Source organism: Leptolyngbya sp. FACHB-8 (genome assembly GCF_014695575.1).
In the GTDB taxonomy this organism is placed as follows: domain Bacteria; phylum Cyanobacteriota; class Cyanobacteriia; order Elainellales; family Elainellaceae; genus Vacuolonema.
Genome location: NZ_JACJOO010000006.1, coordinates 1 through 57,671, shown reverse-complemented (window position 1 = coordinate 57,671; position 57,671 = coordinate 1). Strand labels below are relative to the sequence as shown.

The 57,671-nt window shown below is 49.0% G+C and carries 46 protein-coding genes and 1 pseudogene (1 of these 47 running past the window's edge); 26 read left to right on the top strand and 21 right to left on the bottom strand.

Going from position 1 to position 57,671, the window contains the following annotated elements:
• On the bottom strand, positions 1–1,203 hold the 5' portion of the coding sequence (locus H6F91_RS00380) for a R3H domain-containing nucleic acid-binding protein (RefSeq protein ID WP_190769917.1). It extends 519 nt beyond the left edge of the window; the window shows 1,203 of its 1,722 coding nt (coding positions 1–1,203); the start codon lies at positions 1,201–1,203; its stop codon lies beyond the left edge, outside the window.
• Positions 1,204–1,843: 640 nt separating this feature from the next.
• Between H6F91_RS00380 and H6F91_RS00375 the strand changes: the two genes are divergently transcribed.
• The 3 genes from H6F91_RS00375 (at position 1,844) to phaC (ending at position 4,545) form a co-directional block, all read left to right on the top strand.
• A complete protein-coding gene (locus H6F91_RS00375; RefSeq protein WP_190769916.1) occupies positions 1,844–2,854 on the top strand; it encodes an SDR family oxidoreductase in 1,011 nt (336 codons plus the stop codon).
• A complete protein-coding gene (locus H6F91_RS00370; protein WP_190769915.1) occupies positions 2,851–3,339 on the top strand; it encodes a poly(R)-hydroxyalkanoic acid synthase subunit PhaE in 489 nt (162 codons plus the stop codon). Before H6F91_RS00375 ends, H6F91_RS00370 begins: the two co-directional genes overlap by 4 nt.
• A gap of 132 nt (positions 3,340–3,471) precedes the next feature.
• On the top strand, positions 3,472–4,545 hold the full coding sequence (gene phaC, locus H6F91_RS00365) for a class III poly(R)-hydroxyalkanoic acid synthase subunit PhaC (protein ID WP_347279991.1): 1,074 nt from the start codon (positions 3,472–3,474) through the stop codon (positions 4,543–4,545).
• Between the two features lie 173 nt (positions 4,546–4,718).
• Here phaC and H6F91_RS00360 read toward each other — a convergent pair whose 3' ends face one another.
• Positions 4,719–4,982 carry a hypothetical protein gene (locus H6F91_RS00360; protein WP_190769913.1) on the bottom strand — a complete coding sequence of 88 codons (264 nt, stop codon included), beginning with the start codon at positions 4,980–4,982 and terminating at the stop codon, positions 4,719–4,721.
• Between the two features lie 350 nt (positions 4,983–5,332).
• On the opposite strand from H6F91_RS00360, the gene phaA reads away from it, so the two are divergent.
• The 3 genes from phaA to H6F91_RS00345 all read left to right on the top strand — a co-directional run bounded on the left by phaA (position 5,333) and on the right by H6F91_RS00345 (position 8,237).
• Positions 5,333–6,523 (top strand): acetyl-CoA acetyltransferase PhaA, encoded by a 1,191-nt coding sequence (gene phaA / locus H6F91_RS00355; protein WP_190769912.1) that lies wholly within the window; start codon positions 5,333–5,335, stop codon positions 6,521–6,523.
• Positions 6,524–6,561: 38 nt separating this feature from the next.
• Positions 6,562–7,284, top strand: a complete 723-nt coding sequence (locus H6F91_RS00350; protein ID WP_190769911.1) for an SDR family oxidoreductase — start codon at positions 6,562–6,564, stop codon at positions 7,282–7,284.
• 107 nt (positions 7,285–7,391) lie between these two features.
• Positions 7,392–8,237, top strand: a complete 846-nt coding sequence (locus H6F91_RS00345; protein ID WP_190769910.1) for an alpha/beta hydrolase — start codon at positions 7,392–7,394, stop codon at positions 8,235–8,237.
• Between the two features lie 242 nt (positions 8,238–8,479).
• Here the strand turns inward: H6F91_RS00345 and H6F91_RS28455 are convergent.
• The 4 genes and pseudogenes from H6F91_RS28455 to H6F91_RS00325 form a co-directional block, all read right to left on the bottom strand.
• Positions 8,480–8,951: pseudogene (locus H6F91_RS28455) on the bottom strand (transposase); the annotation flags it as partial.
• A complete protein-coding gene (locus H6F91_RS00335; protein WP_277874348.1) occupies positions 8,932–12,756 on the bottom strand; it encodes a PAS domain-containing protein in 3,825 nt (1,274 codons plus the stop codon). The pseudogene H6F91_RS28455 and the gene H6F91_RS00335, both read right to left, overlap by 20 nt.
• 828 nt (positions 12,757–13,584) lie before the next feature.
• Entirely contained in the window at positions 13,585–13,998 is a 414-nt protein-coding gene (locus H6F91_RS00330; RefSeq protein ID WP_190769908.1) for a pentapeptide repeat-containing protein, read from the bottom strand.
• 20 nt (positions 13,999–14,018) lie between these two features.
• A complete protein-coding gene (locus tag H6F91_RS00325) occupies positions 14,019–16,559 on the bottom strand; it encodes an ATP-binding protein (RefSeq protein WP_190769907.1) in 2,541 nt (846 codons plus the stop codon).
• Positions 16,560–16,896: 337 nt separating this feature from the next.
• On the opposite strand from H6F91_RS00325, the gene H6F91_RS00320 reads away from it, so the two are divergent.
• Positions 16,897–17,277, top strand: a complete 381-nt coding sequence (locus H6F91_RS00320; protein WP_190774920.1) for a hypothetical protein — start codon at positions 16,897–16,899, stop codon at positions 17,275–17,277.
• A 298-nt stretch (positions 17,278–17,575) separates the two neighbouring features.
• Here the strand turns inward: H6F91_RS00320 and H6F91_RS00315 are convergent, their stop codons facing one another.
• Positions 17,576–18,283 carry a DJ-1/PfpI family protein gene (locus H6F91_RS00315; protein WP_190774921.1) on the bottom strand — a complete coding sequence of 236 codons (708 nt, stop codon included), beginning with the start codon at positions 18,281–18,283 and terminating at the stop codon, positions 17,576–17,578.
• A gap of 97 nt (positions 18,284–18,380) precedes the next feature.
• Between H6F91_RS00315 and H6F91_RS00310 the strand changes: the two genes are divergently transcribed.
• Complete coding sequence (locus H6F91_RS00310) at positions 18,381–19,094, top strand: LuxR C-terminal-related transcriptional regulator (RefSeq protein ID WP_190774922.1); 714 nt, start codon at positions 18,381–18,383, stop codon at positions 19,092–19,094.
• 2 nt (positions 19,095–19,096) lie between these two features.
• Here the strand turns inward: H6F91_RS00310 and H6F91_RS00305 are convergent, their stop codons facing one another.
• Both H6F91_RS00305 and H6F91_RS00300 read right to left on the bottom strand, forming a co-directional pair.
• Positions 19,097–19,552 carry an MFS transporter gene (locus tag H6F91_RS00305; RefSeq protein WP_206754881.1) on the bottom strand — a complete coding sequence of 152 codons (456 nt, stop codon included), beginning with the start codon at positions 19,550–19,552 and terminating at the stop codon, positions 19,097–19,099.
• Positions 19,553–19,604: 52 nt separating this feature from the next.
• Entirely contained in the window at positions 19,605–20,342 is a 738-nt protein-coding gene (locus H6F91_RS00300) for an SDR family oxidoreductase (RefSeq protein WP_190774924.1), read from the bottom strand.
• Between the two features lie 162 nt (positions 20,343–20,504).
• Between H6F91_RS00300 and H6F91_RS00295 the strand changes: the two genes are divergently transcribed.
• On the top strand, positions 20,505–20,831 hold the full coding sequence (locus tag H6F91_RS00295) for a winged helix-turn-helix transcriptional regulator (protein WP_190774925.1): 327 nt from the start codon (positions 20,505–20,507) through the stop codon (positions 20,829–20,831).
• A 150-nt stretch (positions 20,832–20,981) separates the two neighbouring features.
• On the opposite strand, the gene H6F91_RS00290 is transcribed toward H6F91_RS00295, so the two are convergent.
• Complete coding sequence (locus H6F91_RS00290) at positions 20,982–21,170, bottom strand: hypothetical protein (protein ID WP_206754880.1); 189 nt, start codon at positions 21,168–21,170, stop codon at positions 20,982–20,984.
• Between the two features lie 291 nt (positions 21,171–21,461).
• Here H6F91_RS00290 and H6F91_RS00285 point away from each other — a divergent pair, with 291 nt between their 5' ends.
• Entirely contained in the window at positions 21,462–21,782 is a 321-nt protein-coding gene (locus H6F91_RS00285) for a hypothetical protein (RefSeq protein ID WP_190774927.1), read from the top strand.
• A 212-nt stretch (positions 21,783–21,994) separates the two neighbouring features.
• Here H6F91_RS00285 and H6F91_RS00280 read toward each other — a convergent pair whose 3' ends face one another.
• The 3 genes from H6F91_RS00280 to H6F91_RS00270 all read right to left on the bottom strand — a co-directional run bounded on the left by H6F91_RS00280 (position 21,995) and on the right by H6F91_RS00270 (position 24,346).
• Positions 21,995–22,417: a nuclear transport factor 2 family protein gene (locus tag H6F91_RS00280; RefSeq protein WP_190774928.1), complete on the bottom strand. Its 423-nt coding sequence runs from the start codon at positions 22,415–22,417 to the stop codon at positions 21,995–21,997.
• 270 nt (positions 22,418–22,687) lie between these two features.
• Positions 22,688–23,137, bottom strand: coding sequence for a cyanase (gene cynS, locus H6F91_RS00275; RefSeq protein ID WP_190774929.1), 450 nt, complete (start codon positions 23,135–23,137; stop codon positions 22,688–22,690).
• A 417-nt stretch (positions 23,138–23,554) separates the two neighbouring features.
• A complete protein-coding gene (locus H6F91_RS00270; RefSeq protein WP_190774930.1) occupies positions 23,555–24,346 on the bottom strand; it encodes a response regulator in 792 nt (263 codons plus the stop codon).
• 429 nt (positions 24,347–24,775) lie between these two features.
• On the opposite strand from H6F91_RS00270, the gene H6F91_RS00265 reads away from it, so the two are divergent.
• Complete coding sequence (locus tag H6F91_RS00265) at positions 24,776–26,521, top strand: ATP-binding protein (RefSeq protein ID WP_242035563.1); 1,746 nt, start codon at positions 24,776–24,778, stop codon at positions 26,519–26,521.
• Between the two features lie 296 nt (positions 26,522–26,817).
• Here the strand turns inward: H6F91_RS00265 and H6F91_RS00260 are convergent, their stop codons facing one another.
• Together H6F91_RS00260 and H6F91_RS00255 are read right to left on the bottom strand one after the other, a co-directional pair.
• Positions 26,818–27,216: a hypothetical protein gene (locus H6F91_RS00260; RefSeq protein ID WP_190774931.1), complete on the bottom strand. Its 399-nt coding sequence runs from the start codon at positions 27,214–27,216 to the stop codon at positions 26,818–26,820.
• Positions 27,209–28,090 (bottom strand): pirin family protein, encoded by an 882-nt coding sequence (locus H6F91_RS00255; RefSeq protein ID WP_190774932.1) that lies wholly within the window; start codon positions 28,088–28,090, stop codon positions 27,209–27,211. Before H6F91_RS00255 ends, H6F91_RS00260 begins: the two co-directional genes overlap by 8 nt.
• 152 nt (positions 28,091–28,242) lie before the next feature.
• Here H6F91_RS00255 and H6F91_RS00250 point away from each other — a divergent pair, with 152 nt between their 5' ends.
• A complete protein-coding gene (locus H6F91_RS00250) occupies positions 28,243–28,785 on the top strand; it encodes a PadR family transcriptional regulator (RefSeq protein ID WP_190774933.1) in 543 nt (180 codons plus the stop codon).
• 51 nt (positions 28,786–28,836) lie between these two features.
• Here the strand turns inward: H6F91_RS00250 and H6F91_RS00245 are convergent, their stop codons facing one another.
• From H6F91_RS00245 to H6F91_RS00235, 3 genes are all read right to left on the bottom strand, one after another.
• Positions 28,837–29,853, bottom strand: a complete 1,017-nt coding sequence (locus H6F91_RS00245) for a formamidase (protein ID WP_190774934.1) — start codon at positions 29,851–29,853, stop codon at positions 28,837–28,839.
• A 258-nt stretch (positions 29,854–30,111) separates the two neighbouring features.
• Complete coding sequence (locus H6F91_RS00240) at positions 30,112–31,116, bottom strand: ABC transporter ATP-binding protein (RefSeq protein WP_199307570.1); 1,005 nt, start codon at positions 31,114–31,116, stop codon at positions 30,112–30,114.
• 76 nt (positions 31,117–31,192) lie between these two features.
• On the bottom strand, positions 31,193–31,801 hold the full coding sequence (locus H6F91_RS00235) for a TetR/AcrR family transcriptional regulator (protein ID WP_190774936.1): 609 nt from the start codon (positions 31,799–31,801) through the stop codon (positions 31,193–31,195).
• A 267-nt stretch (positions 31,802–32,068) separates the two neighbouring features.
• Between H6F91_RS00235 and H6F91_RS00230 the strand changes: the two genes are divergently transcribed.
• From H6F91_RS00230 to H6F91_RS00220, 3 genes are all read left to right on the top strand, one after another.
• Complete coding sequence (locus H6F91_RS00230) at positions 32,069–33,268, top strand: ABC exporter membrane fusion protein (protein ID WP_190774937.1); 1,200 nt, start codon at positions 32,069–32,071, stop codon at positions 33,266–33,268.
• Positions 33,265–34,440 carry an ABC transporter permease DevC gene (devC, locus tag H6F91_RS00225; RefSeq protein WP_190774938.1) on the top strand — a complete coding sequence of 392 codons (1,176 nt, stop codon included), beginning with the start codon at positions 33,265–33,267 and terminating at the stop codon, positions 34,438–34,440. Before H6F91_RS00230 ends, devC begins: the two co-directional genes overlap by 4 nt.
• 77 nt (positions 34,441–34,517) lie before the next feature.
• Entirely contained in the window at positions 34,518–35,216 is a 699-nt protein-coding gene (locus H6F91_RS00220; protein WP_190774939.1) for a DevA family ABC transporter ATP-binding protein, read from the top strand.
• 50 nt (positions 35,217–35,266) lie between these two features.
• Here the strand turns inward: H6F91_RS00220 and H6F91_RS00215 are convergent, their stop codons facing one another.
• Complete coding sequence (locus tag H6F91_RS00215) at positions 35,267–35,887, bottom strand: hypothetical protein (RefSeq protein WP_190774940.1); 621 nt, start codon at positions 35,885–35,887, stop codon at positions 35,267–35,269.
• 630 nt (positions 35,888–36,517) lie between these two features.
• Between H6F91_RS00215 and H6F91_RS00210 the strand changes: the two genes are divergently transcribed.
• From H6F91_RS00210 to H6F91_RS00180, 7 genes are all read left to right on the top strand, one after another.
• Positions 36,518–39,178 (top strand): PAS domain S-box protein, encoded by a 2,661-nt coding sequence (locus H6F91_RS00210; protein WP_199307558.1) that lies wholly within the window; start codon positions 36,518–36,520, stop codon positions 39,176–39,178.
• Between the two features lie 414 nt (positions 39,179–39,592).
• Complete coding sequence (locus H6F91_RS00205; protein WP_190774941.1) at positions 39,593–40,228, top strand: TetR/AcrR family transcriptional regulator C-terminal domain-containing protein; 636 nt, start codon at positions 39,593–39,595, stop codon at positions 40,226–40,228.
• A gap of 268 nt (positions 40,229–40,496) precedes the next feature.
• Entirely contained in the window at positions 40,497–41,852 is a 1,356-nt protein-coding gene (locus H6F91_RS00200) for an HlyD family efflux transporter periplasmic adaptor subunit (protein WP_242035562.1), read from the top strand.
• A gap of 9 nt (positions 41,853–41,861) precedes the next feature.
• Positions 41,862–43,841, top strand: a complete 1,980-nt coding sequence (locus tag H6F91_RS00195) for an ATP-binding cassette domain-containing protein (protein WP_190774942.1) — start codon at positions 41,862–41,864, stop codon at positions 43,839–43,841.
• A gap of 120 nt (positions 43,842–43,961) precedes the next feature.
• Positions 43,962–45,095 (top strand): ABC transporter permease, encoded by a 1,134-nt coding sequence (locus H6F91_RS00190; protein WP_190774943.1) that lies wholly within the window; start codon positions 43,962–43,964, stop codon positions 45,093–45,095.
• Positions 45,096–46,370 carry an ABC transporter permease gene (locus H6F91_RS00185; RefSeq protein WP_199307557.1) on the top strand — a complete coding sequence of 425 codons (1,275 nt, stop codon included), beginning with the start codon at positions 45,096–45,098 and terminating at the stop codon, positions 46,368–46,370. It begins immediately after the preceding gene.
• Between the two features lie 494 nt (positions 46,371–46,864).
• Complete coding sequence (locus H6F91_RS00180) at positions 46,865–48,793, top strand: response regulator (protein WP_190774944.1); 1,929 nt, start codon at positions 46,865–46,867, stop codon at positions 48,791–48,793.
• A 153-nt stretch (positions 48,794–48,946) separates the two neighbouring features.
• Here H6F91_RS00180 and H6F91_RS00175 read toward each other — a convergent pair whose 3' ends face one another.
• Positions 48,947–50,242: a response regulator gene (locus tag H6F91_RS00175; protein ID WP_190774945.1), complete on the bottom strand. Its 1,296-nt coding sequence runs from the start codon at positions 50,240–50,242 to the stop codon at positions 48,947–48,949.
• An 11-nt stretch (positions 50,243–50,253) separates the two neighbouring features.
• The gene (locus H6F91_RS00170; RefSeq protein ID WP_206754879.1) at positions 50,254–52,752 is read right to left on the bottom strand and encodes an MASE1 domain-containing protein; all 2,499 of its coding nucleotides are present in this window, start codon (positions 52,750–52,752) and stop codon (positions 50,254–50,256) included.
• Positions 52,753–53,386: 634 nt separating this feature from the next.
• Between H6F91_RS00170 and H6F91_RS00165 the strand changes: the two genes are divergently transcribed.
• The 4 genes from H6F91_RS00165 (at position 53,387) to H6F91_RS00150 (ending at position 57,349) form a co-directional block, all read left to right on the top strand.
• Entirely contained in the window at positions 53,387–54,208 is an 822-nt protein-coding gene (locus H6F91_RS00165; protein WP_190774946.1) for a hypothetical protein, read from the top strand.
• Between the two features lie 534 nt (positions 54,209–54,742).
• Positions 54,743–55,198 (top strand): DUF4383 domain-containing protein, encoded by a 456-nt coding sequence (locus H6F91_RS00160; RefSeq protein WP_190774947.1) that lies wholly within the window; start codon positions 54,743–54,745, stop codon positions 55,196–55,198.
• 524 nt (positions 55,199–55,722) lie between these two features.
• Positions 55,723–56,742 (top strand): spore photoproduct lyase family protein, encoded by a 1,020-nt coding sequence (locus H6F91_RS00155; RefSeq protein ID WP_190774954.1) that lies wholly within the window; start codon positions 55,723–55,725, stop codon positions 56,740–56,742.
• Between the two features lie 229 nt (positions 56,743–56,971).
• A complete protein-coding gene (locus H6F91_RS00150; RefSeq protein WP_190774948.1) occupies positions 56,972–57,349 on the top strand; it encodes a response regulator in 378 nt (125 codons plus the stop codon).
• Positions 57,350–57,671: the final 322 nt, after the last annotated feature.

Sequence of the window (57,671 nt, the reverse complement as noted above, 5' to 3'; positions counted from 1 at the left end):
ATCTTGAGCAGGCGGAATTGCTTCCCTCTCCCAATCATCCCAACGCTCAGGGGAAGCAGATGGTAACGTTGGGCTCTGCCGTTCCGTCAGGAACTCGACTTCTCCATGCTGAGGAAATTGCAGAACTCGTTTGGGTGGTTGAGGCCGGTTGGCTGAGAATGGTGTTGTTTGAGCCGTTTGAGGACGCCGCTCCAGGGGTACCTTTGGTACTTCCCGCATAATGGTGACGTGCCCCTGCTCATTAATGCTTCTCGTTTGTAGATTCGGTTGTTGTCCTCGCAGGAGGCGATCAACGGTGTCGGCCACACTTTCATGTACCGTCCACGTCTGTCGCTCTTGCATTTCGACAGCAATCTCAAAGGTTGGGGGTGCTTTGCGCTCCAGCACGCTCTTTTGAGAACCACGTCGCCGGGCTTCATCATCACCCAGAGTGACAGACTGAATACCACCTACCAAGTCCGAAAGTGTTGGGTTTTTGATCAGGTTCTCCAACTGGTTTCCGTGAGCCGTACCAACCAGTTGTACACCTCGTTCGGCGATCGTCCGTGCGGCTAAGGCTTCCAGTTCCGTCCCAATTTCATCGATCACGATGACTTCAGGCATGTGGTTTTCCACAGCCTCAATCATCACCTGGTGTTGCAGTTCGGGGTGCGCTACCTGCATCCGTCGAGCTCGCCCGATCGCCGGGTGCGGAATATCGCCATCTCCTGCAATCTCGTTGGAGGAATCAATAATGACCACACGTTTGTTAAGGTCATCGGCTAGCACTCGTGCAATCTCACGCAAGGCAGTTGTTTTACCGACTCCGGGGCGACCCAACATGAGAATGGATTGGCCAGTTTCAACCAGATCACGGATCATGGCGATCGTGCCCAAAATAGCGCGGCCAACCCGGCAGGTTAAGCCAATGACCTGCCCCTGGCGATTCCGAATGGCGCTGATGCGATGCAGAGTTTGTTCAATGCCAGCCCGATTGTCAGCTCCAAAGTGTCCCACACGCTCAATGCAATACTGCAATTGTTCATGGGTCACCGCGTCTTGAGACAGGTACTCGGCCTGCCCTGGGAAACGGGCCTCTGGCAACCGGCCCAAATCCAGCACGACCTCCACCAGGACATCACGCTGCGGATGTTGTTCTAAGCGTTGCTGGATATCGTGAGGCAAGATCTCCAAAAGCCTTTGGAGGTCGTTAGTGTTGTGCATGGTTGAAGAATAACGCAACGAATGACAGTAAAGAAAAACTGAAAACTTACTTTTGTGTAGCTTTTTTAGCTCTCTTCACGGTGTAGCGGGATTATTAAAGCATGACTTCGTTGAGTAAGATCGCAATGCTTTATTCGCACACAATGCAACGCTAAGGTGTTCTACACCAATACTTATACTCTAGCGGTTTAAGCCTTAAATGAAATCCAGAAAACCGATGTTTTTGATCGGTTCTAACCACCTATCTCAGACTTGTTTTACCCAGAGTCACTGTTCTGTGCGCTTCATGCACTAAAAAATGATCCTGGGTAGGTAGCTTTATCAAACAGCAATTCCCATTTTGAAATCAGGCCCGAAAACCGCGCGCCAAAGGCGCGCGGTTTTCGGGCATCAAAGCCAAGAGTTCACGCCCTACGGGCGTGAACTCTTGGCTTTGATGCCCATACTGAGAATTGCTGTTTATCAAACGCTCAGCTTGCTAAACATAACTTTAGACGAGTAGCACTCCATCCCGTATTTGACCAGCACCCATAGCATAAGGCTCTAAAAGAAAGCTCTATTTCTGTAGATCCTTCATCAGATAGAAGTCTTACATCAGATCTATTGTTAGTCTTCGGGCAAGAAGATAGGAGCCGCATTCATGCAATTGAAGCCAATTCGGGATCAAGTCGTCGTAGTTGTTGGTGCAACAAGTGGAATTGGACGTGCAGTGGCTCTTCAGTTTGCCACCGAGGGAGCCAAAGTGATGGCCTCGGGTCGTAATGAAGCAAAGTTGGCTTCGCTGGTAGATGAAGCTCGCAGCCTGCAAGGAGAAATAACTCCTACCATCGCAGAGGTGACGGATTTTAATCAGGTAAACGCGATCGCCGATAAAGCCGTTGCCACTTACGGGCGGATTGATACCTGGGTGCATATTCCTGGAACAGGTTTGTTTGCCCCCTTCGATCAAATTACACCGGAAGAATTCAAGCGCATTATTGAAGTAGACTTGCTGGGGCAAGCGTATGGAGCCATGGCTGCCCTGCCCCATCTGAAGCGGGAAGGCCGCGGGGCACTCATCCACATGTCTTCCATTGAGGGAAGGCGATCGCTTCCCCTACAAAGCGCCTATGGAGCAGCCAAACATGGTATTGAAGGCTTTTTGGAAGCGCTGCGGGTGGAGTTGCAACATGAGAAGATACCTATCAGTGTTACCAGCATTCGCCCTGCGGTAATCAACACCCCCTTCTGGAATAACAGCATGACTCGCCTGGGCGTTAAGCCTGCCGGGATTCCACCCTATTACGATCCCCGCCTGGTCGCGGATGCGGTGCTGTATACCGCCACCCATCCCACCCGCGATTTTCTTGTGGGGGATGCAGCCAGAGTGATTGATGCGTTGCAGCGGCTCTCGCCTGCACTGGTGGATGCTATTCTGCTTCAGATTGGTTTTCCGCTCCAACGCTCTGACGATCCCAAATCAGAGCATGATCCCAATAACTTGTACGAACCGGTGCCGGATCAAACTCGCATTGATGGGGATTACAGCAACATGGTGGTGCCAAGCATCCTGGATTGGGTGGATAAGAACCCAGTGCTGAAATGGGGGGCAGTTGCCGGGGTTGCTGCCATCTTTACCCTCACGCAAGGGCTACGGGAAGGTTCTCGATGATTCCCTTTTTCCAGCACCCGGAATTGGGTGATAGCCGTGAACTGAGCTACCAACTATGGCAGAGCGTGGAAGCCTGGTTTCATTGGCAGCAGGCGAGTTTTAATTATCAACGGGTTCTCCTGGAGGTTTGGATCAAAACCGCTGAGGAGTTTTTGCAGATGCTCGCCCTAGGTAAAGAAGGGGCAGCATCCATCAACCCACAAATGATGCAGCACTGGCAACAATGGCTATCTGTGTGGAGCCAATCGTTCGATCGCAAGTTTGCTCAAACGTTTCAATCCGACGATGCCCTCCAGATACGGGGACAGTATTTAACGGCTGCTGCCACCTTGAAAAAGCAGCAGCAGCAAGTGCTCGATGTCATTCTCAAATGGAATGACCTCCCTACACGCAGTGAGATAGATGAAATTCATCGCAATATTTATGAGCTACGCAAGGAGATGAAACAACTCAAGCAAGCCTTCATAGAACCCCGCTCAGATTAAGCACAGCGATAAAGGTTAAAGGTTGTTTTCCCGTTTCTAAAGTCTATAGATAATAACCCTTTAACCAGCTTTAAAACACCCTTAGTCGTTGAGTAATGAGTTTTTACAAGTCATGAATTAATGGAAAATCCGGTGACTCAGGCTAATTTTGCAAGAATACTCAAGGGCTTTCAAGCATTCGGAAATGTAGCGGAGGAGGATATTCAGATTGGAGTGACTCCGAAGGAAGTTATCTATCAGGAAGATAAGGTTACATTGTACCGCTATGTTCCAGAAACGGAGCCTTCTCAAAGAATCCCCCTATTGATTGTTTATGCCTTAGTGAACCGTCCTTATATTGTGGATCTCCAGGAAGGGCGATCGCTTGTGGCGAATCTTCTCAAACTAGGTCTTGATGTTTACCTGATTGATTGGGGATATGCAAGTCGTGCTGATCGCTGGTTAACCCTGGATGATTACATTAATGGCTATTTAAAAAACTGTGTGGATGTACTGTGCGATCGCCTGAAATGCGATCGAATCAACCTGTTAGGCATCTGCCAAGGGGGTACTTTTAGTCTATGTTATAGCGCTCTACATCCTCAGAAAGTCAAAACATTAATCACCATGGTTACCCCCGTCGATTTTCATGTGGGAGGGGGTCTTTTGAACCTCTGGGGCGGTTCCACTCTGGGCACACAGGCTTTTGATGTGGATTTATTAGTTGATGCATTTGGCAATATTCCCGGTGAATTTCTGAATTCTGAATTCATCATGCTCAAACCATTTCAGCTTGGGTTTGAGAAGTATCTGAACCTGTGGGATATGGCAGAGGATGAAGACAAACTATTGAACTTTTTACGCATGGAAAAGTGGATTTTTGATAGCCCAGATCAGCCGGGAGAAGCCTATCGACAGTTCATTAAAGATCTATTTCAAGAGAACAAATTGATTCAGGGAAAATTTGAAGTGGGAGGACAGATTATTAACTTACGAGATATTCATATTCCTGTTTTTAATATTTGTGCGGAATATGATCATCTGGTTCCACCTCAATCTTCTAAAGCACTTGAACATTATATTGGTAGCCAAGATTACACAATACGGTCTTTTTCAACAGGGCATATCGGAATTTATGTGAGTAGTAAAGTGCAGAAGGATTTACCGAGGGCGATCGCTGATTGGCTCAAAGATCGAAATGAGATTATCGACGTTATGCCCGGTTAAACTCCTTCATTCGATAGATGGTTGGGGAAAACCAACGCTTTAGTATTTAGTCGTGAGTATTAGCAAAAATTAAAACAAAAGGAGGAAATTTATCAAGTTATTCTTGAAGAGGCTGCATTAAAAAACCCTCCAAGAAGATTTCCTGGAGGCTTTTTAGAGATAAGTAATTGCGCTTACTTATTCCGCAACATTGAGAAGTAATTTTGCCAAAATTGCTTCTGAGTTTCAAGGGTTAATCGAGCTAAGTTCTCCTGAAATGCCAAAGTATCATTCACAATTTTTTCTTGGAAACTCAGGCTGTCGTCAAGGTTTTTCCGCATACTTTCATTATTGAAGCCTGACATACCTGGAATGTTAGAGGTAGCTCCTTGAAAAAACTGTCTTTGTGCTTCCGTAACCTGATCCAGAAATTGGCTGGCACTGGTATACCAATTCATAAAGATAGCTCCTTATTCTAAGGATAAAGGTCATCCGGCGTTCACCCTCATATTAGAATAGCAACCCATGTTCAGCAATCCTTCTCGATAGGAATTATGAGTTGGAATAGGAGAAATGTTCACACTGAAAATAATCAAATTGGGGTAGTCAAAGCATTTAAGAATATCAGTCGCTCGCTCCAATTTCCATAGCTCCTAAAGGGGGACTAACCCCCTTATCTCCTAAAATTCTCGTGTTTGCTAAACGTCTGTTTAATACTTACAACAGACAGGCTTTATCTATTCACAATCTAGCCCGTTTCCAGGGCAACTGTATCCCAAATCATTCAACAACAGCAGGGTAAATGTGAATGCAAGAAGCCTACATTGTTTCAGCCGTACGGACACCTCTGGGTCGGTTTGGAGGAGCTTTAGCCGAATTCTCTCCAGTGGAATTGGGGGCGATCGCGATGGAGTCAGCCCTGAAGCAGGCCGGAGTTCCTAAAGAAGCCCTCGATCTCTACATCCTGGGTAATGTGTTGCGGGCAGGACATGGACAATCTCTGCCGCGTCAGGCGGCCTTTAAGACAGGAATTCCTAACACCGTCAATGGCTATGCCGTTGATATGGTCTGCTCATCAGGCATGATGAGCGTGATTAATGCCGCGACCGCTATTCGGTCAGGAGATGCAGAAATTGTGTTGGCTGGGGGCATGGAATCAATGTCTCAGGCCGGCTTTTTCCTCTCCCATCGTGCCCGTTGGGGGTACAAGACCTTGATGGGAACGCCAGAACCTGTCACAGATATTCTGCTCTACGACGGCCTCACCGATCCCACAACTGCCGAAGGCATGGGTACTCAGGCAGAACGTCTTGCCGCTGCCTATGGGGTCACACGGGCAGATTTGGATGAAGTGGCGTACAACTCGCAACAGCGAGCAGCGATCGCCACCGAACAAGGCTGGTTTCAATCTGAGATCACACCCGTTACGGTAACGAGTAAAAAAGGAACTCAGGTGATTGACCAGGATGAAGGCATTCGTACTGAAACAACTCTGGACAGTCTGGCAAAACTGAAACCGGCCTTTCAGGAGGATGGCGTATTTACCGCAGGCAATAGCAGTCAGATCTCTGATGGCGCAGCGGCTCTGGTGTTAGCCAGTCGTACAGCGGTGGAACGGTATGGCCTGAAGCCCATCGCCCGATTTATTAGTGGCGCCTGGGTAGGGGGAGAAGCGTGGCGGTTTCCAGAAGTGCCCATCCTGGCTGTCAACAAGCTGCTCGAAAAACTCAATTTGCGAATCTATGACTTTGACCTGTTCGAGAACAATGAAGCCTTTGCTTTGAGCAGTGTTTTGTTTCACCAAAAGCTAGGCATTCCCCATGAGAAGTTGAATGTCTATGGCGGCGCGATCGCCCTTGGTCATCCCATCGGGGCCTCCGGTGCGCGGATTATTGTGACCTTGTTGAACGCGCTGCAACAGCGGGGAGAAAGCATGGGATTAGCTGCCGTCTGTCATGGTACGGGTGGCGGAACTGCAATCGCCGTTGAGCGGCTTTAAACCATCATTAGTTATTTAGATGCAAGGGTGTTTGCAGAATGAAATTCTTAGGTTTAGAAGACAAAGTCATCCTGGTAACCGGCGGAAACCGGGGCATTGGAGCAGCGATCGTCCATCTATTACAGAGCTTAGGGGCAAAAGTTGCTTATACCTATCGCAACGAACCTCATCCTGAAATAGAAGCCTTTGCGGTACAGGCAGATGTTACCGATAAAACAGCCATGGAGATGGTTATTGAACAGGTTGAGCAGAAGTTAGGCATGATTTATGGCGTTGTCGCCAATGCAGGAGTAACGTGCGATCGCCTCTTTCACAAAATCACTAGTGATGACTGGGATACAGTAATTGACACGAATTTGAAAGGTGTTTATCACACCTTTTCACCCATTATTCCTAAACTCTATGAACAGGGTGAAGGTTCTCTGGTATCCATCACCTCTATTTCTGGAGAACGAGGAAATCTGGGACAAACAAACTACTCGGCCTCTAAATCTGCCCTTATCGGATTAACGAAATCTCTGGCGCGAGAAGCAGCTCGCTATGGGGTACGGGTTAATGCCGTTTCCCCTGGCTTCATTGAAACCGAAATGGTGCAGGCAATCCCTGACAAGGTAAAAGAGCGAATTTTGGCTGAAATTCCTCTCGGTCGATTTGGACAACCGGAAGAAATTGCCTGGGCCGTCGCTTTTCTACTCTCACCCATTGCCAGTCGCTATATTACGGGGGAAGTATTGCGGGTGAATGGTGCCCATCATACTTAACTCTTGGGCGGAATATTCGCCTCTGCCACTCCAAAAGAATTGCCCCATTCAGGTATTCAATACCCTGTCTTGTAGAAATAATGTCACTCCCACTGCCGTAACCAACCATGACCGTTCAAGAACACCACATCAACTTAAATGGCATCCCAACCCGTTTCTTCCAGACTGGCCAGGATGGGTTGCCTCTGGTACTGTTCCATGGAACCGGTGAGAGCGCTCTGGATTGGTCCTGGGTGCTGCCAAAACTGGGCGAGAGGTATCGTGTTTATGCCCCCGATTTACCCGGCACGGGTTATGGTTTAAAACCAATTCGAGACTATAGCATTGAGCTTTTCACGCAGTTTGCCAAAGACTTTTTGGATGCGATCGCCCTGGATCGCGTTGTCATCGGTGGCAACTCTCTGGGTGGATTGATTGCCCTAAACATTGCCCTGGCCCGTCCTGAGCAAGTGGCAGGTTTGATTCTGGTGGATAGCACAGGACTAGGAGAAGAGGTCAGTCCATTCCTTTCATCACTAACCCTGCCGTTATTCGGGGAGGTTGCTGTGGCTGGCTGCCAAACTCCGGTGGGAGCTGTGATGCGATCGCGCTCCCGTGCCGCTTTACAATTTGCCCATCCCGACCAAATTCCCAGGGAGTGGTACGCCGAGCAGCAACAATTAGCCCAAAACTTTGGCTTCCTGGAAGCAACCCTATCCGCCCTCCGTGCCCAACTTACTCCTACGAACCAACGAACGGTCATGCTGGAATCTCTGCCCCAGCTCCAAATGCCAACGCTTCTAGTTTGGGGTGAGCAGGACTTGATTTATCCCAGAACTCAGGCCGAAGAAGCGGTCAAACACATTCCCCAAGGTTACCTCAGCATCATTCCCGATTGCGGCCATGTAGCTCCCCTGGAGAAGCCCGACCACTTTGCCACCGTCCTCGACGAATTCCTGAGCAAACTTACTTAATATCGATGCTCTACGGGTGTTTTTCGTGCGCTTTGCACACAAAAAACATCTCAAGGCTTGTTGGGTGTGGTGTGCTTTGCACACCACACCCAACTTTAGTATTGCGGTACTTTGTGCTGCGATACTTCTCATACACAAAGGTTATGGCTTATAAAGACTGGAAAGAGCCACTGCAAAGTCTTAGAGAAAATCTTTCAACTCAAGAGTTACGCATTTTTCTTGTGTGTGGTGTGCGAAGCACATCACACACAAGAAAAATGCATTAAATATAGAGCTTCATAGTCCTTACTCAAGCGTCGAAAGCGATTAAGCCAACCAAAGGTACGTTCCACAATCACCGTTTCGGTAAACACTCAAAGGTTTTGTCTGTTCGCTCAATTACCTCCACTCACACCCCCTCTCCACACACTTGCTGTACAGCCTTGGCAAAGTTCTTCCCTGAATACCCTTGATCCACCCAGAGCACTTCTAATAACAAGTAAGGTTAAATGCACACAACAAAAAGCAAGGTGACGCTTTGCGTCACCTTGCTTTTTGTTGTGTGCATTTAACACGACATGATATAACTTGGAGAGTTTCTCTTTGGCCTGATCTAAAACAAGGACGGCTCCCAATCGCTCTGAGGTGTTAGCCTCTCACCAACAGTCCAATCACCAATCCTTGAGAATCGACGACGATATGCCGCTTACGGCCTTTAACCTTTTTGCCACCGTTTCAACTCCTTCTGATCCTCAAGTAGCCTCATGATGACAGTTAGTAGTTGAATGGGTTCGATAGGTTTCGGAATATGCATTTGAAAGCCGGCCGCTAATGCTTGTAGGCGATCGCCTTCTCTAGCATAGGCAGTCAATGCAGCCGCAGGAATTTGCCCACCACAGCCTGGAGGGAGCGATCGAATACGACGAATGAGCGTTAGCCCATCTTCATCGGGCATTCCCACATCACTGAGCAATACGTCAGGTTTATAAGTTTGCAGTAACTCCCAGGCTTCAGTAGCAGACGCTGCACTCGTAACCCCTGCGCCATATTGCTCCAAAGCCGCCTGTAAAAACTCGCGCGTATCCACTTCGTCATCGACGACCAGCACTCGGATATTAGATAGATCAAACGGTGCATCAATGATCGTTTGACGATACAGCCCCTGGTAACTCGTTGGCTGATCCTGAATAGAGGCTAGAAGGGGTAATTGAACCGTGAAAGTTGCCCCTTGCCCTTCTCCAGCACTATCAACGTAAATGCTGCCGCCATGTAATTCGACTAAATTTCGCACGATCGCCAATCCTAATCCCAGCCCACCCTGGGTACGCGTCGTGGTTGCATCCTCTTGCCGGAACCGTTCAAAGACATACGGCAAAAAGTCTGGAGAAATTCCCTTACCCGAGTCAGCGATTTGAATCTGAATCGTCTGATGAGCAAGACCAACACGTACATCAATTTGACCGCCAGCAGGGGTGAATTTGACAGCATTCGAAAGCAGATTCCAGGCCACTTGTTGTAATCGATCAGGATCACCAGAAACAATGACCAGATCGCGGGTCGAGTGAAATGCGAGGGTAATGGATTTGTTTGCGGCAGCCGGACGAATGGTATCCATCGCTGCCTGAATACAGGGGATCAAATTCGTTGGACGGAGATCCAGCCGAATCTTTCCACGAATGATACGGGAGATGTCGAGTAAGTCTTCAATTAACTGAGTTTGCGCTTGAGCATTTCGCTCAATGGAAGCCAGTGCCTGCTCTGTTTTCTGGGGGTCAAAGGCACGGGTACGGAGCAGGCGAGACCATCCCAGAATTGCACTGAGGGGCGATCGCAACTCGTGCGAAACCACCGCCAAAAATTCGTCCTTCATCTGGCTAACCCGTTCCAGTTCCATACGGGCTGCCCGCTCACGGTCGAGGGCTCGGGCTCGTTCTTCGATTAATAATTTTTGATCATGAATATCAGTCGAAGACCCAAACCATTTCACCATCTGGCCACTCTGATCGCAAAGCGGCAGAGCCTGGGATAAATGCCAGCGATACTCCCCATCGCTTGCTCGACGTAGACGATGCTCGGTGGCAAATAGCGTACCTGTTGCCAAAGCATCTTCAAAAGCTTTGATGGTATTGGGAACATCATCTGGATGCATCATTTGATGCACCCCAGTGCCATGGGCCTGTTCTAACGACAATCCAGTGTAGTCGTACCAACGCTGATTGCAATAGTCGTGATACCCATCTGGCCGAATTACCCAGAAGAGTTGGGGCATCGTGTCTACCAGGGTACGGAACATAAATTCGCTCTCTTGTAGAGCCGCTTCCGTTTGTTTGCGATCGCTAATATCAAACAGGATTCCTAACATACGCTTGGGTTGCCCATTACTGCCGTAATGAAAACGACCATAGGACGATACCCAATGCACACTTCCATCGGGCCAGATCACCCGATATTCATCCGAATAGTCCCGCTTTTCCTCCATTGCTTGACGAAGCGTGAGCTTAGCAGCCGATAAATCCTCGGGGTGTACCCGCTCGCACCACTCCTGATAAGTTCGTTGTGGGGTTCCCGGTTCATATCCCAAAATCATTTCATGGTAGGGCGTCCAAATAACTGCATTGGTGCGTAAATCCCAATCCCAGCAACCAATACGAGCCGCATCAAGGGCGAGTTCCAGACGTTCCTGGCTTTCCTGCAGAGATGCTTCCGCTTGTTTCCGGATCGCTTCGCTCCGTTTCAGTTGAGTAATATCTGCTACTGTTCCTGACATCCGATACGGTTCTTTTGCGGCGTTACAGAAGCATTGCCCCCGTGCCAATATCCATCGCATGGTGCCATCTGGCCAAAAGGTGCGATACTCTTGCTCAAATTCACCGCTGTTACGTAACGCATCCAGTGTGGCCGCAATAACGCGCTCACGGTCGTCTGGATGAAGGGCATGGATATGCCCTTCATACGTAATGGGAAAATCGGATGGAAAGCCAAAAATTTCTTTACAGCGGTCGTCCCAGGTTAACTGTTGTGTTTGTAAATTCCAATCCCAAATGCCTTGTTTTGCGCCTCTCAAGGCCAGTTGTAGCCGTTCCTCACTCTGTTGAAGCGCAGCTTCTGCCTGCTTGCGGGATGTGATGTCCAGAAATGCACCAATTACGCCACGAATTTCTCCGGATTCATATCTGACAGGAACAGCTTTGCCATAGAGGGAACAGACATCACCGTCTTCAAAAACAAACTCAAATTCCCCTGAAACTAATTGTCCCGTACGTCCTGCTAATTGCATTGGCAAGTCATTCGGACCAACGTCCTGGCCAGCCTGTTGAATTTTGAACTGGAAAGGATATTCACCATCGGATGGAGTCGCTGTCATCACGGAATCGGGCGATCGCCGCATCATTTCATAAGCAGCTCGGTTTGGCGTGACATGATGACACTGAGGATCATGAGCAATCCAAACACCCGCTGGAACTGCTTCCATAAAGGCTTCTAGCTCTGCTGCCCTGGCTCGTGCTGTTGCCTCACTTTGCCTCAGAGCCGCTTCTGCCTGTTTCCGTTCACGAATGTCGGTCGTGCTACCCACGACCCGCACCACTCGTCCCGTTGCATCCCGTAGGATCAGTCCCTGATCATGCACATCGATATACTCGCCCTGCTGATTGCAAACTCGATACTCGAGGCTATAACGTTCGTCCTGCTGGAGAGCCTGCTGCAATTTGTGTCTGGTAGCCTCGACGTCTTCTGGATGAATAAGCTGCATCCACCACGCGCTTTCTGCACCGATCGCCTCTTCCGAGAAGCCAAACAAATGACTCATCCCCTCACTGCGGTCTACCCGGTCGTGTTCCAGATCCCAGTCATACACTGCCGCATTAATGGCTGCCATGGCTAAACGAAACCGCTCATTGGCTTGAGTCAAAGCCTGCTCAGTTTGTTTGCGTTCTGTCACATCCACCCCAACACCCCAGGTTGCCCATCCGGGTACAGAACATGCGGCTGCAATATTCGACCAGGCAATTGTCCGAGTACTGCCATCCTTACAGGTCAGATCCCACTCCCAGTTACGGTAGTCATCTCCGCGTTGATTCCATTGGGCAGTTTGCTGCTGACAATATTGAGAATTCGGATAAAGTTGCTCCATAATGCCAACATTGCCAATGACCTCTGCTGCGGTATATCCAGTGATACGCTCACATTCCTGATTCCAGGCAATGATAGTGCCAGCGTCATCAAAGGCATCAAGCATAACGGGCATATTTTCTAGAATGGAGCGCAGACGAGCCTCACTGTGGCGCAATTCCTCCTCAATCTGCTGGCGAGCGCTCACATCCCGCCAAGTCGCGACAAAACCATCTCCCAGTTTTGCAACTCGAATGTCAAAGGCTCGGGCTAAACGGCATTCTCCATCCTGATCCTCATAAAACAGAGCATTTTTCACGAGTGGCTGCCCAGTCTCAACAACCCGACAATACTCGTCAAATAGGCCGCTGCCTCGATGGACGGGTAGCAGTTCACATAGCCCTTTTCCCACTTGCTCCTCAAGCGTCATTTGATGATTCAAGCAGGCCGACTGGTTCACAAACTGGACTCGAAAATCCAGGATCTGCCCCTGCTCATCCCGGATGGCAGTGTAAATTCCAAAGCAATCCAGCATCGTCTCAATGGAGGTGCGAAATCGCGCCTCACTGTCCTGGAGTTGCTGGTTCACAGACAAAAGCTGATGGCTCAGGGACTGTACCTTTTCATTAAGCACAGCAGGTGGTGTAGGAGCAGCGCTTATGCGACGTAGAAGCAGTATTGTTGTCACCAGGCCAAACAATCCGATCGCGCCGACTCCACTACTTAAGACAATTAGCCAATCTGATGAGGAGCACCCAGAAGCGATCAGTTGTGATAAGCCAAGCAGCCCTGTTCCATAAATGAGGAGCGATAGGAGGTTCGCCAGGGAGACGAAACGGTTGTTTTGAGCCATATTAAGGGGCGCAATCTAGTGAAGAGACTTGATTGCTTTAGAGGGAAAAAATAGAGATAAGGGATAATTTATGACTTTAGGCAGACCTACAACGACTACCTAAGGAGAGATATCGCCTTTCTCTACCCAGAAAAAAGTACTCTACTCACATCTCGTATTCTAAAACCCAAACTTAGAACCGTTGTTTTTTCGTCGCTTCACGACGAAAAAACAACGGTTCTGAGTTTGGTGCAAGATATGGAATCACCTGCCATTCCTTTTAAGAAGGGGGGCGGCTTAGCCCCTCTCCTAAAAAATGACTTTTAAAACCCTAATACGCTGAGGCGGAAATCCATCACCTATGTTTTGTGTGGGGTGCTTCGCACCCCACACAAAACATAGGTTGTGAACTTAGGCCGCAGCCTACTAGGCTATTGAGTTGCACTGAGAACCATCAGGCATGGTGGCACCAAGCAGAAAAGCGTCCGTCAGGTTAGCCCCGTCTAAATTAGCCTCAAACAAGAAGGCATGACATACGTTAGCTTCTAGCAAGATGGCACCTGTTAGTCTCGCTGCACTCAGTTGTCCTTCCGTCAGGTTTGATTTCAGTAGGACGGCACGTTCGAGATTTGCTTCCGTAAAATTAGCTCGCGCCAAATTGGCCTCCCGCAGGTTGGCCTGGGTAAGATTGGTACGGCTCAGGTTGGCATCTGCCAAGTTTGCACGGCTCAAATTAATTCCTGCCAAATCTGCGCCTGATAGATCAACCCTTGCCAGGTTAACCGCCTCAAACTCTCGTTCTCCAGCGGCATATCGTTGTAATAACTCTTCCTTAGTCATGGATCACTTGCTCCTTGCACCTACATATCTTGGCTTTGTCTCGCGATCGCTCCAACCATCATGGCCAGATCCTCTGCTGGGCTCTGCCGTGAAAGACACGCTTGAAAACCTAACGCTAATGCCTGCGCCCGTTGTTTGCTGCTACAAGCGGTAAGGGCGATCGCGGGCAAACAGTTACCCCGCTCAGCGGCAAAAACTTTGGTCTTAGCCAGCAGCTTCACTTCCCCAGGCCCAATCGTTTGTCGTAAATGAACCACGAGAACATGAGGATTAAAGGGTTCTAAAATCTGTATCCCATCAGCTGCCGAAGCGACACCCATCACCTCAGCTCCATCCTGCTCCAGTTGCATAAAGAGATCATCCTGTTGGAGCTCGTCATCCAGCAGTAGAACGCGAAGACCCTCCAGAATAGGAGATTCTTCGGCTAGCAGCGGCTCATGGATTGAATTGGCAATGGTCGTTACAGAAGCCTCAGGAATGGCGAGATGGCTTATAACAGGCAAGTTGACCACAAATGTAGCTCCTTTGCCGTTTCCTTCACTCCATGCCTGAATTGTTCCTCCATGCAATTCGATGAGATGCTGCGTTAATGACAACCCCACACCCAACCCTTCATAGGAGCGCGTTTTGGAACTATCCGCTTGTCGGAAGGGATCAAAAATATACGGTAAAATATCTGGAGAAATGCCTTTGCCCGTGTCGCGCACTGTCAACTGTAGAGCTTGTTCCACGGGGCGTAGACTAATTTCTATATGACCTTTGGGTGGCGTGAACTTAATAGCGTTAGATACAAGATTCCAGATCACCTGACGCAAATAACGTCCGTCTCCTTGAATTGGAGCCAATTCTTCATCAATATCACTGACCAACTCAACCCTTTTAACGGCTGCTGCAAGGTTTAGGGATTGGAGGGTTTCTTGAACGATGTCGTCCAATTTGACCAAACCGGGCCGCAATTGCAATTGGCCAGTCACAATTCGGGAAAGGCTCAACAGGTCATACACGAGTTGGGTCAGTTTTCCTGCCTTCTGCTCAATCACCTCCAGGGCTTGTTCCGTTGTTCTTTGACTCAGTTGGCGATGGTGAAGCATCTGCGCCCATCCAGTAATTGCGTGGAGAGGCGATCGCAGTTCGTGGGAGAGGGTCATCAGGAACTCGTCCTTGAGTCGACTGGCCTCCTGGGCCTGCTGATACAAATGTGCATTATCGATGGCGATCGCGGCCCGCTGCGCTAAATCCCCTGCCACGGCCAGGTCGAGCATATCGTATTGGCGGTCTGACTCGGCCATTGCCAGCGTCAGGGTACCAAATTTTTGCCCTCGTGCAATGAGGGGCACGATCATCAGCGATTGTGGTGCAAGTTGATGATAAATGTTTAAAGTTTGAGCATCATGCGCCAATAACTCCAGGTCCGAAAGGTCGGAGATTAACAAGGGTTCTCCAGTTTGCAACACCTGTTTCATGGCAGTGCTGCAATTTCTAGAAGAAACCAGGCCAGGTTCCAGGCCATTAATTAGGGATTGCTTATACTCATTACTGTGGCAGGCAACGATAGGATGCAGGTTACCGTCATCCTCATATTTGTGAAGAAGGCAGAAGTCTGCCAGGAGGGGAACTGTCAGCTGTACTACATTCGTCAGCGTTGTCTCGTAATTGAGAGAACTGGCCAGGACTTGGCTAGCACGGGCAAGAAATAGACAACGCTGATGGGCGAATTCAGCCTGGCTACGAGACGCTTGCGCCTGTTGCAATAGCTTGCTCCGCTCCTGCTCCATATGTTTGCGAGCGGTGATGTCCTGAAAAAAGATGGACAACCCCCGATTGGAGGGATAGAGGGTAACTTCAAACCAACGATCTAAGCCAGGAAACACAGTTTCTACCTGCAAAGAGGTAGCCTGATGAACAGCCTCGTAACAGCTTTGATAGAATTCTGAATCTATTAGAGACGGATAAACATCCCAAATTCCTCGACCGAGCAATTCACTGGCATGCTTCTGTAATAATTGTTCAGCCCGACGATTAATATAAGTGAACTTCCATTGAGTATCAACGGCATAAAATCCATCGGTAATACTTTCTAGTAGGAAAGCAAAGGCTTCGTTTGTCGCTTGTAGGGCTTCTTCTGCCTGCTGTCGTTGCAGAGCTTGTTTCTCTAGTTCTGTGCGAGTGTGCTCAAGTTGAACCACTTGTTCTGCAATTTGCTGGGATAGCACATTACAAGTTTGCTGCAATTCGGTTTCCTTCTGCTTCCAAGGAGTAATGTCCTGGTGCAGTATGAGAATACCTTCGGGGATAGGATATGCTCGTACTTCTAAATACCCCGAGGACATATAAAAAGACTGAAAACGAACCGCTACTTGCTCTGTTAAAACCCGATTTAATTCATGAAAACAAGCTGAGTTTTTCGCTTCTGGGTAGACGTCCCACAGAACTTGATCCAAAAGCTCCTCAGGCAGACGACCAATGATGTTAGCTTCTCGCTGATTGACAAACTTTAAACGCCAGGTGCGATCGCAGATTGCAATACCATCTGAAAGAGCATCAAGAACATGGAGTATCATCAGACCATACAGTTTACTAATGAGAAGGCATTCAGTAAAACAGAAAACCCCTGGCAACAGCAAATAACGTTAAAGAACGTTAATGCTAGTTAATTTAGCGAGTGTCTTTAAAGAAAACATCTCCCCTTCTCCATATTCTTTCACGGCCAAAATGTTCTTCTGGTCAGCCTTGAGAGCGACCTGAACAAATAGCAAAGGCATACCCCACTTTTTTTTCCAATTCAGTGCTCCTCCTCCCTTAGAGGTATCCAAATTGAGTTAAAAGCATTAGAGTTATCAGCAAATGAAACGTATTTCGATAGGATAGGGGCAGTAACGTTTTCTGAAGTGGTGCCAGATGACGGATCAACCTTCCCTTTTCCTCAAGAAGGAGTGGCAGGACATTACGGTTGAATATGGTCTGCTCGAGAGCGTGGGAGATTTTGAGTTTGCCATGCCCAAACACGCGATTAGTGTGGCATTTATCCCGCACGATCGCGTTACATGGTCTGTTGATGGCAGAAAACAAACCACTGCTTTGCCTGCGGGGAGTGCGTTTTTGTATAGCGATCGCGAGTTTGTATGGCATCATCGGGAGAAGGCGAGTGAGTACGTCACCCTTTACCTTGATCCGGATTATTTGAAGCAGACGGCGGTAGAAAACAATTTGCCTTCTGAGACAAGACTGACGCATCGGGTGATTTTTCCCGACCCCACTATTACACAAGTTACTCACTGATTCAAAGGTGAACTGTTGAATGAGGGACTGGGCGGAAATCTTTTTGCGGAATCGCTAAAAAACCTGTTGACCGTTCATCTGTTACGCAATTGCTGTGAATCCGGAACACCGCAGAAAAAGCTCGTTGTTTCAGGCCGAGCGCTCAATGCTATAAGGACATAGCGAACCCAACTATCCAGAACAAGTGACAAAGTTAATTCTCAAATCTTTGGGAGTTAATAACGATGATGCGAATGTGATCGCGTTCAAAGCTCTAGAACCTTTTCCAGAGGAGTAATCTGTTAATCGCCAATAGATTTCAACGATTCAATTTGTTTTCCGTGTTTAGATGAGCAGCAACCTTCTGTGTCTGAACCAAGAACGTATCCAGAAGCGGTTTACCAAGCTGTATGAGCGATCGCACAACCTCCTCACCTGCTGTCTCCGGAGTACCCGCGTTAGAAGGTGGTTCAGGGTGGTATTCCATCATGAGTTGAGTCATCTTTGCAACTTGCTCTCCGCACAGTAACCCCAATAAGGTCAAGCCAAAATCAATCCCTGAAGTGACTCCTGCCCCTGTGATTCGGTTGCGATCGATCACCACTCGTTGCGGGACAACCTCAACGCCGAGCATCGCCAGTTGTTCTCGAAATGCCCAATGACACGTAGCTTGGTAACCTTGCAGTAGACCCGCCGCCGCTAAAATCAGTGAGCCTGTACAGACGCTCGTAACATATTGGGCTGTGATGCTTTGTTGCCTCAAAAAGTTTAAGATTTCAGCATCTTGCATCACCTCGACTTGCCCAATGCCACCCCCAGGAACACAAATCACGTCTAACGGTGGACACTCCGCTAGAGTCGTCGTTGGAGTCAGAATCAACCCTTCATTGCTGACCACAGAAGCCAATGTTTTCCAAATGAGATGCACCTGCGTATTGGGTGGAAATGCCAGAACTTGATAAGCACCCATCACATCCAGCTGAATGACTCCGGGATAGATCAAAAAGCCGATTTGTAGCTGATTCATGATTCCACAGTTGCCTAAGGTGTCTTGATTGTGAAACATTGTAGGGAGAGCTTCTCGGCTTAGATAGTCCTCAAGTGGGTACACTTTCAGTACAACAATGGCGCGTTCTCTACACCCTTTGTTTCAAGCGATCGCCACAGCCTCTACCGAGGCGGCGTTGCGCCATCAATTTATGGATGGCGTTAGCGACTATTTTGGGGTGCAACGATGGGGCATTTACCTTCTAGACGATGAGAAGCATCTAGCCAGTTTTGATGTCGTTGGGGTTTCTGACGCTTTTGTAGAGCGATATGAGCAAATTGGCAGAACCGTTGATCCAGTATTGCAGTACGTTCTGGAGAATCACGCTCCAGCCCACGAGGAGTTAGTGTTACCAATAGGGATGTGGAAGCAAAGTGAACTATATCAGCGATGTTGTGCTGAGTATGACCATGAGCACATCATGACAGGACCAATCGTGGGAAATGGTCAGTTGATTGGTACAGTTCACTTTGCTCGTGTAGGGCATACACCTGCCTTTAATCTTCACGAGTTGGCAAACTTGGGAGCTGTTTGCACCCATCTCTCTACCTGTCTTGCTGGGCTACGAAAACCATCCTTACCCCCTTCAAGCTTATCCCACCGTCTTACGCCACGCGAAGTTCAAATTGCCAAGCTGGTTGCTAAAGGGTTAACCAATGCTGAGATTGGGGCAGAACTTTGGATTACTCAGAATTCGGTGAAACAGGCGTTGAAGCGGATGTTTCGGAAGCTAGAGGTTTCTGCCCGTACAGAAATGGTCGCAAAGTTGAGAGATATCCTGCAAGAATAAGTTTACTGCCAACGCCAACCGAATCCCAGTGCGATCGCTCCCATTGCAGCCATCAATCCACCTGCCAATCGATAGGTCACATCTAAACCAACAACGCTGCTCAAAGGTTGGCTGAGAATGGGCGAAACAAACTGACCGAGAAAAAATGCTGTCGTTAATCCGCCCAACACTCGACCTCTGAAACTTGCAGGAGCTACTGAGGTTAAGCAAACATTGATATTGGGCATCAGTAAGCCTAGCCCCGCTCCAGCAATGGCTAATCCCACTAAAACCATTGCGTAGGTAGGCGAAATGCTAATGACGAGGTAGCCAACCGCCATTGCCAGAAATGCGATCGCGTAAATGCCTATGAATGACAATCTCGCCTTGATTTGTTTGTAAGCGATGGCACTGGCCGCACTAAGCAATGTAGCAAGGGCGATCGTCGCTCCTGCCATGACTGTGAGGCTACTACTCAAAAGCAGCGTTGCTTTGACAAGAAGAGTGTTTGCTTTGAGGGGCATAAATGGATTAACTTGCTAAAATGCCTGCCATCCATTTTTCAACAGCTTTCGGGTTTTGAAGTAACTGAGCCTGCATCTCCTGTGCTTGTTCACCAGGATAAACATCCTCAACCTCATCAATAACTGCCTGAAGTGCTGCCCGCACGACCTCTTCAGGCACGACTTTGGGCGGTGGAAAATCCTTGCTCATCCCGGTGTCTACTGTTCCGGGCATCACCCCAACCACCAATGTTTTTTGTGAGGCAAGCTCAGCTCGAAGCCCCTGTGTTGCCAGTAGAGCTGCTGCTTTAGATGCACAGTAAGACGCATTCAACGGAAAATTAATCTTTGCCAGGATGGTGAGCATATTGACGATCGCCCCACCCCCGTTAGCTCTCAAAATTGGAGCGAACGCCAAACACATTCGCAATGTACCGAGGTAGTTGACCTCAATCTCCGATCGTACCTTGTCAAAGTTAATATCCGCAACTAACCGCTGATTGAACCCCACTCCGGCATTATTGATGAGAAGATTCACATCCAAGTACGTCTTAGCTGCGGTCTCAACCGAAGCTTCATCCGTAATATCGAGGGGAATGGGAATGATGCGATCGGGGTCTGTTGCAACAATGTCCTTCAAGCTATCTGGATTGCGTGCCCCTGCATAAATTCGACTGGCTCCAGCCGCTTGTAAGCCTTGGATGTAGTATTGCCCAATGCCACCGTTTGCACCGGTCACTAATGCGATCGCACCTTGAACTTGCATTGTGTCTTATCCTCATGGGGATGTTATTTGTCATTGGTGATTTGCCATCCTGAGCAAGCAAGACCCATGACCAACGACCATGACCAGGGTATACTCCTACTAACTTTTTCGGAAGTACTTACTTTTTTGTAAGCTCCCTTAAGAAATCGGAAAGTAGCCTAGATGACCAATGCACCCACCCAAGGCACTGTGTTTGTACAAACCACCCTAAAAGTGTTAGGTGGAAAATGGAAAATTTTGATCCTGTGGCATCTCAAAGATGAGAAAAAGCGATTTAGTGAACTCAAACGATTGATGCCAGAAATCACAGAAAAGATGTTGATTCAACAATTGAGAGAGCTAGAAAAAGATGAAATTGTGAATCGCAATGTCTATTCAGGAGTGCCACCTAAAGTAGAATACTCATTTACAGAGTATGGTCTGACGCTCAAACCTGTGCTGCAAGTACTTTGTAATTGGGGAGAAAATCACTTGAAGCGTAGTCAATAAAGCAATACTATCAATCCGAGAAATGGTAATTGTCGGGGTGAGCAGTGCTATCTCTGTAGCGCTTGTGGGAAGCAATTTGTCGCTCAATAACCCAATAGCAGTTAGAACTATGGCAATGTGTTCTGCTTGTGACAGGGGCGATCGCTCCATTTACAAAGAAGCAATACGCCGCAATATCTTATCTCCGATCGCAGCATACCGTGGGTTACCAACTAATCCCGTATCCAGTAGGATGGCACCAAAGAATACTGCCCATCCTTTAGCACGTTGCAGAGTTGCTTCAGAAGCACTGTATTCTACAGTAATCTGTTGACGCACTTTTGCATCAGCAAAGAGCATCCAGATTGCCGCCAAGTCTGTTGCACAATCTCCTGCTGTGATATCTCCCCAATCAATATGCCTGTGATCACGCCCTTTTCAACCAACACATTGCAGGGATGGAGATCGCCATATATCCAGGTTACTTCAACATCTATTGGTGCATCTAGCGCTTGATTTCAAACGTGTTTAATGTGTGGAGTGATCAGATTTGTGTTCTGTTCAAGTTGCCGCATTCGTTCCCCAACAGAAGTGGCTCGCTGATGCAATGGTACGCCCCGGGACGATCTTTCAGGTCATTTACTACAACGCTTGCACCGAGAAGCGATTAGCACAAAGCGCAACTCCGAAGGAAGCGCTGAGGGTGAAAGCGAACAATCCAAAGCATTACTGAATGAGTTGATGAGTTATCCCGGCATTGCTGAGGTTTGGCATCCTTCCGCTCGAACAACTCAAAATACTATGCTGTTAACCGTTCATCTCAAACGAGGGGATCTAGAATTAGAGTTTTTCTCAACGATCGCTACTCTCGGCACTCCCTATGACATTACCTTGCAAGAACTGAGGATTGAGTGTTTGTTCCCAGCTAATGACAACACAGAACATAACTGGGAACAAATCTTGAAATCTTAAAACTTAAATCGGTTGATCGTGTCAAGGGTATCTTAGCGATGCAATGTTCCTTCTGTGGACATCTCAAAATTCATAAGCTCGCAATTTATCCCACACTTCTTTGAGGCACAACCGATTACTAAGCTCAATAGATTCATGTTGGAGCAAGCAGAAATCTCAATCGTTGAACCGTGTTTCAAATTGTTGAACGTCTTTAAATTTCACACCCACCGCTATCTTTCCCAAAGAAATTTGCGATCGGATTCTTTAATGGGAACATCGTTAATGCTAGCGAAGCGACGCATCATGAGACCGTTTTCAGCAAACTCCCAGTTTTCGTTGCCGTAGGAACGATACCAGAACCCCGAGTCATCATGCCATTCGTATTCAAAACGCACCGCGATGCGGTTATCCATGAAGCACCACAGTTCTTTCTTCAGACGATAGTCGAGTTCTTTGGCCCACTTGCGCTTGAGAAACTCGCGGATAGCATCTCGTCCGGTAACAAATTCGGCGCGGTTTCGCCATTCAGAGTCTTCAGTGTAGGCTAGAGCGACGCGATCGGGATCGCGAGTATTCCAGGCATCCTCGGCAGCCTGAACTTTGGCTTTGGCTGTTTCCAGGGTAAAGGGAGGGAAGGGAGGTTTACTTTCCATAGCTAGACTTTCTGCTTGCGATCTGGAGAAGAAATAATGACGAAACAAGCGGGATTATTCTTCAAATCAGCCCTTATGTTTGGTGGTATTTGTTTAAGGGGCGAATTAGTAGAATACTAATATAGTATGCCCGGCCAATAAGGCTAATTTGGCGTTTACGTTAAATTGACGATCGCTTCATTCTGAAATTTCTCAATGCTTGAGAAGAACGTGAAATGGCATGAATAGTTGTGTTGATAATGTGTACAACTATTCATGTCCTTAAGTGTCTTACCACTTTTTATAGGGAAGGAATTTGCCGTTCATAGTGACTTTGACGCGATCGCCCTTGGGATCTTCTACTTTTTCCACATCTAATGTGAAATCAATTGCACTCATAATGCCATCGCCAAATTTTTCATGAATAACATCTTTTAAAGGCATTCCATACACTTGCATGATTTCATAGAAGCGATAGATCAACGGATCGGTTGGGACCAATGGTCCTAAGCCTTTCGCAGGATATTCCATTAATTCAGAAGCTAAATCGGCACTCAAGCCTAAAGCTTCTAGAATTTGGGTAGCTTCTTCCATGGATGCGCTAGCCTGCCGGTAGAACACTGCTGCGATCCACACTTCATCGCGACCTAATTTCTTTTCCAATTCGGCAAAGGTAACACCCGTTGCTTCCTTGGCGGCAAGTAATTTCTTCGTGATTTCGGGAATTTCGATTGCAGGCATGACTAATCTCCTTGAAATACAGACTGTGTAATTCGCACAACTCGAAATTCATGCAAACAACTTATCAAGACTTTTTAGAAAAGACATTGAAACTTCTTTGGCAAGAGTAGGACTTTCTTTTGATGCTTTTAAAAAGCATCTTGTTTCATATAGCTATAAAGAAATTTACTATGTTCTAGAAATACAAAATTTGTCAAATTGAGTATTTTGATACAGAATATTTATTTACCATTAGTAGCCTTAAAAGCAGTGAGATGGGTACGGTTGACACTTACCCATGATGCAATCCGCATAATCCGCATAATTCATCAGAGATAATTCAAGTGCTGGTGTTCTTGTGTCAGTAATGTAGCATGCTACATTACTGACACAAGAACACCAGCGTATTAGCAAGCCTTAAAGCGGAGAATAAAGCGTTTACGACATTGCAACCTGAACTTCTGTCGCTATTCGCCAGGCTTGAGGAGATGCATTATGGAACTGCCGAAATTGGCGTACGAAGTAGCTGACATCGGCATAGCCTACGGCCTCTGCAACGTGATTGACGGTTTGAGCAGTGCTTGTCAGGAGTAATCGAGCTTGGACCATGCGCCGCTCAATAATCCACCGTTTGACAGTGCGGCCTGTTTGCGTTTGAACCAGGTGAGTCAGGTATGCTGGGGAGTAGCCTGCTGCCTGAGCTACGTCTGTGAGGCTAATGGGTTGGGTGTAATGAGCTTCGATAAAGCGAAAAACGGGATCGAGTTTGGGGTTACTGGGAAATATGGAGGGTGGGCTCGACGTCGTTTTTGATAATTCTTCATTCGTCTGAGGATTGTTTGCTGACCAGCGTTTTAGCATTTCCTGGCGAGCTAAGCGGGTATTAATGGCCGCCAGCAATTGCTCCACCGTACAGGGTTTGGTCAGGTAATCATCGGCTCCCAGTTCCATACCCTGTCGCAAGTCTGCCATCGTTACTTTCGCCGTCAAGAAGATGAAGGGAATGGCGGCTGTTGCTGGTTTTTGATGCAGCGTTGACAACACCTGATAGCCATCCAGATCCGGCATCATGATGTCGCACACGATCAAATCGGGAATATATTTCTGAGCCAACTCGACTCCTACAGTGCCACTTTCTGCCGTCAAAACGTGAAAGCCCTCAAAGTGTAAGCATCGCGAGAAAATCTCGCGGGGTTGTGCTTCATCTTCAATAACCAAAATGGTTTTCATCGCGGCTGTTGGTTTGCTGGACAAATGGATGCTGGAAAACTAAGATTTTTAGGATGAAGGCGATCGCCCAACCTTGTTACCTAAGATATAGAACCTATCCAAGACTAAGAGTACTTATTGACAGGAATAGGCCGGGTTTTAACTGAGCCCTTATCCTTGATAATTTTTTTAGAGTATGTCTGTGGTGTAGGAGACTACATATTTTTCAAGATTCGTCTCGAGTTGTAATTTCATTAGTGCGGACAGTTTTTCTAAAACCTTTGATTTTGCGTGCGCGAAGCGCACGCAAAATCAAAGGTTTTAGAAAAACTGTCCAGAGTATTGTAATTTGAGCTTACAGCGTCTGTCGGGTTTACCCATGGTTCTCGCGTTCACACCAACGGTACTCATGACTCAATCTCTTCTTTGGTAGAACTTATTGGCGATGGTATGCGTTCTTCACCTCAAAAGTTAGCCAACCTTTCAGATTCGTTGCCTTTCTCATCTGTTCTACCGGCCAATGATGCACTTCTTGCAGAGGTTTCCTTGACGATTCATGACCTTGTCCCGCAGCTTCCTCTAAAAACCTATGCGGTTTCAAGCCAGGCAACCTATCGAGATTTAACCCGTCATTTTCGGGCTCAGCACGATGCAGCTGGTGTGCTAGTTCATGGGGAGACAACCGGAGTAGCCCTGGCCATGGTATCGCGGCAACGGGTTATGGAGTGGCGATCGCACCGCTCTATCTGGCGAAGCGTACTGGAGCAATCCCTGCCGCAACAATTTCACTGGTGGCAGATTGCCAGGGATTATATGCAGATGGATGAGCGATTGCCCTTACAGGAGGCGATCGAGCAACTGCTGATGCGAGATGCCAATATGGCTTCAGAACCCATTGTCATTTCAACTTCAATAGGAGTGTATCTCTGCGATAGCCAGCAATTTTTACTGGCCTACACTCGATTAACGCAGACCGAGCAGATGATTTCAACCAGGCCTGCGATCGCGACTCTACGTCGGCAGCAGCAGCTTATTCTCAATGCCATTGGGGAGGGGGTATACGGGGTTGATTTGCAGGGAAATGCAACATTTGTGAATCCGGCTGGGGCTCAAATGGTGGGGTGGGAACCGCAGGAGTTAATTGGTAAGTCAATGCACCAAATCTTGCATCATTCCCGTCCGGATTGTTCGCCTTATCCCCAGGAAGAATGTCCGATTTATGCGGCGTTTCAAGATGGAATTGTCCATCGGGTCGCAGAGGAGGTGTTTTGGCACAAGGATGGTACGAGCTTTCCGGTTGAATATATCAGTACGCCGATGCGGGATGAGCAGGGAAAGCTGGTGGGAGCAGTGGTCGCGTTTCGCGATATTACCCAGCGCAAATGGGCTGAGGCTGTTTTGCAGCGTACAAACGAGGAATTGGAACAGCGGGTGTGCGATCGCACCCTTGAGCTACAGCAGGCGAATGAGCAGTTGAAGGAGTTGAGTGAGTTGCGATCGCGTGTGATCACAATGATTTGCCACGAATTCCGCAATCCGTTGAACAACATTTCTCTATCAGCATCATCACTTGAACGATATAACATGCAGCTCACAGATGACCAAAAAGAAACCTATCTGGCAGGCATCCAGAATAATGTTGAGCGCATGACTCAGATGATTGATGCCATTTTAATGATTGGCCGAATTGAAACGAAAGGGATTGAAGTTCAACCCAATCAATTTGATTTAATTCCGTTTTGTCAGGAACTGGTTGCGGAAATTCTGCTAGGTGAAACAGAGAATGCTTATGATGATCAGGACAAGCGAATTCAGTTTAAGTGTCGCTTCAAACGATTGCTCATCACACTTGATCCACGGTTGCTTCGCTCGATTCTGACTAATATTCTTGCGAATGCTTTGCGTTACACTCCTGCACCAGGTTGTATTCAGTTCAAACTGCTCAAGCAGAAGGATCAGGTGACCTTTTGTATTGTGGATCAGGGCATTGGTATTCCGCCAGAAGATTTGCCCTATTTATTTGAACCATTTCATCGAGGGCGCAATGTGAGTAATATTGCGGGAACAGGTTTGGGATTGAATATTGTGAAGCGATTTGTGGATTTGCAGGGTGGACAGATTGATGTAGCAAGTCAACTTGGCAAGGGAACTACATTTCGGGTAACGTTACCGATGCATGGCAAAAATTCTGTGTAAACCTGATCCTAACCCACCGATGCGAAGCGCCACATTCACCTCCCACCGACAACCCTTTAGCGTAAGGGGGACTGGGGGACGGCGCCCCGTTCCCCCAGTCTAGGGGTTTGGGGAGCGACGCGTCCCCAAGCAGGGTATCCAAAGCCAACCCCACTTTCCAGATAGAAATACCTACCTCTTGCACAAAACCCCTATTTTCGGTCACAAAGTGACCAAAAAATAGGGGTTTTGGTGCAAGGTATAAGAATACTAAAGGGTCTTCAACCCCTCAGTATTCTTAGTCAAGCTGGCGATCGCTACAACAAGTTTGCAACATCCGCGTGCGCTAACACAACATCGGGGTTACGTTGAAGGGCAGCATCGTACTTCACAGCAAAGTCACTACCCAGGGTGTCGGGGGTGAGGAGGGTACGAACATCACCGATGAGGTCGGCGATCGCTTCTGCTGTCACAGGTTCGTCGGCATGAAGTAGATCATCCATTTGCACAATCAGTTCGGATAGCCGATGGAGCCAGGCGAATTGATCATGGTTGATGGCGAGATGGAGTAGCTCCCGTGGAGAAACTTGCCCGCGTACTTGTTCGTAGGTGATGCGCTCGGTATCCAGGAGTTGTTTGTGAAGATGCAGCAGTTTAATGCGTAACTCGCTCAGAAGTTGATGTTGGTTGATCCGGTTTTGCAGGGTGTTAGGCATAAATTCGTCCCATTTTTCCAGATTGATAGTCGCGAATAGCTTGGAGGATTTCAGCTTCGGTGTTCATGACAAAGGGGCCGTAACGTACCACGGGTTCGTTGAGGGGTACGCCTGCAATCAGCAGTAAGTCCAGTGGTTGTTGAACTTCGGGAGGGTTGGCGATCGCCACTTCATCGCCATCAGGTGCAAACATTACCATCTGTCCATCCTCTCCCCGTTCCTGGTCGGCACCAAACAGGCCAGAACCTTCCAGAACATAAGCGAAAGCATTGTAATCGCGGGGTACAGGCTGAACGAGCTTTGCTCCCGGTTGGAGCGTTACATGCAGGTAAATAATAGGCGTGCGCGTTTCAATGACCGCTTTTGCGCCTAAAGACTCACCTGCGATTACGCGCACGGTAACGGAACCATCTTTGGTGCGCCCCACAGGAATTTGAGAGGCTGGGATCTCCTGATACCGGGGTGGAATCATCTTGTCACGTTGGGGCAAGTTGACCCACAACTGAATACCATGCAAACGACCTCCAGTACGCGCAAACTCATTCTCAGGCATTTCAGAATGGACAACTCCAGCTCCGGCCGTCATCCACTGCACATCCCCAGCTTGCAGGAGCCCTGCATTGCCTTCGGAATCCTTATGCTCCAGGCGTCCATCTAAGATGTAGCTGACCGTTTCAAAGCCACGATGGGGATGGTCGGGCGCGCCTTTGGCTTGGCCGGGTTTAAGCACAATTGGCCCCAACTCATCCAGCAGAAGAAATGGGTCATAGTCTGAAAAGCTGCTTTTTGGGAAAGGGCGACGTACCAGAAAGCCTGCCCCTTCCAGGGTTTCGACGCTATTGATGATCCCGGCAACGGTGCGGAGTTGGGTCATATAGAGCGATGGGTAATGGTGAATGGGGATGGGACGTAAAGAATGAAAACGTTTACTTGCCCTATCCCATATCTGACTGATCATATAGTAGCATAGACTTATAATGATTTTAGCTATACGGTTGTCCCCCCTTAAGGAGCGGTTATCCGCCTATGTCTCTTGCGTATGTGATTCTTGGGCTTTTGCAGCAGCAGGAGCGCACGGGTTACGACCTGAAAACAGAATGCTTTAACCAATGCATTGCCCATCTGTGGTCGGCAGATCAGGCTCAGATTTATCGCACATTAGAAAAGTTAGAAGGGCAGGGGTGGATCGCCTGTACAGTGGAGATTCAGAGTGATCGCCCCAACCGCAAGGTCTATTGCATCACCAAGGCCGGTCAGACAGAACTCCAGCAATGGTTACAGACTCATCAGCCACCACCCATTCTACGGGAGCCGTTGTTGGTTCAACTTCACTTTGCGGCACAATTGCCAGATGACGCGATCGTGCAGTTGCTGGAGCAGGAGTTAGAAGCACGGCAGAGAAAACTGGAGGAGTGTGACGCGATCGCTCTTCCATCACTGACGACACCGGGCATTTCTCGGGAGCAGAAGATGCAGCGATTGGCTCTGGAGTTAGTCCAGCGGCGGGAACAGGCGTATGTTGAGTGGTTAAGGGGGGCGATCGCTACCCTTCAACATCAACCAGAATAGCGATTGAACGGAAGAACAATGTTCTTCCGTTCAACTTCATCGCACTCGAGTCTATTGAACCGTTTCAATGAGTGGCATGGGTTGATAGGTTCGAGTTGGCGCTGGGAAGCCGCAGGACGTGCCATCCTGATGAATTACTTCCTCTTCCCAGGGTAATTGGTAGCAGCCATTGATCAGATCTTGCATGTAGGTATAGGGGCAATCTTGTGCGCCGCCTTTCACAGCGACATATCCCCGGTGGGCAAACTGGTAGATGTTGTTTTCTACCCCCCAATGGCGACGCGCCTCTTGAACGAGTTTGGGACGTACTTCACCCGTAATAATTTCATTGGGGCGGCCATTTCCAAGAACGAGAGGTGTACCGTCAAAATTGACAATCATGCCCTCTCCCATAGAGTCGAAAGTGCCGTCACTGCCGCACATACAAACAGATGCCGTGTAGATCAGGTTACAGAAGGCATTGGACTGGTTCGTGATGTGCCAGGCATGGCGAATAGGAGCCGTGTACCCTGCTGTGCGAAGCATAATATCCGCACCTTTATAAGCGCATTCCCGCGCCATTTCCGGAAACATGCCATCGTGGCAGATAATTAGGGCCAGGGTGCTCCCATTCGGCCCTTCACAGACAGGAATGCCCAAATTTCCGGGTTCCCAAGGCTCAACAGGGACCCAGGGATGCAGCTTCCGATAGTACAGCTTCAATTCACCTTGATCATCTAGAATAATGCCGCTGTTGTAGGGGTTGCCGTGAGGATTGTATTCCATGATGGAGAAGCAACCCCAAATCCTATTATCTCGGCAGGCAGCGCTAAAGGCAGCTACTTCTGGACCATCCAGGCGACACATAATGTCGGGATTGGTATCCATAGATAGCCCGTGCAGAGAATACTCGGGAAAAACAACCAGATCCATGGAGGGCATATTGCGGCGTGCCTTGCCTACCAGAGAGCATACGTGTTGGGTTTGTTCAGCTAAATCATCGGGAGTAACAACGTTTGGTAACTGCAACTGAACTAAACCCAGCACAACTCCATCTGGAGATTTGTTAAGACCACCCAATCCACTCATGAGAACCCTCCCATTGATGAACAGCTTTTTTGAAACTGACTATACAAAGAGTTAACCAAATCCGCTGAGGGGCTTGTATCCACCATTACTTTTTAGACGCTGATGCCTTCTCAAAGAGCACAAATAAAACAACCGGTCATTCTTTTAGTGGGAGTGGTGACAAAGCTGACGCCCAATGTGAGGGGGGTGAGGTGCAGATGCACCCCACCCCCCTCACATTGGGTTTTCGGTTTCCGGGCAGATTCCAAATACACAGCTTTAAGGAACCATATGACAGGCTACATAGTGCCCGTGGCCGACATCTTGGAAGTTGGGTTCTGGTTCCTGACGGCACCTATCCTGAGCAAGAGGACAACGGGGATGAAAACGGCATCCCTGGGGCGGATTAGCGGGATTTGGGTGTTGACCTTGGAGCCTGGCTTGTTGTCGTCCTACTTCCATCAGGGGTCCTTGAATTGGCATGGTGGAGAGAAGGGCCTGGGTGTAGGGATGGAGGGGATTGGAGTAGAGGGTCGCGCGATCGGCCAGTTCAACAACTTTGCCAGCGTACATAACGGCAATGCGATCGGAAATATTGCGTACTACGCTGAGATCATGGGCAATGAATAGATAGGTTAAACCCAGTTCACTCTGAAGTTTTTGCAATAGGTTGATAATTTGAGCTTGCGTGGCAATGTCCAGGGTGGCCAGAGGTTCATCGCACACAATGAACTCCGGATTAACAGCCATAGCACGGGCGATCACGATACGTTGCCGTTGCCCGCTTGAAAACTCATAGGGGGTGCGGTACATGCACTCTGGATCAAGCCCTACCATTTCTAGTAATTGAACAATACGTTCCAGGCGGGTTAATCCGCCAACCACACCAAAATTATCCAATGGTTCACTTAAGAGGTCACCGATCGTCTTGTGTGGATTAAGGGTGCCATAGGGGTCCTGAAAGACCATTTGCATCCGCTGGCGCATGCCCAGAACGGCTTCCTCGTTTAATTGAGTTAAGTTGATATCTTCGAAATATACGTCACCCTGGGTTGGACGTATCATCTGAAGAATGGCCTGGGCCGTTGTCGTTTTGCCACTCCCAGATTCACCCACCAGTCCCAGAGTTTCACCCCGTTGAATATCGAAGCTGACACCATCTAGCGCTTTGATCGCGCCAATTTGACGCCGAAAGAATACTCCCCGATAAATGGGGAAATGAACGTTCAGGTTGCGAATCCTTAGCAGGGGTGCCGCCTGCTTGGGATAGCTAAGCGGATTCATCTGGAATAGCACCATAATGCGTAGCTCGAAAAAGGGGTGGAGATATATTATGACTCGTTATCTGAAAGGTGAGCGATTACTGGCTCGACTTGCTAGCAGTCACTAACTTTAGTAAACCGTCAAGCAGGCGATCGCGCTCTATCGGCATAATGTCTCCACTATGTAAAATGTCACGTACCATTACGAAGTGGATCAAGGTGGAAACAAATGATCGCGCTGCCACTTCGGGGTCCTCAATCTGAAGGTTAGGATGAGAACTGAGATAGTAGGTGAGGAAGTCAAGACTGGGTTTTTCGATATTCTGAACAAACGATCGAGCTAATTCAGGAAACCGGCCAGACTCACCAATAATAATGCGGAGAAATGTCAGAATTTGTGGATCGCTCGCCACATTGTCGAGCATTCTGCTGGCATATCGTCTTAAAAAGCTGCTCGGTTCCTCCTCAAAGGATTGAATTTTCTGCATTTGAAACAGTTCCTTTCGGGATGCCATGCGCCGAGTGAGCGCGGTGAATAGGGCTTCCTTATCTGGAAAATGCCGATAAACCGTTGCTTTAGATACTCCGGCGGCCGCCACAATGCGATCGATCCGGGCTCCTGCATAACCATGCTCTAAAAACTCTTGCACAGCACCATCCAGGATCGCTTCAGTTTTTTCAGGGGATAAGTCGCGGGAGGTGGCCATTGGAAGTAAATGGGGAATGGGTAGTGGCGCATTCAGGAAAGATGGGGCTGTGCAGCCTCAGAAGTTGCGGTTTACAAGAACTACGCCTTCTTGCATCCAACGAATTGGTCTCAATGTATTGAACTAGTAGCTTATTCACTCATTCACGCATCCACTGATTTACCCTTCGCCCATTGTACCCTTGACACCGCAAGACGAAACTGTTTAGTTTAGTTATATGCGAAACGAAACAGTTTCGTTTCGATCAATGCATACAGGAGTGTGCTGATGCTGCAAGATTTACGGGTCAATAGCTGGAAGGGGCGACAGTGGGCTGGAGTTGCAACGGTGGCTGTGGTGGTCGCTACAGGAGTTGGATATGGGGTTTGGCGATCGCAAATCCCCACCCACTCCGTTGCTCAGGCGGCCGAAGCTTCTCCGCCGCGTCCTATAACTGTGACGGCCTTAGGACGTTTAGAGCCGCAGGGTGAAGTGATTCAGTTATCGGCTCCGTCTAATAGCGGAAATCGCGTGGAGCAGGTGTTGGTGAAGGAGGGCGATCGCGTTCAGGCAGGGCAGGTAATCGCCATTCTGGATAATCGCGATCGCTTGCAGGCAGCCTATGAGCAGGCCCAGGAGAATGTGCGAGTAGCCGAGGCACAATTGGCTATTACCCGTGCGGGAGCAAAGCAGGGAGAAATTGACGCCCAACGGGCTGAAATAGATCGGTTGGAAGCGCAACGACAGGGCGATATTCGGGCTCAAGAAGCAACAGTGGCTCGGTTCATGGCAGAACTGCAAAATGCTGAAATTGACTTTAATCGCTATCAGGCGCTTTACCAGGAGGGGGCTGCCTCTGCTGTAGATTTGGATAGCCGACGGTTGGCGCTCGACACAGCCCGCCGTAGTGTAGAAGAAGCCAGAGCTGTGCTGATACGCATTCAATCCACAAGCCCTGCTCAGCTAAGCCAGGCTCGCGCAAGGCTGGAGCAAATTGCGGAGGTACGTCCTGTAGATGTGCAGGCAAAGCAAGCAGAAGTGAATCGGGCGATCGCCGCTATGCACCAGGCAAAGGCTGAACTGGATCAGGCTTACGTGCGAGTACCCGGAGACCCAGCGCAGTCGCCCGAAGAGTTTGAGGTGCTTGAAATTCACACCCATGCTGGTGAGGTGGTTTCTAGTCACGGTATTGCCGACATTGGAAAGACTCAGCGGATGTATGCGATCGCTGAAGTGTATCAAAGTGACATCAGTCGTGTAAAACCAGGACAAAGCGTTCGCATCACCAGTGACTCAATTTCTAGTGATTTATCGGGAACGGTAGAGCGCATTGACTCGGAAGTCAAACGGCAAACCACTGTGAATACAGATCCCAGCACAAATATTGATGCCCGGATTGTGGAAGTCCATATTGCGCTGGATGTTCCATCGAGCCAACGAGCAGCAAAATTTACCAACTTACAAATTACAGCGGTCATTGAGCAATGATATCCCTTCTTCAGCAATTACAACGGCGCACTCCCCTGGGATGGTTGCAATTGAGCCGAGAACGTAGCCGTTTGCTGGTTGCCCTTTCCGGTATTGCCTTTGCTGATGTCTTGATGTTTATGCAGTTGGGTTTTCAAAGTGCCCTATACGATAGCAACACGAAGCTCAGCCGTGCCCTCGATGCTGATATTGTATTGGTCAGCCCCCAGGCGCGGAACACACAAAACCTAAGCACGTTTTCTCGTCGCCGCTTGTATCAAGCCAATGATATTGAGGGTGTTCAATCGGCTGAACCGTTTTATTCCAACGTTATTACCTGGAAGCATCCTGACACCCGCAAAGAGGCATCCATCCAAGTCATCGCGTTCAATCCGGATCAATCCGCGTTGAACTTGCCGGAGGTCAATCAACAACTCGATCAGCTCAAATTGCCGGATCAGGTTTTGTTTGACCGCAATGCACGGGGCGACTATACGCAGGCGATCGCCCAGGTCGAACAGGGCCAACCCACCACGACAGAAATCGAGCGGCGTACTGTTACCATTGCGGGGTTATTCACACTCGGAGCATCTTTTGGAGCAGATGGCGTTCTGATTGCCAGTGATCAAACGTTCCTCCACTTCTTTCCCCGCAGGGAAGCGGCCAGTGTCAGTCTTGGTTTGATCAAAATTGAACCGGGCTATGATTCCGAGGCTGTTGCGGCTGAGCTTGACGCTTATTTGCCTGAAGATGTCAGAGTTCTCACCCACGAAGAATACATCGCGTTTGAAGAAGGCTACTGGAAAACTGAAAGCCCAATTGGCTTTATTTTTGGATTGGGTACCTCCATGGCCTTTGTTGTTGGGGTAGTCATTGTATATCAGGTGCTATCCACCGATGTGAATAGCCACTTAAAAGAGTACGCCACCTTTAAAGCCATGGGTTATCGCAATCAATACCTGTTGGCTATTGTTTTTGAGGAAGCCATCATTCTGGCTTTGCTTGGCTTTATTCCTGGCTTTGTTTTGCCGATTGGCCTGTATCGCGTCGCGGCACAGGCGACAGCTCTACCAATTTACATGAAATCATCGCGGGCAATCGCTGTTCTTGTTCTGACCATTCTGATGTGTGCCATTTCGGGGGCGATCGCGACTCGCAAATTACAATCTGCTGATCCAGCAGATATGTTTTAACGATTTTCTCAAGGTTTTATTCTTCGTGTGCTATGTGCATGAAAAATAGAACTTCAACCTAAATAAAGGAACTGCGTATGTCTCCTGTCATCTCTATCAGCCATCTCAATCATGTCTTCGGCCACGGCGAATTACGTAAACAAGTCTTGTTCGATATCAATTTAGAGATTAACGCTGGAGAAATTGTGATTATGACAGGGCCGTCCGGTTCCGGTAAAACTACATTACTCACTTTAGTTGGAGGGTTACGTTCAGCCCAGACTGGAAGTTTAGAGATATTGGGGCAGGAATTATGTGGGGCGAGTGCTACTGATTTAACATTGGCTCGGAGGAATAACGGATATATTTTTCAAGCCCATAACCTGCATAACAGTTTGACGGCTGTACAGAACGTCAAGATGGGGTTGGAGCTGCACAACTACCTATCCGTTGCAGAGATGCAGGCAAGAGCGACTGCGATGCTAGAACAGGTGGGATTGGGGCACCGGCTTGACTACTATCCAGATGATTTATCAGGAGGACAGAAGCAGCGGGTCGCGATCGCCCGCGCCCTAGTGAGCCACCCAAAAATCGTTTTAGCCGATGAGCCTACCGCAGCCCTGGATAGCAAATCAGGTCGGGACGTCGTGACGTTGATGCAAACTTTAGCCAAAGAACAAGGCTGTACAATTTTGCTGGTAACTCATGACAATCGAATCTTGGATGTGGCTGATCGGATTGTTCATATGGAAGATGGCAAGCTAGCGAATAATGCCGTTTTAAGCGGTATTGCATAACTTGAGCACCCTCTCACAAAAATAATTATGGGTTATTCAACACCCAATCCTTAGTAGCGCGAGTGTTGACTGACACAAGCTGCGCGAAAAAAGCTGTATAAAGCGACCATTTGAATAACGTGATACTGTACCTCCGGCTGAAGCCAGTTCGTCTCTGATTTGGAGAATAGGAGTGCCAGGATAGCCGCTGCTGATAACCCTACCCCAAGGACTGTCCATATCATCGTGGAGGCCCAAGATACCATCGTTGCCCGCTGTCGTAGCATCAACACAATGATCATCGAGACCAGATAGTCAACAACACTCCAGGCAAAACTCAGGTGGGCGATCGCAAACGATAAACTGATGCTAGCCTTGCACACGGCGATCGCCATGAGCCAATACCGCATAGGCCCCTTTAAAGTCTCCCAAGCCGTAGCAATGATCATCAGGCAACCTGCAATCCCCAGGCTAGCCACAACCCCCTGCCATAGCAAGACTTGCATCCGTAGCGACAGGGTATCCACAAAACCATGCACTGTGCCTCCGAAGGCTGCGGCCAAGCCCGTGCTGACAAAAGCAGCAGCCCAGAGCTGCCCAACGCGCCCTAACCAAACTAGCCTGAGGGCAAAGAAGGCCGCTTCAAGGACGATCACATAATCAGTCAGGGCAATAGCAGGGTTGGCAATCATTCCTCAAAACGGGTGGGGTTTGCACCACACTCTTATAACATCGAGAGGTGAACCGTAGGTACAAACTTGGGGTGATGGTGTTCATAGATACGGGTGATACCAGGCGATCGCAATATCGGAAGCCTCCATAGCCCCTTTGTCCTAAGGTAGATGGCTATGGCGATATCTTCCTCAAAGTTTCTTGATGCCTGTTTTATGGTTAGGACGAGCTTGCTTTGCAGGTCGGTATGTCTAGGTTCAATTGCTTAAATAAGTTATACCAAATCAATATGAAGCTGCGCAGAATGGTGTGGGACGCGTAGCGTCCCGCCACAGCTTCATATAAAACAGTATTAACGCTTGAACAGAGACTTTTTAATGAACTGAAAGTCTACTACCATAGAGATAAATCAGGAATTTAGTCTCTTTCCAAAAGCAGATTTTGCCCTACTGCAAAACAACCATGTTCAACTGCATCTGACTCAACAATGCTTTTTTAATATCCTTGTTGGGACAACGTTTCAGGTTTACTAAGCATTGAGAGAAGCTGGTCGAGCTACCTCATCCATTCAGTAACAAAACTGCTTTTAATGCCGCCAGCTGTTGACTTTGATTGTTTCGTTGTAACTTCTTTGCTAGAAGAAACTTTAAATGACTATGGTTCAATCCCGTGATGTCGCTATGGCGATATCCTCACTGTCCTCCTCCGAACGCAGTCAAGATATCCAGGCCGAAATTCAAGCTACTCTTGGGTTTGTTCCTACTTTCTTTAGTCCTGCGTTTGAAAGTTTATCTGTGCTAGAAAACCTCTGGCAGCAAACTCAGACGGCCTATTTGTTCAACCCGCTTCCTGCTTTATTCAAAGAAAAGCTATCAGCCTATCTGTCGCGCTTTTGTGCTGTTCCCTATTGCATGATCTGCCACAGTTGCTCGCTGTATGGATTGGGAATGCAAGCAGCAGCTGTTCTAGAGTTATTGGAAGCACCCCCACCCAGGGAAGCTGAGGTGGAACATCATTTGGCGGTGCTCGCTGCTCATGGTGAATCGCTACAGGCTTGGCCCTCCGATCTGGAGGTGGAGACCAGTGTTCTATACTGCGCAATTTTTATTGCATTACAGCCTGAGTCCAGTGAGCCACATCGAGCTATGCTACGACAGCTCCTGGGTGTCACTTATTATCATTACCTGGTAAGTTTTATTGCCTATGTTAAAACTTGCCATGTCTGGATGGAAAGCAACCCGGAGGTGGCATATCAGGACGATCGCCGGGTACAGGATTATTTTGCTAGCTTAACCGCAGATACCCCCGAATTGGCGGATTTCTTCATCAACTATTGGGAGCGGGTGCGACGCGATCGCCAAACGTGGGCCGAGCAGCAGGCCGAACTAGCCGAGCGTCAGCGGCATGAGCTTGCCCTGCGTCGGGTAGGTGAGGAGAATCGTTATTTGGGGCAGGCGATCGCAGCCGCTTCCGAGGGCATTCTCGTCACCGATCCCCACCAGCTCGATAATCCCGTCGTGTATGCGAATCCGGCTTTTCTGCGGATGACGGGGTACGAACTGAAAGAGGTCATTGGGCGTAATTGCCGTTTCCTGCAAGGGCCTGATACAGACTCTGTTAGTGTAGGGCTGCTCCGGCAGGCGATTCAAGAACAGCGAGAAGCCACAGTTACCCTATTGAATTACCGCAAAGATGGGCAACCTTTTTGGAACGAGTTGAAGATTTCTCCAGTGTTTTCGGAACGAGGGGAACTCATCTACTTCATTGGGTTGCAAACCGATGTGAGTGAACGCATACGTTCTGAAGAGTCCTTAAAGAAACAGGCGCAATTACTAGAGTTAGCCCACGATGCGATCATCGTTCGAGACATTGACGATCGCATTACATTTTGGAACCAGGGGGCAGAAAAAATCTACGGTTGGCCTCGAGAGCAAGCCTACGATCAAAATTCCCAGGTGCTATTAGAGACTCAATTTCCTAAACCCTTGGGAACAATCCAGGCTGAACTTCTGGCAAATAATTACTGGGAAGGGGAACTGCTCCATACCCGGCAGGATGGACAACAGCGCAGCATTGCCAGCCGTTGGGCGCTTCAGCGGGATAACGATGGTAAGCCAATTGCAATTCTTGAAATCAACAATGACATCACTGAGAAAAAAGCCTTGGAAGCACAGTTCTTCCGGGCTCAGCGGATGGAAAGTATTGGCACGCTGGCAGGTGGTATTGCCCACGATCTCAACAATATTCTCACGCCGATTTTGTCGTCAGCACAGCTTTTGCTAATGCACGCGATTGCCGATGAGAAAAAACAGCAGCAACTTTTGGAAACGATCCAGGCGAGTGCCCGTCGCGGGGGAGCGCTGATTAAACAAGTGCTGTCCTTTGCTCGCGGGGTGGAGGGTAAGCATACAGCATTGCAAGTGCGGCACTTGATTACCGAAATTCGGGAAATTGCCCATGAGACCTTTCCAAAATCCATTGATATGGAGATGGATATTGCCCCAGATTTATGGCTGGTCTCCGGTGAGGCAACGCAGCTCCATCAGGTGCTAATGAATCTCTGTGTGAACGCACGAGATGCGATGCCAGATGGTGGACGTCTGAGATTGAAAGCCGCCAACCTGCATATCGATGAGCAGTACACACGGATGAATCTGGATGCCCACGTAGGCCCTTATATTGTCTTGACCGTAACCGACACAGGCATGGGGATTGCTCCAGACATTCTGGAGCGGATTTTTGATCCCTTCTTCACCACGAAGGAACTGGGACGGGGAACGGGATTAGGACTCTCGACAGTGTTGGCCATTATCAAGGGGCACGGGGGCTTCATCGATGTCAGCAGTACGGTGGGCAAAGGAACGCAGTTCCGGGTATATCTACCGGCTGTTCATGTGGACGAATTAACTCCCGTACCTGAAGAAACCTTCAGTCCGGGTCAGGGCCAAATGATTTTGGTGGTCGATGATGAGGCAGCCATCCGTGAGGTTAGTCAGGCTTCTCTAGAAGCCTATAACTATCGGGTTTTAACAGCCAATGATGGGATTGAGGCGATCGCCCTCTACGCCCAACACAAAGAGGAGATCGAGCTGGTTCTCATTGACCTGATGATGCCTGTCATGGATGGGCCAACAACGATTCGAACCCTCCGCAAGATCAATCCGCAGGTAAAAATTGTCGCGGTGAGCGGGCTGCTCTCCAGTACCCACCTGCCCTCTATTGTGGGCACGGATCTCCATGCCTTTCTGCCCAAACCCTACACGGCGAAGGAGTTGGCGAAATGTCTGAGTGATGTTCTGAACGCGGGATAGGAAGAAGCAAACCCATCAGCAGTAATGGGACTTAGGAGATTTCCAGATAAGAACTTCCCCATTATTTGGAAAAAAGGCGCGGCTTCGCCGCGCCTTTTTTCCAAATAATGGGGATATTGTTTCTCAGAAATCTCCTTAGGCATTCTTGTTGTGTGTGATGTCCGTTATACATCACACACAACGGTAAGGTCGACCCGCTTCTCAGTCGTGCAATTGCGCTCAGAGCAAAACAACCTACTATAGCCCTGTGCGGGTTGATTAAGTACGGTGGTGTGAGGCGCTCCGTGCCTCACACCACCGTTGCCGTCCTTAACGCACTTGCATATTGCTCTAAAGCAGAATTTGGGGGTAGTGGAATGTGGAAGAGGTGTTACTATAAACCCATCTTCATTGATTAATCAGTCAATAAACTCCATGCCATCGCGAGACGATCAGGATTTTGAGGATAAGCGCCAGCAGATTATTGATGGGGCGTTGCAGGTTTTTGCTCAAAAAGGCTTTGAGAAGGCGACCAACAAGGATATTGCGATCGCCGCTAACATCGGCTCTCCTGGCCTGATCTATCACTACTTCAAAGACAAGGCCGATCTGTTTCGACAGGTGCTTGAGCAACGGATGCCGCTGCTACAACTGCTGAGCCACAATGACGAAGACATGATGGGTAAGCCTCCCCGAGAAGTCTTGCTGGTCTTTGGCAATGCCTTTCTGCGAGCCCTGGAGAACCCGACCTCCAATGCCTTAATGCGCCTTGTACTGAGTGAGGCGATTCGGCAGCCGATTGTAGGAGAACTGTTGAATAGTATCGGCCCCAGTCGCTCTATCGGCTTCTTGACCCGCTACATTGAACGGCAAATTGCCGCAGGCACGTTTAAACCCTTGAACCCAAATGCAGCAGCTCGTTGTTTTATGGGCTCGTTGGTTGCCTATGCACTCACACGACACGTGTTTCATCAACCCGATGCTCAAGAACTTAGCCCTGACATGATGGTAGCTACAGCCGTTGAGGTATTTCTGCAAGGCATCCAATTCCCCGCTGTAGAATCTGTTTGACACAGTTGCCATCTCTAGACACAACCGCCTCAGGCAGATTCGTCAACCTGATCTGCCTGGTCTTATGTTTAATGGCAACCACCTACTGATATCATGCCGGGTTAAATACCGATGATAAAAGTGGTGCGGCGCAAAGTGCTGCACCACTTTTATCATCGGTATTTAACCTTACTTGTTATGAGTGCTATACAGCCGTAGACAAAGCGTCACTTTTTTTAATGATTGTTGATTGACTAATCAATTAAAATTCTGTTAGATAACGCAGCTATTGGTCCAACTCCTCGTTCGTATCCATGTCTGCGATCGCATCTCCATTCGAGGAACGGCACCTATGACCCAATCCTTTGATTCGTCTGATAGTTCCCCTCCAACTAATACGTTGCCACTGGAAACCCGATCGCCTGGACATAGCGAGTCCTCTGTTCCTGAGCATGCTCCACCGCCACAAAAGCCCCGGCGAGGTATCCCTAAACCTGTGAGAATATTGGGGGCGATCGCGCTCCTGGCAGGGCTGGGCTTTGGGATTTATCGTCTGTTCTTCTATGAACCTGAACCCGATGGCTTGTTTTTGAGCGGGCGAATTGAGGGATACGAAACCGATATTTCGGCAAAGACGGGGGGACAGGTTGAGGCTGTTTTGGTGCGAGAAGGGGAACGGGTAGAGACGGGGAAGTTACTGATTGAGTTGGATGAGGCCGAATTGCAGGCTCAGCTGGAGGGAGCGATCGCCCGCGTAGAAGCGGCCCAGAATCGCCTGGAGCGCGCCCAACAACAAATTCCTGTATTGCAGGCACAGGCGCAGGCAGCTCGACTTCAACAGGCGCAAGCGGGGCAGCAAAGTCAGGGGCAGGTCACAGAGGCACAAAATCAAGTCGCGGTGGCTCAGGCCGAGTTGGCAGCGGCTCAGGAGCGGTTGCAACTGGCCCAGGTGGAGCAACGGCGGTATAGCCAATTGTTTGCGGAGGGGGCAGCTTCCGCACAACGGCTGGATGAGGAGAATCAACAATTGGGGGTGGCTCAGGCCGAGGTTCGCGCCGCCCAACAGCGGGTGCAGGCCGCAACGGCGCAATTAACCCAGGCTCAGGCAGGAGAGCAAAACTCCCCCATTCGCGCAGCGGAAGTTTTGCAGATTGAACGGCAGATTGCCCAGGCCGAAACGGAAGTGGCGATCGCCCAACGCGACATTCGCAGTGCTCAGGCCGAACAGGCTCGCATTCAAGCCAATTTAGATGATCTGACCATTCGCAGCCCTGCTTCGGGCACCATCATTACCCGTCTGGCGGAACCGGGGGAAGTGGTAGCGGCAGGTGCGCCCCTTCTGACGCTGGTAGATACGGATGGCCTGTACCTGCGTGGCTTTATCCCGGAGGGGGAGATTGGTCGTGTGCAGATTGGGCAACAGGCTCACGTGTATCTCGACTCATTCCCCGATCGCCCACTGGACGCTACCGTAAGCCGCATCGACCCCGAAGCGAGTTTTACACCTGAAAACACTTATTTTAAGGACGACCGAGTAACCCAGGTATTCGGGGTGGAATTGACCATCGAGAACCCTCAGGGTTTAGCGAAGCAGGGAATGCCTGCCGACGGCCGAATTCTAATTCCAGAAAACCTGGCAGAGTGAGAGTTTCTTATGACACAGACCCTCTCAGCTTCAGCCTACCGTCGTCCACCAGAAGCGCCCATTATCTCAATTCGTGACTTGCACCATCGCTATGGCAAGCAAGGGGTGGAGGCGATCGCCACCCTCAATCTAGACATTTACCCTGGCGAAATCTTTGGGCTTATTGGCCCAGATGGGGCCGGAAAAACGACGACGTTTCAAATCCTTTCTGGAGTGATGACGCAGACGGCGGGAGAGGTAGACGTGCTGGGGGAAAATCCTCGCGATGCCCGGTTGCAAATTGGTTACTTAACGCAGCGCTTTAGTCTGTATCAGGACCTGAGTGTATGGGAGAACCTGCGGTACACAGCAGGATTACATGAGGTGAGCGATCGCGATTTAGAAACCCGTGGGAATCATTACTTATCGTTGCTGGATCTGGACCGATTTAAAGATCGCCTGGCTGGTCGGTTATCCGGTGGGATGAAGCAAAAACTCGCACTGTGTTGCACACTGGTACACCAACCGCGCATTTTATTACTGGATGAACCCACAACAGGGGTTGATCCGGTATCCCGCCGCGAATTTTGGGATATTTTAGTACAACTGGCGGCCTCGGAAGGCATGACAACGGTGGTCGCAACACCTTACCTGGATGAAGCGGAACGATGCTCACGCATTGCGCTGATGTATGCAGGCAGGATTCAACAATGCGATACGGTTGCCCAGATAAAAGCCAGTTTAGGCGTGCAACGACTGGAAGTCTATTTGCCTGTCGCACAGTTAGATCGGGCAGAAGATGTACTTCATCAGAATGCAGATGTGCAGGATACGATCGCGGATGTGCAACGGTTTGGCGATCGCCTCGATGTTCTCACCGCACAACCCCGGCAAACGGCGGAGGGGATTCGCCGTATCCTGACGCAACACGAAATTTTGGTTGAGGCCATTGAACAGGATTCACCGACCCTAGAAAACACATTTGTCTCACGTCTGCGCACGCTGAAAGGCGAAGGCTCATCGGGAGACTATCCCCGGATTTATTCAATCGAGCGATCCGTTGGAACAGCGATCGGGGCAAGAAATCTGAATCGTACGTTTGGTGATTTCCACGCCGTTAAAGACATCCAACTTGACATTCAATACGGTGAAGTGTTTGGTCTGCTCGGTGCTAATGGGGCTGGGAAAACCACCACCATTAAAATGCTCTGCGGATTACTGCCCGTCACTTCTGGAACCGTCATGTTAGCGGGAGAATCTGGTGAGTTACGAAGTCGTGCGGTGCGTCAACAGATTGGCTACATGTCCCAAAAATTCACGCTGTACGATGACTTGACTATCGACGAAAACCTGGAGTTTTACTGCGGGGTATACGGCATTCCCCAACGTCATCGCCGTGCCAAGAAAGATTGGGTATTGCGCATCAGCGATCTGACGGGACAGGCAGATCGGATGACGGCTGACCTTCCCGGTGGCTGGAAACAACGGGTCGCCTTTGGGGCCGCTGTCATACACGAACCGCGTATTGTCTTTTTAGATGAACCGACCTCCGGTGTAGACCCCCTGGCCCGTCGCCAGTTTTGGCGCTGGATTAACGAATTCGCGCGGCAAGGCATGGCCATTCTCGTCACCACCCACTATCTGGAAGAAGCAGAGCAATGTCACCGTCTGGGCTTTATGGTTGCCGGAGAACTGGTCGCTCAGGGGACACCCCGTCAGGTGAAGGCCGAGCAACCGGGACAATTGGTGGAATGGGAGTGCGAGCCGTTACAGCAGGCATCCGATGTGTTGAAACAACGGCTAGAACGCTGGCGAGTATCCATTTTTGGTTCTCGACTGCACACGGTTTTAGAACACCCAGAACGCTATATTTCTCACATTGAGGAACACCTGCGGGCAGTAGGAGTGCAGGTGCGGGGGCATCGGGCGATCGCCTTCTCCCTGGAGGATGTGTTTATTAGCGTGGTAGAGCAGGCACGGAGACGGGGGTTGGAGGTGTCGGATGAGTAGTGCCGTATTCAGCGTTGTGCTACGAGGCCGTATAGGGTCTGTTTTGGTTGTTTTTTCGGGCGCGAAGCGCCCGAAAAAACAACCAAAACAGACTCCAGCCAATAATTGGGAGGGTTGGTGATGGTAGTTCGTTCTACAGTCCGGGTTAAACGAATTGTGGCACAGGTGATTAAGGAACTGTCGCAGTTGGGGCGCGATCGCCTGACGCTGGTTTTGGCGTTGGGGTTACCTTTAGCGTTGCTGCTGCTGTTTGGCTTTTCTACGTCGTTGGATGTGAATGCCCTCAACATTGCCATTCAAGATTTGGATAATACGCGCTTTAGCCGAGAATATATTGCTACGTTTGAGCGTACTCAAAAGTTTCAAATTGTTGCTCAGGGGCCAGTTGTCAATCTTCCAGCATTGCTCAACCGGGGCAGCATTGCTGCCGGGCTCGTCATCCCACCCGATTTCTCGCGTGACCTGCAACGGCGGGGTCGTGAGGCTGACGTGCAGATTCTCATTGATGGCACCGATGCCAATACGGCAAATACCTCTCGGGGCTATGTGCAGGCGACGACGAACGCATTTGTGCAGTCCCTCAATCCCAACCAATCCGCTCCCGCTGTGGAGGTGCAGACGCGGCTCTGGTTTAACCCAGGGTTAAATACATTGCAATACATTGGGCCAGGGGCGATCGCCATTACGGTTACCCTATTTCCTGCACTTCTGGCAGGTCTGGCTATGGCCCGAGAACAGGAGCAGGGCACCATTTTGCAGGTCTATGCCTCCAGCCTGACGGGGATGGAATATCTGTTGGGAAAAGCCCTGGCCTTCTGGCTGGTTGGCATGGCAGAGGTGTTGCTCGTCAACGTGGAAGCCTGGGTGACCATGGGCCTCTGGTTTGCCGGAGACCCCACTCCTGTGATTTTGGGTTCCATGCTCTATATCGCTTGTGGAGTATTTTGGGGGATTTTTTTGGGAGCAGGAATTTCCAAACAAAGTGCTGTAATTCAGGCCGTCTCTTTTACAGTGTTTCTGCTATCACTACAGTTCTCTGGCTACATCTACCCAGTATCGAATATTCCAGTGGCGTTGCGGTGGTTATCCAATGTTGTTCCGGCACGGCACTACATTATCTTGACTCGCGACGCCTTTACGCGAGGCGTCGGGTGGCTGAGTGTATGGGGAGCCGTGATGGCTCTTCTGCTACTGACAAGTCTGACATTTCTATTGGCCTGGCGACGAGTTCGTAATATGCAGGTGGGGTCTTAAATGGCTATGCGCGATCGCCTCAATACTTTTTTAGAAAGCCGCTTCTGGACGCTCTTCCGTAAAGAAGTCAATCAAATTCGCCACAATCGGCAACTGCTGATTCAACTCCTGGTACCCCCAACCGTATTCCTGATTCTGTTCGGGTTGGCCTTGAATCCCACCTTTGAGAACTTGCGGGTGGGCATCACCGACTATAGCCAGAGCCGTGCTTCCCGTGAGCTGATCGAGGTGTTCGGCCAAACCGATGCGTTTGTCATCGATCACTACTACGCCCGTCAAGCCGACATGTTGGAGGATTTGGCAAGGGGAAACCTCACGGTTGCTGTCACCATCCCGCCCGACTTTGAACGGAATTTGAGCCAGGGGCGCACAGCTGAAGTGCAGGCAATTTTCGATGCGGTTGATGCAAACACGGCAAATGTGGCGTCAGGATACTTGAATCAGTTGATGAATGCTTACAACCGCGATCGCTTGCAACTAGCCACCCAACAACGAGGGAGTGGTGCCACTCTATCTATGCAGCCCGATAACTCAACAGGTGCCAGTGATTCATCGGACGCAAGTAATACGACATCAGGTACGCAGCAAACAATTGGATCAATTTCAAATTCCAGGGTTCCATCCTCTCAGCGGCGAGTAACAGTACATACCACCGTATTCTACAACCCTGGCTTACAAGCCTCCTGGTTTATCGTACCCGGAACCATCGGCATTCTCATGACTGTGTTGGGCTCTCAGGCCGCTGCCTCCCGCGTCGTCAGTGAAAAGGAAGCAGGCACCATCGAACAGTTGATGATGACGCCTGCATCTAACACCGAAATCATCATGGCGAAAATTGCACCGTTGCTCGTGCTATTAACGTGTGATGCAATGATTGCCGTTTTGATTGGTCGCATTATTTTTGGCATGCCATTCCGAGGTAGTTTTTTCCTCTTCATTGCCATCTCGGTGTTGTATTTCTTCGTTGGCATTAGTATCGGCATTATGATTGCTACTTATGCCAAAAGTGAACAACAGGCTCAACTCACAACCTTTTTTATCAATCCTCCCCTCGTATTACTCTCCGGCGCTAATACACCGATCGCTGCCATGCCCACTTTCTTTCAATGGCTGACCTATCTCGACCCCATGCGCTATTACATCGAAGTATGTCGAGGCATCCTTTTGAAAGGTGTAGGATTGGGAGCACTATGGTCGCAGGTGTTGATATTGTGTGTGTTTGCGATCGCCCTTACAGGCTTAAGCGTCCGTCAATTTCGTCGCCAACTTAGCTAATGGGATAGACGTCCTAAAGCTAGCGGTTGTAAAGGTGTGGGTGTGGTGAAAGGGACACAAAGTGTTTCTTTCACCACACCCATAGGATTGAAGCAGAAGCTACCTCCTGGATGCACAAGTTTTAATTAACTAGTACGCTGAGGCAGAAATCCATCACCTATGTTTTATGTGGGGTGCTTCGCACCCCACATAAAACATAGGTTGCGAACTTAGGCCGCAGCCTACTAGTAAACGACAGAAATCAACCTATGTTTGAAGGTGGAGAAGATTTCGTACACGAAAAAACAACTTTTAGAACAGGCCCTAGAATCTTGGCTACAATTCTTAAAGTCTTGCTGAGGGAATCCAGGAAGTTTATTTTAGAAGACAGTTGGCAAGCTCAGGAGAAAACTGATGCCTTGCATATACGTATCTGAGAAACCAACGCTTTTAAGAGAAAATTAAACGATGTTGAATAGGGAAGCTTTAAAGAAATCTATAGAGCGGCAGGTAAAATGAAAATTTTATTAGTAGAAGATGATGAACCAACGGCTAACTTGTTGGTAAAAACATTAGTCAGCCATGGGTACACTGTCGATCTAGCTTCCGACGGCTTGGCGGCAATGGAACTCGCCACTTCCTTTAGCTATGACTTAATTCTCCTGGACGTCTGTATTCCTAGGCTAGATGGCATTCGCTTCTGCCGCCAAATTCGTTCGAAGGGCTACGAAAAGCCTATCTTATTGCTGACTGCCAAAGATTCAACGACTGACCTGGTAGCTGGCCTGGATGCGGGTGCTGATGATTATGTGACAAAACCTTATAAGACTGCGGAACTCCTTGCCCGCATTCGGGCTCTGCTACGCCGTCGTGATACTGGCATTGCCCCTACCTTACTGGAGTGGGGACACCTGAGACTGAACCCAGTTTCCGCTGAAGTGCTGTATAAGGAACATGCCATAACTCTTACCACTAAAGAGTTTAACCTACTTGAGTTATTCCTCAATAACCCTCAGCGGGTCTTCAACCGAAGCGCAATTATCGATCGCCTCTGGTCGCTGACAGCTTCTCCCGGCGAGGCTACCGTAACGAACCTGATCAAAAACTTGCGACAGAAGTTGAAGTCAGCCGGAATGGTTGAGGATTTGCTGGAAACCATTTACGGCATGGGATATCGCCTCAAGAACCCTCCTCAAAGTGCCACAACCAATAACCCAACTAGCCTCTTAGAAGATGCCAAGGGCAATGAGGAGCAAGAGCTTTCTGGCCACGCTTCCCAGAACTTAGACATAAAAATGGCAGCGGTCAATCGTGTATTGGACGATTTGCGGGGGAAAGTTCTCGCACGAGTGGCCCCCCTGGAACAGCTAGAGCAGTTGTTGCAGCAGGGGCAGGCAAATGCCCAATTGCTACAGAAAATGGCTGAGGAGGCTCACAAACTCGTGGGTAGCCTGGGGATGCTTGGCTACCCACGAGGTTCAGAAATAGCCCGCAACATTGAACACTCACTTCAGGGACAGACAACCCTCGATCCCCAGGATTATCACCAGCTGGCGCAGCGGATGCATGAGTTGAAGCAGGCACTTACTCAACCAGTGGCTGCCGCTGAACGAGTTACCCCATCCGCTCCTGTGCCTGAGGTGGCCCTATCCCAGGTGTTACTCATGGGTGGAGATATGGCCTTGCTGCAAGAACTGCAACAGAATGCGATCGCCTGGGGGCTCCACTTCACCCTAGCCGATGAAGCAGTCATGGCCCAACCCCATCTTTCCCTCAGCCAGAACCCACCCGATTTAATTCTGATCAATTTGGCTACCCATCTTGATCAGCAGTTTTTGTCAAACCTGACCACCCAGTTTCCATCCATTCCCCTGTTAGTGCTGACCGAGCAGAATGATCTCGATAGCCGGGTCATGTTATCGCGGTTAGGAATTCAGCGCTATTTGCATAAACCAACAGTATCTGTGGCCCAAATTTTTGAGGCGATCGCCCAGAGCCTCATCCGCTCTACGGCTGACGCTGGGCAGGTGCTGATCGTTGATGATGACCCTGTTGTGCTAGTCGGGTTGCAGAAGATCCTCCAACCCTGGGGGCTGAAGGTGACAACCTTGCAAGACCCTGCGCAATTTTGGGAGCAATTAATGGCGACCCAGCCCGATCTGCTACTGCTTGACCTGGAAATGCCCACGTTTAGCGGGATAGATCTGTGCCATGTGGTGCGGCAAGACCCACAGTGGGGAGATTTGCCTATTCTCGTCGTGACGGCCCATACAGATACAGAGTCACTGCAACAGGTATTTGCAGCGGGTGCAGACGACTTTATCCGTAAGCCCGTTTTTGAACCCGAGTTGATCACCCGAGTGATGAGCCGGATCAACCGCTCCCGGTTGCAGTTGCCTACTTCAAAATTCCGCTCCAAATTACAGCGCTTTTCAAGCGCTTAAAATCTGGTTGTTTTTGTGAGAGCCGCGCGGAGCGCGGCTCTCACAAAAACAACCGTGGCTACTCAAGCGCAAAACGCTGTAATCAACCCGAGTTCGAGCTAAGGGCATTTTCGAGTGCCACACGATGTACATACAAGAGTCAGGCTCGTTCAGCTACGATGGCTGGCGGATAGGAATTTGAATGACAAACTCAGTGCCTTGTCCTGGTTCCGAAATGCAGTCCAGCTTGCCCTGATGCTTTTCAGTAATAATTTGATAGCTAATTGACATTCCCATACCTGTACCTTTGCCAACAGGTTTTGTAGTAAAGAAGGGGTCAAAAATACGGGGCTGAATGTCAGGGGGAATTCCTGGACCGTTATCAGCGATCGCGATCTGCACCCACTGACGTCCCAAGGTAGAAGTTCGAATCGTCAGCTGACCCTGATTGACTCGGTTTTCCTGGTAAGTTCGCTTCATGCTTACTTCTTCCAATGCATCCAGCGCGTTCACCAGAATATTCATAAATACCTGATTTAGCGATCCGGCATGGCATTCCACCAGGGGTAACTCACCGTAGTCTCGAATCACTTGCACTTCAGGGCATTCCGATCTTCCCTTCAGTCGGTGTTGCAGAATCAGCAGCGTACTATTGATGCCTTCATGAATATCTACAGCTTTACAGTCGGCCTCATCTAGCCGAGAAAAATTGCGGAGCGATCGCACAATCTCACAGATGCGATGCGTTCCAATTTTCATGGACGTGATCGTCTTCGGTAAATCCGCTTGAATAAACTCTAACTCCAGGGCATCGGCGGCTTCTTGCAGTTCGGGAGCCGTGTTAGCACTGTGCTTTTGATATAGCTGTATAAATGACAATAGGTCATTCGCATAGTCCTCTACATGGTTCAGATTGCCATGAATAAAATTAACCGGGTTATTAATTTCATGAGCTACACCTGCGACTAATTGCCCCAATACGGCCATCTTTTCCGACTGCACCAGTTGCACCTGAGATTGTTGCACCTGACTTAGAGCTGCTTTCAGTTGAGCGGTGCGTTGTTCAACCTGGTGTTCCAAGGTTTGATGCAAATGGCGAAGCTTGAGGTGAGTCGTGACTCGGGCAATCAGTTCTGCTTCCTGGAAGGGTTTGGTGACGTAATCCACCGCCCCTAGATTAAAGCCTTTCACCTTGTCGGTTGGATCAGACAGGGCAGTCATAAAAATGACTGGGATATCACAGGTCGCTGCGGCTGTTTTCAGTCGGCAACAGGTTTCAAAGCCATCAATACCCGGCATCATGACATCCAGCAAAATTAAATCTGGCTGACTGATGGTGGCCTGTCGGATGGCGCGTTCTCCGTCAGTAGCGATCGCCACCTCAAACCCAGCATCGCCCAGAGCCTCGGCCACTACTTCTAGATTGGCTGGCGTGTCATCAACCACCAAAATCAACTGAGTCTCTTTCATGACCAACCTCTTTAAGCACCAGTGATTTCATCAAGGAGTTGCTGAATGAACGCTTCTAACTTTGCCACCTGAAATCCTTTGCTCAGCTCTAGTAAATGCTGCACCAAGGGAGCATAGTGCGGATTTTGTTGCTGTAGGGCTGTAGCAACCTCGCTCAATTTCCTTAAGCGCCCCTGCTGGGCCAATTGGAGTAATTGCGTCAGCTCTTGGGACGAGGGGAGTATAAAGGAATTAGATGAAATCGGTTGGCTATGGGACTTGAGGGGTGGGACCGATACAGGTTCGCGGTTTGTTGCGCTAGGTTGATAAATCCAGGTCAGATTCAAATACGTGCTCAGCATTTTGAATAACTCGTCGACCTGAACGGGTTTAATAAGAAAATCATTACCCCCGGCATCCAAACTTTGCTGTTGATCCATGCTGGACACAGAGGCTGAGGAGACGATAACAGGTATGGCTTTGAGAGTTTTCGATTGTCGGATGTGGGCGAGGAATTGATAGCCGTCCATCACGGGCATTAATAGATCAGTAATGATGAGATGCGGTTGCATCTGCATGGCCTTGTTTAACCCATCCTGCCCGTCTTCGGCCTCTATCAGGTTGAACCCTAACGGTTCGAGTAGGTTGACAATGACGGAGCGGTTTTCCCATTTGTCGTCGATCACCAGCAACGTGCGTCGCTTGCCTTCGTAGCCGACCAAGTGTTCTCCGGTGTCCGTTGTCGAGGTTGGCCCCCACTCGTTCACAGTGGGCAACTCGACTTCAAAGAAGAAAGTGCTACCAACCCCAGTTTCGCTTCGCACCTCAATGTGGCTATCCATCAGGTGAGCAATGGTTTGGCTGATGGCCAATCCCAACCCTGTACCTTCGGAGTTGCGTTTGGGGTTGCTCACTTGTTCAAAGGGCTGAAAGATTTTTTCCATCGCCTCGGGGGGCATGCCGATGCCCGTGTCGGCAACTTCAAAGCGAAGGCGAATGGCTGAAGGTTTTTTGTCTGCCAGCATGCTCATGGCTTGAGCCGGCAGACGCTCAACCTTAAAGATGACTTTACCGCGATCGGTAAATTTGACAGCGTTGCCTAACAGATTAATCAGCACCTGCCGTAGCCGTTTTTCATCGACGTTGATGCCTTCCGGTAGATTGGCATCTGGGAGATAGATAAAGTGAATGCCTTTTTGCTCAGCACGAATACCAATAATTTCAGCAATTCCCTGCAGGAGAGCGGGGAGGTGAACGGTGTGAGGATCAAGCTCTAACCGCTGAGCTTCAATTTTGGAAATATCTAAGACGTCATTAATCAAGGTCAATAAGTGAGAACCGCACTGATAAATGATGTCGATACCTTTTCGTTCTTTGTCGCCCCAGCTTTGAGAGCGATTGAGGATTTGTGCGTAACCGAGAATTCCGTTAAGGGGAGTGCGCAACTCGTGGCTCATGTTGGCCAGAAATTCGCTCTTGGCTCGGCTGGCGACCTCTGCGGCTTCTTTCGATTGCTTCAACGCCGCTGTACGTTCCTCAACCTTCGACTCCAATTCCTCGTTAACCCGTTCTAACCGAGCTTTAGCCTGTTCCCGCTCAATGATGACAGCCGAGAGGATGAGTGTGGTGACGGTAATGGTGCCAAGAAAGGTTTGCAACAGCAGCAAGGATTCGTTAAGGGTACTGCGATTAAAAGAACTGGTGCCTCGAATGGTACCAGCGATCGCCAATGCGGAGACCAGGATAATGGCGATCGCTGTAATCCGTTGTTCTGAGCGAAAAGCAGCCCATAAAAGGAGCGGAATCAGCAAGTATTCCACCGGATAGCCAAAGCCAAAGGCCACAGCACCCACCGCTAGCAGTGCAATTGTCCATAGGGCTACTTCCAGGGAAAAGCGGGGCGATCGCCTAGAAGCCTGGATTGTTTCTGACGTCGGTAAAGCGATCAGGGCATTCGGGGACTGGTTGACCCATGGCTCGATCCAGAGCAACAGAAGGGGAGCAATCACCAGCACTCCAATGGCATCGCCTAACCAGAATGTGAGCCAGCTAATAATATAGTTTTTCCCATCAATGAAGCCGCACAGATACATCGTTGTAGCCCCAAAAGTTGGGCTTACCGTGCAACTCAACAATTCAAGACCTGTAAATTTGGCAACTCGAGGGGTATTAGAAAAGAGGTGTTGCTGACCAATAAAGCGCTTAATCAGAAATGTGCCGCAGGCTGCCTGTAGAACGGAACCCGTGGCAATGCCGACCCCAGAGGCGATCGCCATTGATAAAACCCCTGTGTTTGCCCACAACGGCCATGTTGCTGCTATCAGGGCAGCCACCCAAATTCCCCACCAGACGCGATAACCCAGGAGCAACATGGCTGCGAGGGCAATGCCTGAAGGGGGGTAGACAGGGGTTATGAATCCAGGTGGAATAGCAAGAGATTGTCCAAATTTAGCTGTGATGTAATAGATCAGAGCGATGGATAGGATCAGCAAAGTCTTTTGAGAATGCTGGAAAAAGGCTGGCGGATTCATAGCCATCATCAGATCTGAAGGTTAATTGTTGAGACACTCACTTTCAGATTCTAAGGTTCCCAAATTGAGAGTCAGGTTATCTGTTAGCGACGAGAAATATTTTCACTCTAGATGATACCTTCTTCAGAGAGAATTATAAAGAGTGGTAGTTTTCCGTCTCCTGCTCCTGGCTAATTTTTATGCAAATATCGGTTCGATAAAAAGTTCTACAATCAACACCTTTACAAAAAAGTCTGCATTAAGATGACAGGATTTATACCAAATTAGTATGAGCTCCGTGATATAGCTCACACAGAACTGCTCAACCCGATGTTATGCAACACTCGCTTCAGTACTTTTCTGATATTTGTGCCCCTATATTCACTTTGAATAAATAGAATTACAAGTATTAGAAAAACTGTCGGAGTGTTCGTATAAGTAAAGGGGACTTAATGTTTTGCGATTGGCCGTTGAGCCGCTATGCATTTTGTAGATTGCATGGTCTAAACCGCTCTTAATTGTAAGAAGAAAAACTTGCTTTCTTCCTAAAGGAGCGCTATTAAACAGACATTCAAACCCATAGGTGGATAACTCACCGGACTTTTGTTTCTAACATGATCAAGGTATAGAGTTTTATACCATCTTGTCAGAAACTATGGCTGAATATAACCCTAGACACAATCAAACTGAACCATCACGAGGTTCAGTTCCCACTCGAAAGGTCACTCCTGAAGAGGTAATTTATCGAGATGGCTATGTCCGTGGTCGTGCTGTTCAAGCCCAAGAACAACAACCCGTGCAAGTCATCGAGCGACAACGGGCGTTAAACCGGCAAGAGAGACAATTAAGAACCGAAGCTGACAATTATATTGCTAGTGGTCTAGTTTTGGGTCTGTTCACTGCCTTACTGGCGGGTTTGGTTGGCGGGATCATGTATTTCATGACACGACAAGCCCAAAATGATGCAGTAGTTGAGACCCAAAGCCAGAATGTTGTGCCTGTACAGCAGGACCGAGCGGTTCCCCAGGTTCAGACCCAGGCTCAAGTAAGCCCAAATGCTAATATTCCAGATGTGAATATTGTCGTTCCCACACCGCAATCGCCGCCGCCTAACAACATCGACACCTCAAATACTCGGCTCGACGACACTACCCCAAATAACACCGGAACTACGAATGGCGGTACCACAAGTGGCACTACCACAAACGGTACGACCACCAATGGAACCACAACAAACGGGGTTACTACGAACGGTACGACCACCAATGGTACTACGAACGGTACGACCACTAATGGAACCACGACAAACGGGGTTACCACTAACGGCACCAGTACCAACGGTACGACCACTAATGGAACCACAACAAACGGCACCACCAACGGCACTAGCACCAACGGTACGACCACTAATGGAACCACGACGAACGGCACTAGCACCAATAGTGGTTCCAGCGGAAATGCTGGCTCTCAACAATAAATCCTGAAGCAAGTCTTCATAGGGCTCTACCATAATAAGTCAGGTTGGTTTCAACAGAATTTAACCGTCTTCCGGGTGCTACTTGGTGATGTTGCTAAATCAAATTTGGGAATGGGATTCTACCCACATTCGATGATGGTAGCGTCCCATTCCTAAAAGCATTGATATTGCATCTACAAAATCCAGGTAGGTGGACGTCCGTTAAACATAAAACTCCAAATGCTGTGCCGTCCGCTGAGCGGGCGGCACAGGTTTGTCTCACGTCTTCAGATTGAAAACCCAGTTTTGGGATTACGGCGGCAAAGCCCGTCGCAATCCTAAAACTGAGATGTAGCCGCATGGTACAGCATTTGGAGTTTTGTGCTTAAGGCATGGAAAATCACCGGATTTCATCCTGCTGCGTAGCGATGCTAGCCCAAGGGTAGAGCGATCGCTTGTTTCCTTAGCAAGACGCATCCTACTCGTAAAGAAACTAGTTTTAAGTCAGGTCTCCAAACGTAAAACGGACTAATCATTATCTTGTAAGGAGCTAATATGAACGCAGGACGAATTTTTGCAATGGTCACTGGGATCTTTTTCCTGAGTGCTGGCTTAATGGGATTCCTTCCTGGCTTTGTCGCGCCATCCGACATCGTACCTGAGGTGGCGACCCGGATCGGAGCTGACGCAGGGTACGGTTACCTGTTGGGAATCTTCCCCATCAATGGATTGCATAACGTTGTGCACTTGTTGGTTGGTATCGCCGGTATTGGTTCGGCGATCGCACTGGATAGCTCCCGCAGCTATGCTCGTGGTCTGGCCGTTCTTTACGGACTACTGGCTATCCTGGGTCTGATCCCCTATGCCAACACAACGTTTGGCTTGATTCCCATCTTTGGGCATGATGTATGGCTGCATGGTGTAACGGCAGCGCTCGCAACATACTTTGGCTTCTTCGCGTCTCCCGGCCTGCTGGAGATTTCCTCCCGCGAGCCTTCCACAGATCTCTAAGATGCATTTTGCGGGTGCTATGCACCCGCAAAATTAACCTTTTCGCATAACCTTTGAAATACAGATACAGTATTTCAAAGGTCTCTTTTTCTTGAGACCAGTCTCTGGTTAACAGCACTCACGAGGCTCCGTCTAATCAAGGAGATAGAGCCTTTAAACATGACACTTAGACAAAACTTGCGCGTCAGCAAGCCTCTCTCCTTAACTGCTACCTTCCTCGCACGAATTCCTGATGGAACCCTAAGAGAACGTTCGCAAATTGAATTTTGCATTCACTACAGCACGCAAAGTTCATTCTCACATAGGTGTTCCATGCTTTAAGGGGAAGTTCATCAACGTTAGGTCATCAGCCCCTCAAACATTTTTACCAGCTTATTCAACGCTTGCCAACTCAATCAGGTTGGCCTGGTTAATCTTGACCTGTCATTGCTCCCTGCCACTTCATTCTTATGGTTTCTCCCGACGTAAAGGCTGCACCCAACCTTCCTATTGATACGCCAGCGACAGCTCAAGCCCGGCTATGGATGCCAGAGCAAGTTTTGTTTACCCCTGCGGCTTTGGATGAGTCCTGGGGACAGCAAATTTTGCAGCGGGTGCAAGCCCTTAATTTGCCAATTGAATATCTGAAACAGAATCGGTTGACTGGGATTAAAGGTGAAAATGAGCGGGAAACCTACAGCACTGCCAAGCGCACTATGGCAGTGGTTGTCGCACCTCCCAGCCAGTTCAAACTGACCCCCATTCCCCCATCAGCTGACTGGCAGTTTCACCTGGCCCAGGGATGCCCGGCTCACTGCCAATACTGTTATTTAGCAGGAAGCTTGCAAGGCCCACCAGTCATTCGAGTCTACGCTAATCTGCCTGATATTTTGGATAATTTACCCGCGTATGAGCAAGCACCTCTAACAACCTACGAGGTGAGTTGTTATACTGACCCGTTGAGTCTTGAACATTTAACGGGTAGTTTATCAGAATGTATTCGCTTCTTTGGACAGCGATCGGTAGCCCGATTGCGGTGGGTCACAAAGTTTAGTAACGTTGCGCCCCTATTGGATCTTCCTCACCAGGGGCATACTCGTTGCCGGTTTAGCATTAATGCCCATTCCGTTTCCCGGCAGCTGGAGGGCGGTACGTCAACTGTAACTCAACGGCTTGAGGCGATTCGTCGTTTGGCTCTCCCCCGAGAAGTAGGGGGGGGAGGCTATCCTGTGGGTCTTGTCATTGCACCCATTATGCCTATTGAGAATTGGCGTGAGGAATATAGCCAGCTTTTGCAGGCCGCTGAGGATGCCCTGGATTTCGAGTGCGATCTGACATTTGAACTGATTTCACATCGCTTTACTCCAGGCTCAAAGGATGTTCTCCAATCGTGGTATCCCAATAGCAAATTAGATTTGGATGAAACATCTCGGGATGTAAAACGCAATAAATTTGGGGGAACGAAGTACGTTTATACGAAAGACGTCATGCAGGAGCTTCGAACGTTCTTCGAAACAGAAATTGCAAGGCGTTTCCCCACAGCACACATCCTGTACTGGACTTAACGTATCAACTTCTAAGTCAGTGGTTCTGAACTTCCTGATTATGTTTGTCTTGCACACAATCAAAGACTAATTGTTAAACAGAGTGCTTTATTTGCATCGACTTGTGCGTCAATAAAGCACTCTCTTCAGTTGTAAGGTTGATGTTTAGATTAGCCTATTCAAAATCATCCCGCAGTCCAAATCTGGTACTCTCAGCGCTATAAGATAATGGTGGCGCAGGAGAGGGAGCATGACTAAGCGAATTCTTATAATTGATGACGAGGATGATATTCGAGAGGTTGTACAAATTTGCCTGAGTGAGTTAGGCGGATGGGAGACGATTACTGCTGCATCCGGGTCCGAAGGTCTAAAGCGAGCTAATACTGAAAGGATAGATGCAATTTTACTCGATGTTTCAATGCCTGAAATGGACGGCTTCCGTTTTTTCGAGTTGCTTCAAGAAAACTCTCACATTAAGCCAATTCCGGTAATACTGTTAACGGCTAAAATCTTGCCGGATGACCAAGTAAAGTTTGCTGAGATGGAAGTTGCTGGCGTTATCACCAAACCTTTCAATCCTGCTCAAATTTGCCAACAGATTGCAGAAATTCTCAGTTGGGAATTTTGATCAGCCAGGGTTTATTTTACAAATTATTTTGTGGGTACGAAGCGTACAAATAAACCTTATTTTGTTGCCACCCAAAGTGCTGTGTCACCTGCCAAGCGGGCAGCACAGCATCCTAGTACGCTGAGGTGGAAATCCATCACCTATGTTTTTGTGTAGGGTGCGAAGCACCCTACACAAAAACATAGTTTGCGAACTTAGGCCGCAGCCTACTAGTACTCGGCGGCATAAATAAGCCTATGGTTTAGAACGCCAGTAACTTACCCTTGAATGTCCATTGAAAGGGCTTTGCCATCGTTTGGTTGAAGTAGTCAATAAAGGAAAG

What these genes read in the sequence shown, in the direction of transcription:
- H6F91_RS00375 (WP_190769916.1), top strand. Translation starts at nt 1,844, where the DNA reads ATGCAATTGAAGCCAATTCGGGATCAAGTCGTCGTAGTTGTTGGTGCA.
- H6F91_RS00370 (WP_190769915.1), top strand. Translation starts at nt 2,851, where the DNA reads ATGATTCCCTTTTTCCAGCACCCGGAATTGGGTGATAGCCGTGAACTG.
- H6F91_RS00360 (WP_190769913.1), bottom strand. Translation starts at nt 4,982, where the DNA reads ATGAATTGGTATACCAGTGCCAGCCAATTTCTGGATCAGGTTACGGAA.
- phaA (WP_190769912.1), top strand. Translation starts at nt 5,333, where the DNA reads ATGCAAGAAGCCTACATTGTTTCAGCCGTACGGACACCTCTGGGTCGG.
- H6F91_RS00350 (WP_190769911.1), top strand. Translation starts at nt 6,562, where the DNA reads ATGAAATTCTTAGGTTTAGAAGACAAAGTCATCCTGGTAACCGGCGGA.
- H6F91_RS00345 (WP_190769910.1), top strand. Translation starts at nt 7,392, where the DNA reads ATGACCGTTCAAGAACACCACATCAACTTAAATGGCATCCCAACCCGT.
- H6F91_RS00335 (WP_277874348.1), bottom strand. Translation starts at nt 12,756, where the DNA reads ATGACGCTTGAGGAGCAAGTGGGAAAAGGGCTATGTGAACTGCTACCC.
- H6F91_RS00330 (WP_190769908.1), bottom strand. Translation starts at nt 13,998, where the DNA reads ATGACTAAGGAAGAGTTATTACAACGATATGCCGCTGGAGAACGAGAG.
- H6F91_RS00325 (WP_190769907.1), bottom strand. Translation starts at nt 16,559, where the DNA reads ATGATACTCCATGTTCTTGATGCTCTTTCAGATGGTATTGCAATCTGC.
- H6F91_RS00320 (WP_190774920.1), top strand. Translation starts at nt 16,897, where the DNA reads ATGACGGATCAACCTTCCCTTTTCCTCAAGAAGGAGTGGCAGGACATT.
- H6F91_RS00315 (WP_190774921.1), bottom strand. Translation starts at nt 18,283, where the DNA reads ATGAATCAGCTACAAATCGGCTTTTTGATCTATCCCGGAGTCATTCAG.
- H6F91_RS00310 (WP_190774922.1), top strand. Translation starts at nt 18,381, where the DNA reads ATGGCGCGTTCTCTACACCCTTTGTTTCAAGCGATCGCCACAGCCTCT.
- H6F91_RS00300 (WP_190774924.1), bottom strand. Translation starts at nt 20,342, where the DNA reads ATGCAAGTTCAAGGTGCGATCGCATTAGTGACCGGTGCAAACGGTGGC.
- H6F91_RS00295 (WP_190774925.1), top strand. Translation starts at nt 20,505, where the DNA reads ATGACCAATGCACCCACCCAAGGCACTGTGTTTGTACAAACCACCCTA.
- H6F91_RS00290 (WP_206754880.1), bottom strand. Translation starts at nt 21,170, where the DNA reads ATGCTCTTTGCTGATGCAAAAGTGCGTCAACAGATTACTGTAGAATAC.
- H6F91_RS00280 (WP_190774928.1), bottom strand. Translation starts at nt 22,417, where the DNA reads ATGGAAAGTAAACCTCCCTTCCCTCCCTTTACCCTGGAAACAGCCAAA.
- cynS (WP_190774929.1), bottom strand. Translation starts at nt 23,137, where the DNA reads ATGCCTGCAATCGAAATTCCCGAAATCACGAAGAAATTACTTGCCGCC.
- H6F91_RS00270 (WP_190774930.1), bottom strand. Translation starts at nt 24,346, where the DNA reads ATGAAAACCATTTTGGTTATTGAAGATGAAGCACAACCCCGCGAGATT.
- H6F91_RS00265 (WP_242035563.1), top strand. Translation starts at nt 24,776, where the DNA reads ATGCGTTCTTCACCTCAAAAGTTAGCCAACCTTTCAGATTCGTTGCCT.
- H6F91_RS00260 (WP_190774931.1), bottom strand. Translation starts at nt 27,216, where the DNA reads ATGCCTAACACCCTGCAAAACCGGATCAACCAACATCAACTTCTGAGC.
- H6F91_RS00255 (WP_190774932.1), bottom strand. Translation starts at nt 28,090, where the DNA reads ATGACCCAACTCCGCACCGTTGCCGGGATCATCAATAGCGTCGAAACC.
- H6F91_RS00250 (WP_190774933.1), top strand. Translation starts at nt 28,243, where the DNA reads ATGTCTCTTGCGTATGTGATTCTTGGGCTTTTGCAGCAGCAGGAGCGC.
- H6F91_RS00245 (WP_190774934.1), bottom strand. Translation starts at nt 29,853, where the DNA reads ATGAGTGGATTGGGTGGTCTTAACAAATCTCCAGATGGAGTTGTGCTG.
- H6F91_RS00240 (WP_199307570.1), bottom strand. Translation starts at nt 31,116, where the DNA reads ATGAATCCGCTTAGCTATCCCAAGCAGGCGGCACCCCTGCTAAGGATT.
- H6F91_RS00235 (WP_190774936.1), bottom strand. Translation starts at nt 31,801, where the DNA reads ATGGCCACCTCCCGCGACTTATCCCCTGAAAAAACTGAAGCGATCCTG.
- H6F91_RS00230 (WP_190774937.1), top strand. Translation starts at nt 32,069, where the DNA reads ATGCTGCAAGATTTACGGGTCAATAGCTGGAAGGGGCGACAGTGGGCT.
- devC (WP_190774938.1), top strand. Translation starts at nt 33,265, where the DNA reads ATGATATCCCTTCTTCAGCAATTACAACGGCGCACTCCCCTGGGATGG.
- H6F91_RS00220 (WP_190774939.1), top strand. Translation starts at nt 34,518, where the DNA reads ATGTCTCCTGTCATCTCTATCAGCCATCTCAATCATGTCTTCGGCCAC.
- H6F91_RS00215 (WP_190774940.1), bottom strand. Translation starts at nt 35,887, where the DNA reads ATGATTGCCAACCCTGCTATTGCCCTGACTGATTATGTGATCGTCCTT.
- H6F91_RS00210 (WP_199307558.1), top strand. Translation starts at nt 36,518, where the DNA reads ATGACTATGGTTCAATCCCGTGATGTCGCTATGGCGATATCCTCACTG.
- H6F91_RS00205 (WP_190774941.1), top strand. Translation starts at nt 39,593, where the DNA reads ATGCCATCGCGAGACGATCAGGATTTTGAGGATAAGCGCCAGCAGATT.
- H6F91_RS00195 (WP_190774942.1), top strand. Translation starts at nt 41,862, where the DNA reads ATGACACAGACCCTCTCAGCTTCAGCCTACCGTCGTCCACCAGAAGCG.
- H6F91_RS00190 (WP_190774943.1), top strand. Translation starts at nt 43,962, where the DNA reads ATGGTAGTTCGTTCTACAGTCCGGGTTAAACGAATTGTGGCACAGGTG.
- H6F91_RS00185 (WP_199307557.1), top strand. Translation starts at nt 45,096, where the DNA reads ATGGCTATGCGCGATCGCCTCAATACTTTTTTAGAAAGCCGCTTCTGG.
- H6F91_RS00180 (WP_190774944.1), top strand. Translation starts at nt 46,865, where the DNA reads ATGAAAATTTTATTAGTAGAAGATGATGAACCAACGGCTAACTTGTTG.
- H6F91_RS00175 (WP_190774945.1), bottom strand. Translation starts at nt 50,242, where the DNA reads ATGAAAGAGACTCAGTTGATTTTGGTGGTTGATGACACGCCAGCCAAT.
- H6F91_RS00170 (WP_206754879.1), bottom strand. Translation starts at nt 52,752, where the DNA reads ATGAATCCGCCAGCCTTTTTCCAGCATTCTCAAAAGACTTTGCTGATC.
- H6F91_RS00165 (WP_190774946.1), top strand. Translation starts at nt 53,387, where the DNA reads ATGGCTGAATATAACCCTAGACACAATCAAACTGAACCATCACGAGGT.
- H6F91_RS00160 (WP_190774947.1), top strand. Translation starts at nt 54,743, where the DNA reads ATGAACGCAGGACGAATTTTTGCAATGGTCACTGGGATCTTTTTCCTG.
- H6F91_RS00155 (WP_190774954.1), top strand. Translation starts at nt 55,723, where the DNA reads ATGCCAGAGCAAGTTTTGTTTACCCCTGCGGCTTTGGATGAGTCCTGG.
- H6F91_RS00150 (WP_190774948.1), top strand. Translation starts at nt 56,972, where the DNA reads ATGACTAAGCGAATTCTTATAATTGATGACGAGGATGATATTCGAGAG.